The organism is Aliihoeflea sp. PC F10.4 (genome assembly GCF_054612275.1).
This window is the reverse complement of sequence record NZ_JBTSWH010000001.1, coordinates 2,484,156-2,541,826: the sequence shown is the minus strand read 5'-3', so window position 1 is coordinate 2,541,826 and position 57,671 is coordinate 2,484,156. Positions and strand designations below refer to the sequence as shown.

At 60.8% G+C, this 57,671-nt stretch carries 50 protein-coding genes, 2 pseudogenes and 1 riboswitch (2 of these 53 cut by a window edge); of the genes and pseudogenes, 24 read left to right on the top strand and 28 right to left on the bottom strand.

Features of this window, described 5'->3' with window-relative positions; genetic code table 11:
* From ACX82Z_RS12840 to ACX82Z_RS12795, 10 genes are all read right to left on the bottom strand, one after another.
* Nucleotides 1-346: the 5' portion of a RidA family protein gene (locus ACX82Z_RS12840; protein WP_459589317.1), read on the bottom strand. It extends 89 nt beyond the left edge of the window; only the first 346 of its 435 coding nucleotides appear in the window; the start codon lies at nucleotides 344-346; the stop codon falls past the left edge of the window.
* A gap of 2 nt (nucleotides 347-348) precedes the next feature.
* Nucleotides 349-1,347 carry an ABC transporter ATP-binding protein gene (locus tag ACX82Z_RS12835; RefSeq protein WP_459589316.1) on the bottom strand — a complete coding sequence of 333 codons (999 nt, stop codon included), beginning with the start codon at nucleotides 1,345-1,347 and terminating at the stop codon, nucleotides 349-351.
* Nucleotides 1,344-2,315, bottom strand: coding sequence for an ABC transporter ATP-binding protein (locus ACX82Z_RS12830; protein WP_459589315.1), 972 nt, complete (start codon nucleotides 2,313-2,315; stop codon nucleotides 1,344-1,346). The genes ACX82Z_RS12835 and ACX82Z_RS12830 overlap by 4 nt, the downstream gene beginning before the upstream one ends.
* Nucleotides 2,312-3,856: a gamma-glutamyltransferase family protein gene (locus ACX82Z_RS12825; RefSeq protein WP_459589313.1), complete on the bottom strand. Its 1,545-nt coding sequence runs from the start codon at nucleotides 3,854-3,856 to the stop codon at nucleotides 2,312-2,314. The genes ACX82Z_RS12830 and ACX82Z_RS12825 overlap by 4 nt, the downstream gene beginning before the upstream one ends.
* Complete coding sequence (locus ACX82Z_RS12820) at nucleotides 3,849-4,760, bottom strand: polysaccharide deacetylase family protein (protein WP_459589311.1); 912 nt, start codon at nucleotides 4,758-4,760, stop codon at nucleotides 3,849-3,851. The genes ACX82Z_RS12825 and ACX82Z_RS12820 overlap by 8 nt, the downstream gene beginning before the upstream one ends.
* Nucleotides 4,761-4,770: 10 nt before the next feature.
* Nucleotides 4,771-5,559 (bottom strand): SDR family NAD(P)-dependent oxidoreductase, encoded by a 789-nt coding sequence (locus ACX82Z_RS12815; protein WP_459589309.1) that lies wholly within the window; start codon nucleotides 5,557-5,559, stop codon nucleotides 4,771-4,773.
* Between the two features lie 7 nt (nucleotides 5,560-5,566).
* Nucleotides 5,567-6,433 (bottom strand): ABC transporter permease, encoded by an 867-nt coding sequence (locus ACX82Z_RS12810; RefSeq protein WP_459589308.1) that lies wholly within the window; start codon nucleotides 6,431-6,433, stop codon nucleotides 5,567-5,569.
* The gene (locus tag ACX82Z_RS12805; RefSeq protein WP_459589306.1) at nucleotides 6,430-7,356 is read right to left on the bottom strand and encodes an ABC transporter permease; all 927 of its coding nucleotides are present in this window, start codon (nucleotides 7,354-7,356) and stop codon (nucleotides 6,430-6,432) included. Before ACX82Z_RS12805 ends, ACX82Z_RS12810 begins: the two co-directional genes overlap by 4 nt.
* Nucleotides 7,357-7,424: 68 nt before the next feature.
* Entirely contained in the window at nucleotides 7,425-8,933 is a 1,509-nt protein-coding gene (locus ACX82Z_RS12800; RefSeq protein ID WP_459589304.1) for an ABC transporter substrate-binding protein, read from the bottom strand.
* The gene (locus ACX82Z_RS12795) at nucleotides 8,933-9,709 is read right to left on the bottom strand and encodes a GntR family transcriptional regulator (RefSeq protein ID WP_459589302.1); all 777 of its coding nucleotides are present in this window, start codon (nucleotides 9,707-9,709) and stop codon (nucleotides 8,933-8,935) included. The genes ACX82Z_RS12800 and ACX82Z_RS12795 overlap by 1 nt, the downstream gene beginning before the upstream one ends.
* A gap of 371 nt (nucleotides 9,710-10,080) precedes the next feature.
* On the opposite strand from ACX82Z_RS12795, the gene ACX82Z_RS12790 reads away from it, so the two are divergent.
* The 8 genes from ACX82Z_RS12790 (at nucleotide 10,081) to ACX82Z_RS12755 (ending at nucleotide 22,035) form a co-directional block, all read left to right on the top strand.
* Nucleotides 10,081-11,586 (top strand): ABC transporter substrate-binding protein, encoded by a 1,506-nt coding sequence (locus ACX82Z_RS12790; protein ID WP_459589301.1) that lies wholly within the window; start codon nucleotides 10,081-10,083, stop codon nucleotides 11,584-11,586.
* A gap of 21 nt (nucleotides 11,587-11,607) precedes the next feature.
* A complete protein-coding gene (locus ACX82Z_RS12785; protein WP_459589299.1) occupies nucleotides 11,608-13,113 on the top strand; it encodes an ABC transporter substrate-binding protein in 1,506 nt (501 codons plus the stop codon).
* Between the two features lie 79 nt (nucleotides 13,114-13,192).
* Nucleotides 13,193-14,407 carry a metal-dependent hydrolase family protein gene (locus tag ACX82Z_RS12780; RefSeq protein ID WP_459589297.1) on the top strand — a complete coding sequence of 405 codons (1,215 nt, stop codon included), beginning with the start codon at nucleotides 13,193-13,195 and terminating at the stop codon, nucleotides 14,405-14,407.
* Between the two features lie 74 nt (nucleotides 14,408-14,481).
* A complete protein-coding gene (locus tag ACX82Z_RS12775) occupies nucleotides 14,482-16,548 on the top strand; it encodes a hydantoinase/oxoprolinase family protein (protein WP_459589295.1) in 2,067 nt (688 codons plus the stop codon).
* A complete protein-coding gene (locus ACX82Z_RS12770) occupies nucleotides 16,545-18,533 on the top strand; it encodes a hydantoinase B/oxoprolinase family protein (RefSeq protein WP_459589293.1) in 1,989 nt (662 codons plus the stop codon). Before ACX82Z_RS12775 ends, ACX82Z_RS12770 begins: the two co-directional genes overlap by 4 nt.
* Nucleotides 18,530-19,201: a VOC family protein gene (locus tag ACX82Z_RS12765; protein ID WP_459589292.1), complete on the top strand. Its 672-nt coding sequence runs from the start codon at nucleotides 18,530-18,532 to the stop codon at nucleotides 19,199-19,201. Before ACX82Z_RS12770 ends, ACX82Z_RS12765 begins: the two co-directional genes overlap by 4 nt.
* Complete coding sequence (locus tag ACX82Z_RS12760; RefSeq protein WP_459589290.1) at nucleotides 19,198-20,475, top strand: NAD(P)/FAD-dependent oxidoreductase; 1,278 nt, start codon at nucleotides 19,198-19,200, stop codon at nucleotides 20,473-20,475. Before ACX82Z_RS12765 ends, ACX82Z_RS12760 begins: the two co-directional genes overlap by 4 nt.
* Nucleotides 20,476-20,502: 27 nt before the next feature.
* Nucleotides 20,503-22,035 (top strand): M81 family metallopeptidase, encoded by a 1,533-nt coding sequence (locus tag ACX82Z_RS12755; protein ID WP_459589288.1) that lies wholly within the window; start codon nucleotides 20,503-20,505, stop codon nucleotides 22,033-22,035.
* On the opposite strand, the gene ACX82Z_RS12750 is transcribed toward ACX82Z_RS12755, so the two are convergent.
* Entirely contained in the window at nucleotides 22,032-22,511 is a 480-nt protein-coding gene (locus ACX82Z_RS12750) for an Lrp/AsnC family transcriptional regulator (protein ID WP_459589286.1), read from the bottom strand. The two genes, ACX82Z_RS12755 and ACX82Z_RS12750, sit on opposite strands and share 4 nt — an antisense overlap.
* Nucleotides 22,512-22,605: 94 nt before the next feature.
* Between ACX82Z_RS12750 and ACX82Z_RS12745 the strand changes: the two genes are divergently transcribed.
* Complete coding sequence (locus tag ACX82Z_RS12745; RefSeq protein WP_459589284.1) at nucleotides 22,606-24,084, top strand: aminotransferase class V-fold PLP-dependent enzyme; 1,479 nt, start codon at nucleotides 22,606-22,608, stop codon at nucleotides 24,082-24,084.
* Between the two features lie 250 nt (nucleotides 24,085-24,334).
* Here the strand turns inward: ACX82Z_RS12745 and ACX82Z_RS12740 are convergent, their stop codons facing one another.
* The 4 genes from ACX82Z_RS12740 to ACX82Z_RS12725 form a co-directional block, all read right to left on the bottom strand.
* Complete coding sequence (locus tag ACX82Z_RS12740) at nucleotides 24,335-25,633, bottom strand: TRAP transporter large permease (RefSeq protein ID WP_459589282.1); 1,299 nt, start codon at nucleotides 25,631-25,633, stop codon at nucleotides 24,335-24,337.
* The gene (locus ACX82Z_RS12735; protein WP_459589281.1) at nucleotides 25,626-26,102 is read right to left on the bottom strand and encodes a TRAP transporter small permease; all 477 of its coding nucleotides are present in this window, start codon (nucleotides 26,100-26,102) and stop codon (nucleotides 25,626-25,628) included. Before ACX82Z_RS12735 ends, ACX82Z_RS12740 begins: the two co-directional genes overlap by 8 nt.
* Nucleotides 26,103-26,177: 75 nt before the next feature.
* A complete protein-coding gene (locus tag ACX82Z_RS12730) occupies nucleotides 26,178-27,179 on the bottom strand; it encodes a TRAP transporter substrate-binding protein (protein ID WP_459589279.1) in 1,002 nt (333 codons plus the stop codon).
* Between the two features lie 68 nt (nucleotides 27,180-27,247).
* Nucleotides 27,248-28,936: a thiamine pyrophosphate-requiring protein gene (locus ACX82Z_RS12725; protein WP_459911738.1), complete on the bottom strand. Its 1,689-nt coding sequence runs from the start codon at nucleotides 28,934-28,936 to the stop codon at nucleotides 27,248-27,250.
* A gap of 215 nt (nucleotides 28,937-29,151) precedes the next feature.
* Here ACX82Z_RS12725 and ACX82Z_RS12720 point away from each other — a divergent pair, with 215 nt between their 5' ends.
* A complete protein-coding gene (locus ACX82Z_RS12720; protein ID WP_459589277.1) occupies nucleotides 29,152-29,889 on the top strand; it encodes an IclR family transcriptional regulator in 738 nt (245 codons plus the stop codon).
* Nucleotides 29,890-29,935: 46 nt separating this feature from the next.
* Here ACX82Z_RS12720 and ACX82Z_RS12715 read toward each other — a convergent pair whose 3' ends face one another.
* From ACX82Z_RS12715 to ACX82Z_RS12685, 7 genes and pseudogenes are all read right to left on the bottom strand, one after another.
* Entirely contained in the window at nucleotides 29,936-31,396 is a 1,461-nt protein-coding gene (locus tag ACX82Z_RS12715; protein WP_459589275.1) for an aldehyde dehydrogenase family protein, read from the bottom strand.
* A 669-nt stretch (nucleotides 31,397-32,065) separates the two neighbouring features.
* Nucleotides 32,066-32,770 (bottom strand): annotated as a pseudogene (locus ACX82Z_RS12710) (ABC transporter ATP-binding protein); the annotation flags it as partial.
* Entirely contained in the window at nucleotides 32,763-33,494 is a 732-nt protein-coding gene (locus ACX82Z_RS12705; RefSeq protein WP_459589274.1) for an ABC transporter ATP-binding protein, read from the bottom strand. The pseudogene ACX82Z_RS12710 and the gene ACX82Z_RS12705, both read right to left, overlap by 8 nt.
* Complete coding sequence (locus tag ACX82Z_RS12700) at nucleotides 33,491-34,453, bottom strand: branched-chain amino acid ABC transporter permease (RefSeq protein WP_459589272.1); 963 nt, start codon at nucleotides 34,451-34,453, stop codon at nucleotides 33,491-33,493. Before ACX82Z_RS12700 ends, ACX82Z_RS12705 begins: the two co-directional genes overlap by 4 nt.
* Entirely contained in the window at nucleotides 34,450-35,316 is an 867-nt protein-coding gene (locus ACX82Z_RS12695) for a branched-chain amino acid ABC transporter permease (RefSeq protein WP_459589270.1), read from the bottom strand. Before ACX82Z_RS12695 ends, ACX82Z_RS12700 begins: the two co-directional genes overlap by 4 nt.
* Nucleotides 35,317-35,379: 63 nt before the next feature.
* A complete protein-coding gene (locus tag ACX82Z_RS12690) occupies nucleotides 35,380-36,576 on the bottom strand; it encodes an amino acid ABC transporter substrate-binding protein (protein ID WP_459589268.1) in 1,197 nt (398 codons plus the stop codon).
* Nucleotides 36,577-36,626: 50 nt separating this feature from the next.
* Nucleotides 36,627-38,075 (bottom strand): aldehyde dehydrogenase, encoded by a 1,449-nt coding sequence (locus ACX82Z_RS12685; protein ID WP_459911736.1) that lies wholly within the window; start codon nucleotides 38,073-38,075, stop codon nucleotides 36,627-36,629.
* Nucleotides 38,076-38,203: 128 nt separating this feature from the next.
* On the opposite strand from ACX82Z_RS12685, the gene ACX82Z_RS12680 reads away from it, so the two are divergent.
* From ACX82Z_RS12680 to ACX82Z_RS12670, 3 genes are all read left to right on the top strand, one after another.
* A complete protein-coding gene (locus ACX82Z_RS12680; RefSeq protein WP_459589266.1) occupies nucleotides 38,204-39,070 on the top strand; it encodes a helix-turn-helix transcriptional regulator in 867 nt (288 codons plus the stop codon).
* A 208-nt stretch (nucleotides 39,071-39,278) separates the two neighbouring features.
* Entirely contained in the window at nucleotides 39,279-39,575 is a 297-nt protein-coding gene (locus ACX82Z_RS12675) for a hypothetical protein (RefSeq protein WP_459589264.1), read from the top strand.
* Complete coding sequence (locus tag ACX82Z_RS12670; protein ID WP_459911734.1) at nucleotides 39,569-39,868, top strand: carotenoid oxygenase family protein; 300 nt, start codon at nucleotides 39,569-39,571, stop codon at nucleotides 39,866-39,868. Before ACX82Z_RS12675 ends, ACX82Z_RS12670 begins: the two co-directional genes overlap by 7 nt.
* Nucleotides 39,869-40,104: 236 nt before the next feature.
* Here ACX82Z_RS12670 and ACX82Z_RS12665 read toward each other — a convergent pair whose 3' ends face one another.
* The 3 genes from ACX82Z_RS12665 to ACX82Z_RS12655 form a co-directional block, all read right to left on the bottom strand.
* Nucleotides 40,105-40,524: an ester cyclase gene (locus tag ACX82Z_RS12665; protein ID WP_459589262.1), complete on the bottom strand. Its 420-nt coding sequence runs from the start codon at nucleotides 40,522-40,524 to the stop codon at nucleotides 40,105-40,107.
* A gap of 90 nt (nucleotides 40,525-40,614) precedes the next feature.
* Complete coding sequence (locus tag ACX82Z_RS12660) at nucleotides 40,615-41,670, bottom strand: alpha/beta fold hydrolase (protein WP_459589260.1); 1,056 nt, start codon at nucleotides 41,668-41,670, stop codon at nucleotides 40,615-40,617.
* Nucleotides 41,671-41,838: 168 nt separating this feature from the next.
* On the bottom strand, nucleotides 41,839-42,750 hold the full coding sequence (locus tag ACX82Z_RS12655; protein ID WP_459589258.1) for a LysR family transcriptional regulator: 912 nt from the start codon (nucleotides 42,748-42,750) through the stop codon (nucleotides 41,839-41,841).
* Nucleotides 42,751-42,837: 87 nt separating this feature from the next.
* Here ACX82Z_RS12655 and ACX82Z_RS12650 point away from each other — a divergent pair, with 87 nt between their 5' ends.
* From ACX82Z_RS12650 to ACX82Z_RS12630, 5 genes are all read left to right on the top strand, one after another.
* Nucleotides 42,838-44,265 (top strand): aldehyde dehydrogenase, encoded by a 1,428-nt coding sequence (locus ACX82Z_RS12650; RefSeq protein WP_459589256.1) that lies wholly within the window; start codon nucleotides 42,838-42,840, stop codon nucleotides 44,263-44,265.
* A gap of 47 nt (nucleotides 44,266-44,312) precedes the next feature.
* Nucleotides 44,313-45,341, top strand: a complete 1,029-nt coding sequence (locus ACX82Z_RS12645) for an NAD-dependent epimerase/dehydratase family protein (RefSeq protein ID WP_459589254.1) — start codon at nucleotides 44,313-44,315, stop codon at nucleotides 45,339-45,341.
* Nucleotides 45,342-45,390: 49 nt separating this feature from the next.
* Complete coding sequence (locus ACX82Z_RS12640; RefSeq protein WP_459589252.1) at nucleotides 45,391-46,365, top strand: Bug family tripartite tricarboxylate transporter substrate binding protein; 975 nt, start codon at nucleotides 45,391-45,393, stop codon at nucleotides 46,363-46,365.
* A 90-nt stretch (nucleotides 46,366-46,455) separates the two neighbouring features.
* Nucleotides 46,456-47,115 carry an RraA family protein gene (locus ACX82Z_RS12635; protein ID WP_459589250.1) on the top strand — a complete coding sequence of 220 codons (660 nt, stop codon included), beginning with the start codon at nucleotides 46,456-46,458 and terminating at the stop codon, nucleotides 47,113-47,115.
* Nucleotides 47,112-48,065, top strand: a complete 954-nt coding sequence (locus ACX82Z_RS12630; protein ID WP_459589249.1) for a 2-hydroxyacid dehydrogenase — start codon at nucleotides 47,112-47,114, stop codon at nucleotides 48,063-48,065. The genes ACX82Z_RS12635 and ACX82Z_RS12630 overlap by 4 nt, the downstream gene beginning before the upstream one ends.
* 151 nt (nucleotides 48,066-48,216) lie before the next feature.
* Here ACX82Z_RS12630 and ACX82Z_RS12625 read toward each other — a convergent pair whose 3' ends face one another.
* The 3 genes from ACX82Z_RS12625 to ACX82Z_RS12615 form a co-directional block, all read right to left on the bottom strand.
* Nucleotides 48,217-49,245, bottom strand: coding sequence for a methionine synthase (locus ACX82Z_RS12625; protein WP_459589247.1), 1,029 nt, complete (start codon nucleotides 49,243-49,245; stop codon nucleotides 48,217-48,219).
* Nucleotides 49,246-49,271: 26 nt separating this feature from the next.
* On the bottom strand, nucleotides 49,272-50,255 hold the full coding sequence (locus ACX82Z_RS12620) for a DUF1852 domain-containing protein (RefSeq protein WP_459911732.1): 984 nt from the start codon (nucleotides 50,253-50,255) through the stop codon (nucleotides 49,272-49,274).
* Nucleotides 50,256-50,418: 163 nt separating this feature from the next.
* A riboswitch (cobalamin riboswitch) is annotated at nucleotides 50,419-50,617 on the bottom strand.
* A 66-nt stretch (nucleotides 50,618-50,683) separates the two neighbouring features.
* A complete protein-coding gene (locus ACX82Z_RS12615) occupies nucleotides 50,684-52,099 on the bottom strand; it encodes a short-chain fatty acyl-CoA regulator family protein (RefSeq protein WP_459589245.1) in 1,416 nt (471 codons plus the stop codon).
* 129 nt (nucleotides 52,100-52,228) lie between these two features.
* Between ACX82Z_RS12615 and ACX82Z_RS12610 the strand changes: the two genes are divergently transcribed.
* From ACX82Z_RS12610 to ACX82Z_RS12585, 6 genes and pseudogenes are all read left to right on the top strand, one after another.
* Complete coding sequence (locus ACX82Z_RS12610) at nucleotides 52,229-52,651, top strand: acyl-CoA thioesterase (RefSeq protein WP_459589244.1); 423 nt, start codon at nucleotides 52,229-52,231, stop codon at nucleotides 52,649-52,651.
* Nucleotides 52,648-54,165, top strand: coding sequence for an MmgE/PrpD family protein (locus ACX82Z_RS12605; RefSeq protein WP_459589242.1), 1,518 nt, complete (start codon nucleotides 52,648-52,650; stop codon nucleotides 54,163-54,165). The genes ACX82Z_RS12610 and ACX82Z_RS12605 overlap by 4 nt, the downstream gene beginning before the upstream one ends.
* A gap of 10 nt (nucleotides 54,166-54,175) precedes the next feature.
* A complete protein-coding gene (prpC, locus tag ACX82Z_RS12600) occupies nucleotides 54,176-55,342 on the top strand; it encodes a bifunctional 2-methylcitrate synthase/citrate synthase (protein ID WP_459589240.1) in 1,167 nt (388 codons plus the stop codon).
* A gap of 9 nt (nucleotides 55,343-55,351) precedes the next feature.
* Complete coding sequence (prpB, locus tag ACX82Z_RS12595; RefSeq protein ID WP_459589238.1) at nucleotides 55,352-56,263, top strand: methylisocitrate lyase; 912 nt, start codon at nucleotides 55,352-55,354, stop codon at nucleotides 56,261-56,263.
* A gap of 198 nt (nucleotides 56,264-56,461) precedes the next feature.
* A complete protein-coding gene (locus ACX82Z_RS12590; protein ID WP_459589236.1) occupies nucleotides 56,462-56,902 on the top strand; it encodes an SCO family protein in 441 nt (146 codons plus the stop codon).
* Nucleotides 56,903-56,931: 29 nt separating this feature from the next.
* Nucleotides 56,932-57,671, top strand: a pseudogene (locus ACX82Z_RS12585) (PepSY domain-containing protein); its annotated part runs 10 nt beyond the window's last position; the annotation flags it as partial.

Below are 57,671 nucleotides of genomic sequence, written 5' to 3'. Positions count from 1 at the left end.
CGGCGATGACGGTGGAGAGCGCCACCATTCGCTCACCCATCACATCCCAGCGAACCTTCGCGTTGATGTCGCGCAGGTCGTAACTGGCGAGGAAGACCGTTACCTTGACGAGGTCATCGAGCGACATGTCGGCTGCCTTGAGCTGCCGCTCGACATTGCCCCATGCAAGGCGGGCCTGCGCCTCGAAATCTTCAGGCGCTACGCCGTCCGCGTCGGTCGGAATCTGTCCGCTGATATAGAGCGTGCGGCCTTCTCCACTGACTTCCAGGGCATTCGTGTAGCGGCGATGAAGGGTCTGCGGTGCGTCAGGCGCGTTGATGAGCCTACGGGTATGCGTGGTGGTCATGGTTATCCTGAAATGGCGATAGGGGCGGCAGCGCGAACGTGACAGGCCGCCTGCCAGCCCGGGCCGACATCGACCAGAGGTGGATGCGTTTCGCGGCAGACAGGTTCGGCGAGCGGGCAGCGGGTGACGAACTTGCAGCCCTTAGGAGGGTTGGCGGGGCTCGGCAGGTCGCCCTTCAAGACGATGCGCTGTCGGCTCCGCTGTGCGATCGGGTCTGGCAGCGGCACGGCCGACAGGAGTGCTTCGGTATACGGGTGTACCGGCTTGGCGAAGACATCCTCCGTGCGACCCGTCTCGACGAGATGGCCAAGATACATCACGGCCACGCGGTCAGCGAAATGGCGCACCACGGACAAATCGTGGCTGATGAACAGATAGGAGAGACCGAGCCGTTGCTGAAGGTCGAGCAACAGGTTCAGGATCTGCGAGCGGATCGAAACATCGAGCGCCGAGACAGGTTCGTCGAGGATCAGCAGTTGCGGATTGAGCGCAAGCGCCCGAGCGATCACGATGCGCTGGCGCTGTCCGCCCGAAAAGGCATTCGGCTTGCGTTCGGCATGCTGGGTATGAAGTCCCACCAGACCGAGAAGCTCGGCAACGCGCGCACGGCGCTCCTTGGCTGATCCGACGCCGTGGATCGCAAGCGGCTCGGCAATGCTCTCGCCGATGGTCAGTTTGGGATTGAGCGCGGAGACCGGATCCTGAAAGACGATCTGCAATTCGCGTGACAGGACGCGACGGGCCGAAGCGTCGTCATGGACGATTGTCTTTCCGTCGAAGCGTACCGTGCCGCCAGTGGGCTTTTGCATGCCGAGAATGGCCGCGCCGAGCGTGGACTTTCCGCATCCGGATTCACCCACCAATGCGACGCTTTCGCCGCGTGCGATATCGAGGCTGACACCGTCGACGGCCTTTACCCATCCCACGGGCTTGCCCAGAAAGCCGCCACGGATCGGAAAATGGACCTGAAGGTTTTCAACTGACAGAAGCGGTTCCGTCACAGCATCGCTCCTACTTTTTCGCTGTTCCAGCAGGCCGCCAGCCCGACATCGCTTCGCGCGTCGAGTGGAGGCTGGCTTTCGATGCAGACCTTTTCGGCCAGCGGACAGCGTGGATTGAAACGGCAGCCGACCGGCCATTGGCCGATGTCTGGCACCATCCCTTCGATCGACGGCAAAACCGTCTTCGGCTGGCCATCCAGACGCGGAATCGTCGAGAGCAGCAGCCGCGTATAGGGATGCTCCTGCCGCTTGAAAATCGCGTCGACCGGCGCCTGCTCGATAACGCGTCCCGCATACATGACAGCCACGCGGTCGGCCATGTCGGCCACGACGCCCATATCGTGCGTGATCAGCAGGATTGCAGTGCCGGTCTCATCACGCAGGCGCTTCATCAATTCCAGAATCTGGGCCTGAATGGTGACGTCCAGCGCCGTCGTCGGTTCGTCGGCAATCAGGAGCTTCGGCTGGCAGATCAGCGCCATGGCGATCATGGCGCGCTGACACATGCCACCCGAAAGCTCGAAGGGATACTGGCCGGAGCGGATTTCAGGCTCGGGAATGCCGACTTCTTCCAGCATGGCGATGGCGGCCTTGCGCGGATCGCGGCCTTGCGTTTTTCGATGGACGACAAGACTTTCGGCGATCTGTCGGCCGATCGGCATCAGCGGGTTCAGAGACGCCACAGGCTCCTGAAAGATCATGGCCAGATCGTCGCCGCGCAGCCGTCGCCGTTGCTTTTCGGAAATGCTCACAAGATCGACATCGCCGAACCGGATCGAGCCGCCCGCAAGGCGCGCTGCTTTCGGCAAAAGCCCCATGACCGCGAAGGCCGTCATCGACTTGCCGCAGCCGGATTCGCCGACGACGGACAGGATCTCTCCGCTATTGACCTCGAAGCTGACCCCATCGACGACCGGGTTGCCCGCGATGCTGACCTTCAGGTCGTCTACGCTCAAAACCGGGCTCATGACGCTGCCTCCATGCCGACCGCTGCCCATGGATGGTTGTGATGCGCCATGCCGACATTTTCCTCGCCGTCACGGCAGACGGCCGACGGGATCGCGAAATTGACCGGATAAAGCGTGTCGTCGACGATCTCGACGTCGAATTCGCGACCGACACTGGCCGCGACATCAGGCCGGGCTTTCCGGTTGATGCGCAGGCGCACGCCGCTGGCATCGATCCGCGGTGCATGAAACGCGTCCTCCAGCGACATGCCGCAGGCCGCGACATAGCTGAGAATTTGCGCCACAGCCGGCATGATCTGACGCCCACCGGCAGCACCCAGCGCCAGCTTCGGCTTGCCGTCGCTTGTAGCGATCAAAGGCGACATGTTGGCCAGCGGACGGACACCCGGCGCGATAGAATTCGGCTGCCCGGCGCGTGGATCGAACCACATCACACCGTTGTTCATGAGCATGTCGGTTTGCGGCAAAACCACTTTCGACCCGAACCGGGAAAGCAAAGTGTTGGTGAGCGACACCATCGCGCCGGACCGATCGACCACGCTGAGATGCGTGGTGCAGCTCTCGCCGCTGGCATGGCCGAGGGTCCGCAACCGATGCTCGCTTGCGCGGCGGATGGCACGAGCAAACGCCAGCGAAGCCTTGCCGGACAGGGGCGCATCGATCGGCAAAGCCGTATCGAGTTCCTCAAGTGCCGCCGCTAGCGTCGGGCCGCCCGACAGGCCGGGCATGGCATGGACAACGACGTTTCGAAAGGGCACGGCGAGCGCGTCGCGCCAGACGGGCCGGTAGGCGCGCATCTCGGCTGCATCGATCGGTGAACCGCCTGCGTTCAGGTCAGCCACGATGGAGGCCGCGACCTCGCCTTCGTAGAAGTCGCGCCAGCCGACTTTTGCAAGCCGCTCTAGCATGGCGGCCTTGCGCGGCATGGGGATCGTGCGGTTCGTGCCGGCTTCAGGCGCGCGCGGCGCGCGGCCATTTTGAAGGTAGAGGTCGGCAGATGCCGGGAAACGGCTCAAACCTTCCGCATCGATGGCAAGGCACAGAACGGTGAACCAGTCCACCACGAGGCCGCGACGAGCATGTTCGATTGCCGGTTGCAGAGCATCAGCGAAGCTGATCGTTCCAAAGCGTTCGAGCGCTTCAGCCAGACCGGCGACAGCGCCCGGAACGCAGATCGAATGATATCCGATCAAGTTCCGGTCATCCTTCACGGAAGGCCAGTCGAACCAGTCGCCGTCCCGTCCCTCCGTCAGCGGATAGCCGGCAGGATCGAGGTTGCGTGAGGAATTGACGTTGAAATCGAGCGTGTCGACCTGTCCCGTCTTGCCATCGGCGTGGAGCAGGAACCCGCCGCCACCGATGCCCGACAACCACGGCTCGACGACGCTGAGCGTCAGCGCCGTCGTGACGGCCGCATCCATCGCGTTGCCACCGCGTGAAAGAACGGCGGCGCCGGCATCGGCCGCCAGACGGTTCTGACAGGCAACAAGACCGCCAGCGCTTCGCACTTCGCTCTTGCGGACCATCCAATGCTCACCCATGGCGAGGTCCGTATCTACGCGATGCGATAGCGTCCGGGATGGTGGCCTCGACAGCGAAGCGCCCCTTGTTGACCGATGCTTCATGGTGCGCGGCGATGTCCTGCGCGGTCGCGACCCATACGCCTTTCTCCGCTGCAATGGCGTCGAGCAACTCTTCCAGCAGGGCGATGCGTTGGGCGCGTCCCGAAATCCAGTCATGGACGGTCAAGGTGAACAGGCCGCCAAACCGATGCAGCGCGCGCCATTCACGAATCCAGTCGTCGATGATGCCGCGCCCGGACTGATAGGGCCATTTGTCTCTTCCACCGCCCTCGAACTTGAAGACGATGGCGTCGTCCACCATCCATTGCACCGGAAGCTCCGTGACGCCGTCCACCTCGTACGGATGGTCTGCACCCGACAGGGACGAATCGTAGGCGAGTCCTAGGCGCTTGATCTCGCGCAGCATGTGCGGCGTCAGCTCCCATGCGGGCGAGCGGAAGCCGACGGGAGCCTTGCCGGTCTGCTTGACGAAAAGCTCGAAGCTCGCTTCCAGCGCGCCGGTGAACTCGGCATCGGAAACCTCGGAAACGATCTCATGAAAATAGCCGTGCAGTCCGATCTCATGGCCACCTTCGAGAATGGCCGGCAGGATCTCCGGGTTCTGTTCCGCGACATATCCGGGAACATAAAAGCTGGCCTTGAAAGAATAGCGCGCGAAAAGATCGAGCAGGCGATAAAGCCCGGTTCGTGGACCGAAACGTCGCAGTTCATGCGTGGCGAGCCGTTGCGGCACATCGTTTCCAAGCGACCAGAGGAGCGGCGAATCCGCATCCACGTCCACTGACAAAAGCGCCGCCGACTGCTTTCCTTCCGGCCATTGATAATCGGGCCAGGGCGATTTGATGCTGAGTCTGTCGGTCATGCTGATCCTTTCAAAGCGCCGTCTTCTTGGCCTGATAGACGGCCTTGGTGCCGATGGAATTGCCGCCATCGACCGTCAGCGTCGATCCCGTAACGTAGGCCCCGGCGTCGGACGCAAGATAAAGAACTGCGCTCGCGACATCCTTTGGGGACGAGGGACGGCCGAGCGGGATGGACCCGATTGCGGCGTTGACGTGCTCATAGGAAAGCGGGCTGACCGAACTGCCTGCCATGAACCCCGGCTCCACCGCATTGACGCGGATATTGTATTCGGCAAGCTCAAGCGCGAAGCCCTTGGTGAGCCTGTCGAGCGCGGTCTTCGAGGTGCAGTAAGGCACGACGGTGGTACGCATCTTGCGCGATGCACCCGACGAGATGTTGATGATCGAGCCGCCATGGCTCTTGTCGATCATCTGTCTGGCGAACAATTTCGACAAGACGAACGGCGCGCGCAGATTGACGTCGAATACCGCGTCCCAGTCGTCCACGTCCATGTCGAGCAGGAAGGCAGAGGGGTAGATGCCGGCATTGTTGACGAGAATGTCGGGAGCGCCCCAGATATCCGCGATCTTTTGCGCGAAAGCATTCATGGAATCCGTGTCGCGCAGATCGGCGGCGATGGCGACGTGCTCACCTGCACCTTGCTGCGCCAGAAGGGCGTCGAGCTTCGCCTGGTCGCGGTCGGTCAGGCACAATGTTGCGCCAGCCTCGCGGAAGCCGTCGGCGATCCAGCCGCCGATGATACCGCATGCACCGGTCACGATGACCTTCTTGCCCTTGAACTCGTCTGCGAAAAACATGGAATTCCTATCGTGAACGTGGGTCGAGGCGGTCGCGAACGTGATCGCCGATGAGGTTGATCGAAAGAACGAGCAGGAACAGCGCAAGGCCGGGGAATGTGGCGATCCACCATGCGTTGCCGACATAGTTGCGGCCGGTCGAAAGCATCGCGCCCCAGCTTGCGGTCGGCGGCTGAACGCCAAGTCCAAGGAAGGACAATCCCGCCTCGAACAGAACCATAAGGCCGAATTCCAGCGTGGCGACGACGATCAGCGCACCCGCGATGTTGGGGAGGACATGCCGCCACAAGAGCCTGAACCAGCCTGCACCCATGAAGCGGGAAAGCCGTACATAAGGCATGTTGGCGACCGACAGGGTCTGGCCATAGGCGACGCGGGCGTAGCGCGGCCAGCGGGTCAACGCCAGAACGATGACGACATTGTAGAGGCTGGGCCCCAGGATCGCGACCGTGATGATGGCAAGCAGGATCGCCGGCACGGACAGGACGATGTCGACCAGCCGCATGATGACCGTCTCGATCCAGCCCCGGTAGAAGGCGGCGACCATGCCCAGAACGCTGCCGACTACGCCCGAAAGGATCACCGAGGCGAAGGCCACCAGCAGCGAGATGCGCGCGCCATAGATGACGCGGGAGAGTACGTCGCGGCCAAGCTCGTCGGAGCCGAGATAGTAGATCGCCCCGCGCGACTCGAATCCCGGTTCTTTCAGCCTTGCGAGAAGGTTCTGCGTATTCGGATCGAGGGGCGCTACCAGCGGCGCGAAGATCGCCATCAGTACGAGGCCGAGCAAAATGATCGCAAACGGCGCGACGGCCCATGGGAACGGCTTGCGCCGGGTTGTGGTCCGGGCAGGCGTGGAAGGAGCGGCACTCATGCGTTCGCCTCCATGCGGATACGCGGATCGATCAGGCTGTAAAGGAGATCGGCGACAAGGTTCAGCGTGATCGCTGTGACCGCGCCGAGCAGCACTACGCCCTGTACGACCATGAAGTCGCGCGCGTTGATTGCCTGCACGGTCAACTGCCCCAGGCCCGGCCATGCGAAGACCGTTTCCACGATTACCGCTCCGGCCAGAAGATTGGCGATTTCAAGCGCTGCCACGGTGACGACGGGTATGGCGGCGTTGCGCAGCAGGTGGCGCATGACGATGCGCCGCATCCGCAGGCCCTTGGCATGGCCGGTGCGTACGTAGTCCTTTTCCAACTCGTCCAGCACCGCAGTACGCGCAACGCGGGCGAACGTCGCCATGGAGAGAAGGCCGAGCGCAATCGACGGCATGATGAGGCTGGCATTGGTGCGTGCGCCCGATGGTGGCAGCCAGCCGAGCCAGACCGCGAAAACCATGATCATCAGGATCGCGCTCCAGAAGGTCGGCATGGATTGTCCGGCCAGCACGAAACCCATCATGACCTTCGATTCCGGCTTTCCGCGCCTCACCGCCATCAATATGCCGAGCGGTATGCCGATACCGAAGGCGACCACGAGCGCGCCGCCTGCCAGCATCAGCGTATAGGGCAGGCGGCTGGCGATAAGCGTCCAGACGGGAACATTCTGGACGTATGACCGGCCGAAATCGAGGGTCAGCAGCCCGCCCATATATTCGAGATACTGAAAGATCAGCGGACGGTTGAAGCCCAGCGTCTCTCGCATGGCGGCGATGTCCGCTTGTGTCGCGTTCTGCGGAACCAGCAGCAGCACCGGGTCGCCGGTCAGCCGCTGCAGGAAGAAGATCAGCGTCATCACGCCGATGACGGCGATCAACGCCTGGAAAATTCGCTTCAGAAAAAACGCCGACACGTGCGGGCTGCCTTTCGGGTTGCTTGTTCGAACCGGCGATCAGTCGGGCCGGACAGCGGTTGCCTGGGTCAGTCAGACCAGCTCATGCGATTGAGGAACATGCTTTCATTGGCCGTCGGCTGCCATTGCAGGCCATTCGCCGCGCCGTAGATGATTGCCGCCTGATAAAGCGGAACGAGCGGCACTTCCTGCGCGACGAATTCGCTGACTTGGGTGTACGCGGCAAGGCGCGTCTCTTCGTCCAGCGTGTTGCGCGCCTCGTCGAGCAGACCGTCGATACGCTCATCTGAAAGCGAGGACCACGAACTCGATGAATGCAAGAGCGAATGCAGGACGCCATCGACATCCTGACAGGCGCACGACCAGCGCCCGAAGGCGAGGTAGGGTTGGTCCGCAGGCTCGCTTTGCACGCGCTGCAGATAGGTCGCCATGTCGGTCAACTCGATCTCTGTGTTGAGGCCGATATCGTTGATCATCTGGGCGATGGCCTGCACGATGCGCTGGTCGAAGGTCGGTGAAGTGGCGAAGGATACGGTCTGACCGGCAGCACCGGCTTCCTCCACGAGAACCTTGGCTGCCTCAGGATCGTAGGGGTAGGTTTCAATACCCTCGACATAGCCGAAATGCGAAGTGGTCGCCATCTGCGAAAGCGGCTCGTCATAGCCGCCCAGAATACCTTCGACGATACCTTCCTTGTCGATCGCCTGCGCAATCGCCTGACGCACGCGCTTGTCGTCGAGCGGGCTGCGTACCGGATTGAGCTTGAGATAGCCGATGCGCTCCGTCAGCACGGAAAGAGCCCTGGCGCTGACGGAGCCTTCGAGCTGCGCGGCAAGATCGGAATCGATCGTGACCGCCAGATCGGTTTCGCCTGCCTGCAAATTTGCGACCCGTGTCGCCGCATCCGGTACGGCGCGGAATTCGGCCGATGCGAACTGTCCCTTCTCGCCCCAATAATCGTCGTTGCGCTCCAGTGTGACCGAGATGCCGCGCTGCCACTGGCTGAATTTGTATGGGCCGGAGCCGATCGGGTCTGCGTTGAACGCGTCGTCGCCCACTTCCTCGACCACATGCTTCGGTACGATCGAGAGCTTGACGAGCTGCGCCAGAAGCACCGGATAGGCACCGTCCGTCGTCAGCGTCACCTCATGCTCGCCCGTCGCCTCGGCCGAGACGATCTTGTTGAACTGGCCAAGTTGCGGACTGCCGAACGCCGGATCGATGATGCGGTTGACGCTGAATGCGACGTCCTCCGCGGTCAGTTTCTCGCCATCGTGGAAGGTCACATCGTCGCGAATGGTGAAGACGATCTCGGTATCGGAGGTGTTGTTCCATTCGGTCGCGATCTGCGGCACGATCTCACCGGCATCGTCGCGCGTGACGAGATTGTCGAATATATTGCGATAGACGTAATAGCTGTCCGGATTCCATTGCTTGTGCGGATCGAGCGACGATGGCTCGCTGACGAGATCGATGACAAGCTGATCTTTGGCGAACGCGGTGTTCAGCGCCATCGTTGAGCTGCCGAGCGCCAGTGCGAGCGCAAACGTGATGGAACGTGCAGATTTCCTGGTCATCATGCGATCCTTATCGTTGAACTCGATTTGCGTGGTTGATTGCCGAGCGGTTTATCCCGGTCCGTAACGCGGCGCGTCGCACGGTTGCCGACCATCGCTTCGGATTCGAGAAACCGGTCCAGCAGATACGTTTCAAGCGCCGTATTGGCCGTCGTCAGGTGGCTGAGCGCGTCCGCCTTACGCCCATCGATCAGCGCCTCGACGAAGCGTGAACGATTGGCGGGCACCAGCTTCAATGGTGCGTTTGCCTCGAAGAAGTTGACCAGCCGGATCGAGCGGTCCCACAGATCGGTCAGCCAGCCGGCGATGACCGGCATGCCCAGCCTTGCCGACAGGCTTTCGAGAATATCGCGTTCACATCGCCTGATCGTCGGGATCACGTCGCCGCCCAGTTCCTGGCGTTGCGTCAGTGCCGAGTGCATTTCGGCAAGGCCGTGCAGATGAGCCCGCTCGCCATCGTCGAGCGATACGGTGCACAAAAGCGGCTCGAGCTGACGGCGCGCCGCGCTCAATTCGCGGATTTCTGCTGCCGAAACCGGCGTTACCGACCAGCCGCTGCGTGCCGTGGATGAAACGAACCCGCTCGATTGCAACTTCGCCAACCCGGTGCGAACCGCACCTCGGCCAAGCCCGAACTCGCGCGCCAGTTCTAGTTCCGAAAGCCTTTCCCCCGGCGCCAGAACGCAGTGGACGATCGCGCTGCGCAAGACACGCTCCGCCGCTTCGCTCTTTCCCTGCAGCGGCAGCGGTGAGTTGTAGGCTTCCTGATCAAGCATTCTCGTCTGACCTCTTAGATCGTAATCCTGACATCACAAATGTCTGACGCAAAGACAATTCTTTCTGTGGCGAAGAAAGGTTGTTCCAAGCGCTCAAGAGATCTGCATCGAAGCCCATACTTGTCGCCAGATCCTTGCACGTCAAGACATTCCGTGTCGCGGCCACCGATTGAAAAGCCATTCCCTTTCGCGGGCGGCATTCGAAACGGAATGTTATTGCGCAGGTAAAAACGCCGTGCAAAGATCGAAATCTGACGTACCAATAGGCTCTATTGAGATGTCAGATTGCCTGTGTGGTTGTTTGATAGCTGTGCCTGCTGCTTCGACCGTGCCGGCGTGGGGAACAAATAAGGGTAAGAAGGAACAAGCCCATGCGTATCAACAAAATGCTGATTGCCGCGCTGCTGGCGGCCTCGTCCCTGACGGTGCCGGCGGGAGTGGCCGCAGCCAAGGATATGATCGTTATCGACTTCGTCGGTGAGCCCAACTCGCTCGATCCGCACGTGCAGTGGAATCCCGACAGCTTCAACGTCTACCGCAACATCTTCGACAACCTTCTGACGCGTGACGACGAAGGTGAGATCGCTCCGCAGATCGCGACCGAGTGGAATTATCTTTCAGACACAGAGGTCGAATTCAAAATTCGCGACGACGTCTCGTTCCATGATGGCGAGAAACTGACTGCCGAAGATGTCGTTTTCTCCGTCAAGCGCATAACCGATCCCGAATTCGCCAGCCCGCAGCTCGGCCAGTTCAACTCCATCACCGATGCCGTGGCTACGGATGACAGCACCGTGGTGCTGACGACCGACGGGCCGTACCCGGTCCTGTTCGCACAGCTTACGAAACTGTCGATCGTGCCCAAGCACGTCGTCGAAGCCGTCTCGAAGGACGACTTCAACGCCAATCCGGTCGGCTCCGGGCCCTACAGCTTCGAGACCTGGAACCGAGGCGTCGAGGTCATCCTTGCACGCAACGACGACTATTGGGGCGAGAAGGGCGTGTTCGAAAAGGCCTCGTTCCGCGCTGTGCCCGATGCGGCGACACGTGTCGCCAATCTGCAGTCCGGCACCAGCGACATCGTCACCAACATCGACAGCGATCTCGCCGCTCAGGTAGAAGGCGGCGGCGTTGGCAAGGTGCTTTCGGCACGCACAGAGCGCGTCGCCTATTTCGCGATGAACGTGCAAAAAGCGCCGCTGGACAACGAGCAGGTTCGCCTTGCCATTGCTCATGCGATCGACAAGGAAGGCATCGTCGAGGGCATTCTGGGCGGTTTCGAAGCCCCGGTTTCGCAACTCGTCTCGCCGGCCGCGTTCGGCTACGTCGAGGGTATCGAAGCGCCCGCCTACGATCCGGAAAAAGCCCAGGAGATCATCGCCGAGCTGGGCGATGCCGCTCAGGCTCCGTTCTCCATCCTGACCGCGCCTGTCTACGACCAGCGCGTCGTCCAGGCGATCCAGCAGATGCTGGCCGATGCCGGCTTCAATGTCGAGATCGAGATGACAGATATGGGCAACTGGATGCAGGCCATGCAGTCCGGCCCCGAAAGCATCCCGCAGACCTCGTTCAGCCGCTGGAGCTGTGGCTGCCAGGACGCCGACGGCATCATGTATCCGATCCTGCATTCATCGAGCGGCTGGGCCAATGTGGATGACGAGGAACTCGACACGACGCTGGATGCTGCCCGTTCCACGATCGACAGCGACGAGCGTCTCGAACTTTACCGGCAGGTCAGCGAAATCGTCGCGTCCAAGAACTACGTGATCCCGCTCTATCAGGCGTCGGTCATCTATGGCACCGCGCAGGAGGTCGAGTTCACCCCGCTTGCCAATGAAAACATCTTCCTGAATCGCATCGGCTGGTCGGGCGAATAAGGCTATCGGAAGGATCGCATCATGCGACTGAACAAAATTATGTGCGCGGCGCTGCTGGCGGCATCGGCATTGACCGTGCCCGTGTCCGGCGCGCTCGCCAAGGACATGCTCGTCGTCGATTTCATTGCGGAGCCAAGTTCGCTTGATCCGCACATGCAGTGGAATACGGACAGCTTCAACGTTTACCGCAATATCTTCGACAATTTGCTGACGCGTGACGACGCCGGGGAGATCGCACCGCAGATTGCGACTGAATGGACCTATCGCACGGATTCTGAAATCGAGTTCAAAATCCGTGACGATGTCGTTTTCCACGACGGAGAAAAGCTCACGGCCGAGGACGTTGCGTTTTCGATCAATCGTATGATCGATCCGGCATTTGCAAGCCCGCAGCTCGGCCAGTTCAACGGCATCGAAAAAGCGGAAGCGACGGACGATGTCACGGTGGTCGTTACCACCAAGGGGGCGTACCCGGTTCTGCTTCCGCAATTGACCAAGCTGTCGATCGTGCCGAAGCATGTGGTTGAAGCCGTCTCGAAAGACGCGTTCAATCTCGATCCGGTTGGATCGGGTCCGTACAGGTTCGAGGCCTGGAACCGGGGCGTCGAGGTGGTTGTCGCACGCAACGACGACTATTGGGGCACCAAGGGAGAGTTTCCGCAGGTGTCGTTTCGCGCTGTCCCGGACGGTTCGACCCGCATCGCCAATTTGCAATCGGGAACGAGCGATCTCGCCAGCAATTTCGACAACGATCTGGCCGCGCAGCTCGAAGGGTCGGGGCAAGGCAAGGTGTTGCCCGTGCGTGGCGAGCGCATCGCCTATTTCTCGCTCAACGTGAATCAGGCGCCGCTCGACGACGTTCGTATTCGTGAGGCAATTGCCCACGCGATCGACAAGGAGGGTATCGTCGAGGGCATTCTCGGCGGGTTTGACGCACCGATTTCGCAGCTCACATCGCCGGTATCTTTCGGCTATGTCGAGGGTATCGAGGCACCCGCCTATGATCCCGAGCGTGCGAAGGAACTGATCGCCGAGGTTGGCGAGGTGGCCAAGACGCCATTTTCGATACTCACCAACCCGGTCTACGACCAGCGCGTCGTTCAGGCGATCCAGCAGATGCTGGGTGATGTCGGCCTGAACGTCACCATCGAAACGACCGATATGGGCAACTGGATGCAGCGCATGCAGTCAGGTCCTGAAACCATCCCGGCTACCGCGTTCGGTCGCTGGAGTTGCGGTTGCCAGGACGCGGACGGCATCCTTTACCCGCTGCTGCATTCTTCGAGCAGTTGGGCTTACATCAAGGACGATGAAATCGATGCCGCTCTCGACGAGGCACGGTCGATCATCGATCAGGATCGCCGTCTGGAACTCTACAAATCGGTGCACGAGATCGTCGCGCGTGAAAGCTACATCATCCCGCTGTATCAGGCATCGGTGATCTACGGCGCGGCGCAGGAGGTGGAGTTTTCGCCTCTGCCCAACGAGAATCTCTTTCTCAACCGTATCGGCTGGTCCGGCCAATAGACGATCATCAAGCGGGGCCGGGCGCCTCCTGCTCCCGGCCCCGCTCATTTCCCATGTCAAGCAGTCAAGGAGTCGGACCGTGGTAGTGGTTCTGGAAAACGCCAATGTCGTTGATGTCGAAGCCGGCACCATTCTGGCTGATCGCCATCTGGTGCTGGAGGGCGGCGTTATCCGGGACATCAGCGAAAGTGCCGTAGCCGGTCTCGCGGATGCGCGGCGCATCAAGGTCGACGGTGGGTTCGTCATCCCGGGCCTGATCGATTGCCACGTGCATGCGACCGCTTACACCGCCAATCTTGGCGAACTCCCGCGCCAGTCGCCGATGTATGTGGCGGCTCAGGCTGCCGTTCTCCTGAAAGCCATGCTGAAGCGTGGCTTTACCACGGTGCGCGATGTCGGCGGAGCGGATTTCGGTCTTGCCAAAGCAGTCGAGGAAGGTCTTTTCGAAGGGCCGCGCCTGCTTTACGGCGGCAAGGCTCTGTCGCCCACCGGCGGCCATGGCGACCATCGCGGCATGGGTACGGACACCGATGACACCGCCTATTCCCAGGTCAGTCTCGGTCGGCGTTGCGACGGCATCGATGCGGTGCGGCTGGCGGCGCGCGACGAAATCCGGCGCGGAGCGCACCACATCAAGATCATGGCGAATGGCGGCATCTCCTCGCCCACCGACCGGATCACCTCGGATCAGTTCTCCGAAGCCGAGATCGCGGCGATCGTCGACGAGGCCGAGATGGCCAATCTCTATGTCGTCTCCCATACCTATACGGCGCGTTCAGTTGCCCGCGCGGTGCGCAACGGCGTGCGCTCGATCGAGCATGCCAATCTCCTCGACGAGGAAACAGCAGCACTGATGAAGAAACACGGCGCCTACATGACGCCGACGCTTTCAGTTCTGCGTGCGATCGCGGATGTCGGCGCGAAGAGCGGCTTTCCGACCGACCGCATCAACAAGGTGAACGACGTTCTCGATTCCGGCATCAAGGCTGTAGAGATCGCTCAGCGCGCGGGCATACCCATGGCCTACGGCACCGACCTCGTCGGACCGATGCAGGATCGCCAGCTCGACGAGTTCAAACTGCGTGCAGACGTTGTGTCGCCGCTCGAAATGTTGCGCTCGGCAACGTCGGTAGCGGCTACGCTGATCCGCCTCGAAGATGAGATCGGTCATGTGAAGGTCAGCTGGAAGGCGGATCTCAACGTTCTTTCCGCCAACCCTCTCGATCAGGGTGTTCTGGAAGATTTCGGTGCGCACCACCGCCACGTGATCAAGGCCGGCACGGTGGTCGGGTAGTTCACTGCCGCGATGGGTTTTCGCCGATCCGGCAAGCCTGTTCAAAGTGTGGAATTCTGAATGGATGCTGCGGCATGAATACTTCCTCGTCAGGTGTGCGTATCGGCATAGATGTCGGCGGCACCTTCACCGATTTCGTGCTTTCCGATCCATCGGGGGAGATGGCTTTCTACAAGGAACCCTCGACGCCGGATGATCCCTCCCGTGCGTTGATCGACGGCCTCTCGACCTTGCTGGAACAGCGGGGACTGGCAGCATCCGACGTATCGGCTCTCATGCACGGCACGACGATCGGATTGAACGCGATTATCCAGCGAAAAGGCGCAAGGATCGGATTGATCGTCACCAGCGGCTATCGGGATATCCTCGAAATCGCCCGTTGCCGTATGCCGTCCTCATTCGATTTCCACGCATCGAAGGAAGTGCCGCTTGTCCCGCGCAGGCGCATCGTGGAACTCAATGCTCGCTTTTCCGCGCGCGGTGAATTGTCGGCGACGCCGAGCGACGCGCAAATTGCCGCTTGCGGAAAGGAGCTTGCGTCGCTTGATCTCGATGCGGCGGCGCTTGTTCTCATAAACGGTTACGCGTCACCCGCAAACGAGGCCGAGATCGCCAGAAAAATCTGTGCAGCTGCAGGGGGATTGCGGATCACCTCTGCGGCATCGATCTGGCCGGAAATTCGCGAATATGAGCGCACGCTGGTCGCCTGTCTCAACGCGTATATCCAGCCACTCGTGCAGTCTTATTTCGAGCGTCTGAAATCGGGCCTTGCAGAACGCGGATTTACCGCTCCCATCGTCGTTACCGCATCGAACGGCGGATCGCTCAGTGTGGAATCCGCTATCGACCGGCCGGTAGAGACAATTCTTTCAGGGCCTGCCTCCGGTGTCATGGCAGCGGCCCGGCTGGCGCAGCAGACTGAAACGCCCGGTATCATCACCTTCGATATGGGCGGTACGTCGTCGGACATTGCGATCGCGTCGGGCGGGATGCCGGAACTGAGCACGCGCACCGACATTGGGGGCTTGCCTCTGGTTTTGCCTGTCGTGGATGTCGGTGCCATTGGCGCCGGCGGCGGCTCGATCGTCTGGGTCGATGCACATGGTGTTCTCAAGGTGGGGCCACAGTCGGCCGGTGCGCGGCCGGGGCCGGTTTCGTATGCGCGCGGCGGCACGCAGCCGGCAGTTACCGACTGCTATCTGACGCTCGGATATATCGATCCGGCCGGGTTTCTGGGGGGCCGTATGGTGCTTGATGCGGCCGCTGCCCGGGACGCGCTATGCGCCATCGGTGCCGCACTGAAACTCGGTGGCAACGAAAGCGATCTGGCGGCCGCCGCAGCACAGGGGGCTTTGTCGGTCACTACTGCGGGCATGGCGAGTGCGCTGTTCAAGACGCTGGCCGAGCGGGGGCTCGATCCACGCGGCTTTTCGCTGGTGCCGTTTGGCGGTGCGGGGCCAACCCACGCCAGTCTGCTTGCCGAGGAGGTCGGTATTCCGCACATCATCGTGCCGCTGGCCGCGGGAACTTTCTGCGCGATGGGCGCGGCGGGCGCGGATTTGCGTCGTGATTTCGCGCGCAGCCTGCGTAAGCCGCTCGACGCCGGGAACACAAAGCTTCTTTTCGATACGTTCGACGCGCTGGCGCAGGAAGGCGAACGCTGGCTTGAATCCGAGGGTAGCTCGCGAATTGCGACGCTTTTTGCGCGGTCCATCGACATGCGTTACCAGGGTCAGGCTTATGAATTGAGGGTCGTGCTGGACGATGAGGCGTGCGATCTGGACGCTGTCGCCGAAGCGTTCAACCGCGAGCACGAGCGCATCTATGGTTTCCGGGATGCCACGGCCTCCATTGAAATTTCTACCGTTCGCCTTGCCGCAATCGGTGTGACGCCGGATTTGCCGACGGCAGCGCTGAAGAGCGTTGGTGAACCGGCACAGCCGAGTGGGCAGCGGGAGATCTTCGTTCGCGACGCCTGGCTGGAAGCTGCGATCTACAAGCGTGTGGCGCTCGCCCCGGGCCAACGCTTCGCCGGTCCCGCAATCGTGGAGCAGGAGGATACGACCGTCGTCATTCTTCCGGGCTGGAGCGCTCGCGTGGATGGCGACGGCAATCTTCATCTGGAGAGGGCGGCAAGATGAAGCTCGACCCGATCACACTCGAGGTTCTCAACAATCGCGTCGCTGCCATTGCCGAGGAAATGTGCGTCACCCTTCAACGGACCGGCCGGACGCTTTACGTCAAGGAGACCGCCGACTTCGCCTGCGCGCTTGCAGGACAGGACGGACGCTTTTTTGCCTATCCGCGCTCCATCGGCGTTTCCGGCTTCGTCGGTCTCGAATGTGCGCCGTCCATCGCTGCCGTCGGTCCGTTGGAAGAGGGCGACGTTATCCTCACCAACGACCCTTATAGGTCGGAGGGACTTGCGACGCATCTGCCTGATCTGCACATGATCAAGCCCTACTTCCACGAGGGGCGTATCGTCGCTTACGGATGGTGTTTCGTGCACTGCTCCGATGTCGGAGGCCGCGTTCCCTCCTCGATCTCGCCGACGAATACCGAAATCTTTCAAGAAGGCCTACGCATCCCGCCAGTCAAATTGATGAAACGCGGCGAATTGAACGCTGACGTCAAGCTGTTTCTGGATGCCAACAGCCGCACGCCCGATGCGAATATGGGCGATATACGCGCGATGCTTGCAGCTCTTTCAGCCGGTGAGCGGCGTGTGGCTCAGGTCGTCTCGCAATATGGTGCCGATACGCTGATCGCGGCGTCGAGCGGTCTGATCGACTATGCGGACGCGAAGGCCCGCAGCGTGATCGGAACAGTGCCGAAGGGCACATATACCTTTTCGGACTATCTCGACGACGATGCCGTCAGTCGCCTTCCGGTACGCATCGCGCTGAACCTGACGGTCGGTGACGGCACGATCCATCTGGACTTCACGGGCACCGATCCTCAGGTCGCGGCCGCGATGAACGTTCCCTCACGCGGCCGCCCCCATGCGTGGCTTACGCTGCGCATATTGGCGCTTGTTCATACGCTTGATCCGACCGTGCCGCTCAATGCCGGTCTGCTGGGTCCTGTTTCGATCACTGCGCCCGAGGGCACCGTCGTCAATCCGCAGGAACCCGCCGCCATAGGCGTGCGCCACGCCGTCGCGATCCGCGTCAACGATGTGCTCAACGGCGCGCTCGGCCTTGCATTGCCTTCCGTCATGCCTGCCGCATCTTCGGGCACCGTCATTCCCGTCGTGATGGCCGAACCAAATGCGCAGGGCGAGCGCAGCGTGCAGGTGGTCGAGCCGATGATCGGCGGCACGGGAGCACGCGACGGATGCGATGGCGTGGATGGACGGGATTCCGGTATTTCCAATCTCGCCAACAACCCTGTTGAGACGGTCGAGGCCGAACTCGGCATTGAAATTCTGCGCTATGCGCTGCGTCCGGATTCGGGCGGAGCGGGGCGCTGGCGCGGCGGCTGCGGCATGGAGCTGACGTTCCGGGTTCTGACCGACGGTACCAACGTGCTTGCTCGCGGCATGGAACGCCTGCTGTTTCGCCCGTGGGGACGAAACGGCGGCCAGCCGGGAGAGCCGGCCTCTCTTCTCGTCAAGGACAACGAAGGGAGCGAACGCCAACTTGGCAAGATCGACGTGCTGGAGGTCAATGCGGGCGACATCGTCACCTTCCGAACCGCAGGTGCCGGCGGTTTTGGCGACCCGTTCGACCGCGACCCGGAAGCGGTACTTCAGGATGTCGAAAACGGTTTCGTCACCGAAGGTGCAGCGCTGCGCGATTACGGGGTCGTGCTGGTGGCGGGCCGGATCGATCATGCCGCGCCCGGAGCAGCCCGAGAGGACGAAAGACGCCCGCCGAAATCCCTGAGCTTCGGTCCGGAGCGAGAAGCGTGGGACGAGGTTTTCGACGCAGGTTCGATGAATTGCTTCAACGCAATGCTGCTGCGCCTGCCGCTGACGAACCGCCAGCGCCTGCGTCGCAAGATTCTCGAAGATGTATTACTCCTTCTGCCTGAAGGGTTTCCGCGCCTTGCTGCCGATCGCGCACAGATCGCATCGGCTCGAAAGCTTTTTGCCAGTGCGATCGACGAGGGAGGTGGAGCATGAGCCTTCTTTTGCCGATCGACCATTTCGTCGTTCTTGTGAATGATCTCGAAGTCGCACGGCAATCATTCGTCGAGGCAGGGTTTACGGCGACGGCGATCACTCGCCACAGCGCAGCAATGGGAACGGCCAATTCCTGCATCATGCTTCAGGACAATTACATCGAACTGATGGGCATGGTTGCCGACACACCGGCCAATGAGGGGTGGCGCGCTCTGCTTGCCGCAGGGCCGGGCCTCAAAGGCATTGCCCTAGCTAGCGATGACATCGATGTCACGTCGAAGAGGCTTTCCGACAAAGGGATTGTCACCGAGTCGCCGCGTCATTTTTCGCGCGAGACAGCGGAGGGTGAATTGCGGTTCTCGGTTATCCGTCTGCCGCGTGACCTGACGCCGGGGCTGCAATGCATCTATTGCCGGCACCATACGCCTGAGCTGCTGTGGACCCCGCAGACAATGCGCCATGCCAACGGCGCAACGCGTATCCTTGCCGCATCCGTACCCGGCGTCTCGGGGCTGCAACCGCTCGAAGAGGAAGGCGGCACGTTACCGATCGGCGAAGCGGCGGCGGGCAGCATAACCATCGAAGCGCGTGAGCCGATATCGCAAGTCCATGCCGACGCCATCGCGGCAACGACCGGCATCCGCATCCAAACGAGACATATTTCATGATCAGTTGGCCGACCGACAAGCCTTCGCCGCTTTGGACTGCGCTTTCCCGGGAGACTTTTGCGGCACCAGCCTTACACGGCGATGCCGAATGCGACGTCGTCGTTGTGGGCGGTGGCATATCGGGGCTCGCCACTGCACTTGAACTGCGCAAGCGCGGCAAGTCGGTGATCTTGCTCGAAGCCGCCACGGTGGGCGCGGGTGCGTCCGGTCGCGCCAACGGTCAGGTGATCGCGGCGCTGACGCGCCATGGCCCGGATGCGATCGCCAAGACGCTCGGCGAGCCTTTCTTGCAGTTGCTTTCCACCGCTGCCGACCGCCTTTACGGCCTCGTCGAGGCTTACGGAATAGATTGCGATGCGCGCCGAAATGGCTGGCTTCAGCCGGCGCACACGCCGGGCCGTGCGAAACGCGCTGCCGCTATGGCCGCACAATGGGCTTCCGTGGGAGCGCCCGCCAGCGCGCTTGACCGCGAGACGATGGCCGCGCGCATCGGCACCGACACCTATTTCGGTGGCTGGGAGCATCGTGGCGGCGGTCATATCAACCCCTACGCCTTCACCGTCGGGCTCGCCCGCGCGGCAGTGCAGGAAGGCGTCTCCATTCATGAAAATACGCCGGCGACCTCGCTTGCCCGTGAAGGCGATCGCTGGCTGGTCGGGACACCTCAAGGCAATGTTCGTGCTGCGCGGGTCGCGCTGGCGACGGCCGCCCATACCGGCGATCTGTGGCCCGGCCTGCGCCGGACGATCGTGCCGGTAACGTCCTATCAGGCTGCAACTGCCCCTTTGGGTGCGCTCGAAAATTCTGTCCTGCCCGGTGACGAGGCGTTTTCCGATACGCGGCAGGATCTGCGCTACATGCGCAAGGACCGTGACGGCCGCATCGTTTCCGGCAGTGCGCTGGCCGTGCAGGTTGCTGCATCGACGCGTCTGCCGCGCCTCATCAGCCGCAAACTTGGGCTGTTCCGGCCGGAGCTGGGGGCGGTCCCGATGGAGTATTTCTGGGGTGGCCGCATCGCCATGACGGTCGATCGGGTGCCGCATCTCCATCGCACGTCCGACGGGCTTGCCACGTGGATTGGCTGCAACGGACGCGGGCTGGCGCTGGCCTGCGCGATGTCCGAGGTGCTCGCGGATGCCGTGTGCGACGTGCCCGACGAAAAGCTTGCCTTGCGTCCGACCTCGCTCAAACCCGTGCCGTTTCACCCCTTCGTCAGCCGCACCGCACGCATGATCCTGCCATGGATGCGTTGGCAGGACAGCAACGAAATCTGAACCGATAAACGCAACAGCGAGAGTGTCATGCCCCGCGCCGCAGTAATCCAGCTTTTCCACGAAGCCAACGCCTTCACGCCCTCCAAGGCGAACTACGATGGCTTCCTCTCGGCCCAATATTTTACGGGCGAGGATGTCAGGCGGGAATTCGGCTCGACCAGTAATTGGCTGGGTGGTGTGACCGAAGTGCTCGACGAGGAGGGCTACGACATTTCCTACGGCGTTTGCACAGGATGTCTGCCGGGCGGCACGCTGGATGCCGACAGCTACCACAGGCTCGTCCGCGAGATCATCGCTTCGCTCGAGGAGATTGTCGCCGCCGGTCCGGTCGATGTCGTGGCTCTGCTCTTGCACGGCGCACTGGTGGTGGAGGGCGTTGCCACGCCGGAGACGGACCTTGCGAAAAAAGTGCGTGCCGTGGTTGGGCCAACTGTTCCGATCGCCGTTCCGCTCGATTTTCACGCCAATGTCGAACCCGAACTGCCCTTCGTCGTCGATGTCGTGATCGGCGGCAAGCTCTATCCGCATGCCGACACGCATGCGCGCGGCAAGAAACTGATCGAGCTCACGCTGGCGCGCGAGCCGTGGAAGACCCGACGCTTCCGCCTGCCGATGGCCGCCCCCATGAGCGCGCAGACCAGCGACACCGCTCCGTTTTCGGAGCTTGTCGCACTGTCGAACGAGATCGAGCAGCGCGCGGGTCTCGCCGATGTCGTCGTGATGGGCGGCTTTCCCTATGTCGATTCCGACGAGGTAGGCAGCTCGGTTCTTGTCACCGGTACGGATGAAACCGCGATGGTGCAGGCTTTTCGCGACATGGCGGAGGAAATCTGGCAGCGCCACGAAGCGATGCTGACGCGCGCGCCGTCCTTTACGGAAGCAGCGCCGTCAATCTTCGCCGCCGCGAAACGAGGCAGGGTGGTCGTCGGCGATGCCGGCGACAATCCCGGTTCCGGCGGTGTGGCCGATGTGGCTGATATCTTCGCTGCACTCGCCGAGCAGGATTTGCCTTTCGCTGCCGGCTTCATGGTCGACGGCAATGCAGTGAAGGCGGCCGAAGCGATCGGTGTTGGCAATCGCGGCGTCGTGCCGATGGGCACTATGAACGACGGTCAGCCGTTTGCGCCGGAAGTGACTGTCGAGCGCGTCGGTATCGTCGAATACCGCAATGAGGGACCGAACCTGCACGGTGAACTGCTCGAAGGCGGGCCGGGCGCGATCGTCCGCATTGGCGAACACGGTCACATCGCCATCGTTACCGAGCGCATTCAGGCCTACGACACACAGGCCTTTCGCAGCCAGGGCGTCGATCTGGAGAGCAAGGCGATCGTGCATGTAAAGTCGAGCAATCACTTCCGCTCGGCCTTTACACCGCTGGCGGAACAAGGTGTTTTTGTTGTGGATTCTGGCGGCTGGGCCTCCACCGACGCCCGGCGCTTTCCATTCACGAAGCGTGCAACGCGCATTCTGCCGCTCAAGTCGTTGAGCAAAGCGGATTGGGACGCGCAAATCGACAACGAATGCGAAATCGTCTTCGAGCTGCCGACTAACCGAGCTTAGACCTGCAGGACGTCGATGGGACGCTCGTCGATGATTTCTTCCATTGAAAAGAAGCCGGTGACGGTGGCGAGGTCGAAATCGGCCGTCAATCGCTTGTAGAAGGCGTCATATCCCTTCATGCCATGCGTGACGACCTTGATGAGGTAGTCCCAATCGCCGCCGATCCGGTAAAAGCTGGTTACCTCGGGGAGGCGGGTGACGTGGTCACGAAAACGCGTGGCCCAATCCACCGAATGGTTCCTCGTGCGGATCATCACGAAGACGGTGAGATCGAGGCCAAAAGCTTCAAGGTCGACGCGCGTTTGCACATCGCCAAGAACGCCATCTGCGCGCAGGCGCTGTAGGCGACGCCAGCAGGCATTTTGTGACAAACCCACACGATCCGCCAACTCGCGCTGGGACAGGCTCGCTTCCCTCTGGAGAATGCGAACCATCTTCCTATCAATCATGTCGAGTTTTGAAGAAATATCGTTCATATGAACGATAATGGCCGTTTTTTGGGTGAAAACAAGCGTAAATCATCGATGGAAAAGCAGATATTGTGAAGCTGATCGGTTTCGGGAGATTATCTTGCTGTCCTACAATTCCGTTGAAGCGTCGTCAGCACTTGCGGCATTTCGTGACAGACTGACCTCAGGCGAACTCATCGAGGCGTTGCGAGGCGGCCTTATCGGCGACGACGCGATGATGACCGGGCCGTTTGGTCCGCAGCAAATCGTCTATGCGGACTATGTCGCTTCCGGGCGAGCGCTGATGCAGATCGAGGAGTTCATCCTGCGCGACGTCCTTCCCTATTACGCCAACAGCCATACTGAAGCGTCCTATTGCGGTGGCTATGTCACGCGTCTGCGACGCGAAGCGCGGGCCGCCATCGCCCGCTGCATCGAGGCCGGACAGGAACATGCGATCATTTTTGCCGGAAGCGGCGCGACGAACGGCATCAACCGGCTCGTCAATCTTCTTGGTGTCCGCCAGGCGATCACGTCAGGCGAAGGGGCACGCGTCATCGTCGGTCCCTACGAGCATCATTCGAATATACTGCCCTGGCGCGAAAGCGGAGCGGAGATCGTCGAGATCGCGGAGGCGCAATACGGTGGCCCTGATATTGAAAGGCTTCAGGCGGCTCTCGGTGAATATCAGGACGGCAAATTGACGATTTGCTCGCTGTCAGCGGCGTCCAACATCACCGGCATTCTGGCTGACGTTCCTTCGATCTCCCGGTTGGTCAAAGATGCCGGCGCGCGGATGGTGTGGGACTATGCCGGCGCAGGCCCCTATGTACCCATCGAGATGCTGCCTGAGATCGACGCTATAGTCGTCTCACCGCACAAATTCGTAGGCGGCCCCGCAGCGTCCGGCATTCTGGTCGTGCGGCGCGATGCCGTTGCAACAACCGAACCGACCTGGCCCGGCGGGGGCACCGTTTCCTTCGTGTCTCCATGGGGGCACGATTACAGCGCGAATGTAGAAGCTCGAGAGGAAGCCGGTACCCCAAATGTCGTCGGCGACATCAGGGCCGCCCTTGCGTTTCTGGTGAAGGAGGCAATGGGGGCGGACTTCATCAGAACGCGAAACGAATGGCTGGCGAGCCACGCCATGCAGCGGTTGCTGTCGATGCGAAATGTCGAGCTATTGGGTTCGATAACAGCTAGGCGCCTTCCGATATTCGCATTCCGCATGCGTGATGGACGGGGCGGATATGTGCACCAGCAGCTTGTTACGCGCATGTTGAGCGATCGCTTCGGCATTCAGGCAAGGGGCGGGTGCGCGTGTGCAGGCCCTTACGTCCACCGCCTGCTGGATATTTGCGAAGCGCAGTCCTCTGATCTGCGCGATGCGATCCGCTCTGGACTTGAACTAGAGAAGCCTGGCTTCACACGTTTCAATTTGAGCGTGCTGCTCACCGATCAGAAGGTCGACTACATTCTTGGATCGATCGCGCGCCTCGCCGAGGATGCGGCGGACCATGTCGAACACTACGAGGTGGACCCCCGTCGAGCAATCTTTACCCCGAAACATCAGCGCAACCAGAACCAGCCGCTGCTGTGACTGCGATGGCCGCACCACTATCAATGATGGCAACGCTCGCCTCCTCGAAGCGCGCCTTCGTGGCGAGGTTCGGTTGCGGCCGGTATTCGATGCCTATTCCAGTGAGCGTAAACTTAGTGAGCTTCGCGTGTTAATCTCGGTCATCCAAACCAAACTAACCGGCTGAAACGCTGACACTCTTGTTACGCTTCCCATTCTCGTCGACAGACCGGGGCATGCGGTAAATTTTCCCGTTGGCGTGCACGAGCAATCACATTGTATTTGGCAAAACGAGAGCAATCGCGGGGAACGCGCAGATCAGGAATAGCCTGACGACGTCAGACAGGACGAACGGCAGGACTCCGCGATAGACGGTGCCGAGCGAGACGTCCCGCGCGATGGAGTTGATGACAAAGACGTTCATGCCGACCGGCGGTGTGATCATGCCAAGCGTGCAGGTCATGACGATCACGATGCCGAACCAGACCGGGTCGAAGCCAAGTTGCACGATGGCGGGGAACACAACTGGGACGGTGACGAGTATGATGGCCAGTTCATCCATCACCGCGCCAAGCGCGATATAGGCGAGGACGACGATCAAAAGGATTCCGTAAGGACCGAAGGGCAAGTCGACGAGAAATGCGATCATGTTCTGCGTCGTCTGAGTGATCGTCAGGAAGTATCCGAAGAGATATGCGCCGATGACGATCAGGAAGATCGCTGCTGTCGTGCGCAGCGAGGCGATAAGACATTCCATGATCTGGCGGGGGCCGAGCCGGCCTTGCGCGATGCCGATCAGCAGTGCACCGACAGCGCCCATGCCGGCCGCCTCCGTGATTGTAAAAAGACCGCCGTAAAGTCCGCCAAGGACGAACACGAACAGAAGGATCGCCGGCCAGACGGCCATCAATGTCGAAAACCGCGTCTTCCAGGACACAGCCTCTGCGGCAGGAAAGTCATCCGGGCGTCTTGAGATCAGGATGCGCACGGTTATCGCATACATGACGATCCCGAGCAGACCGGGAACGATGCCGGCAATAAACAGCCGCGTCACATCCTGATTGGTGATGATTGCGTAGAGAACGAGAATGACGGAAGGCGGAATCATGATGCCGAGCGTGCCGCCCGCCGCAATCATGCCCGTCGAAAGCTTGTCGCCATAGCCTGCCTTGCGCAGTTCGGGCAGCGCAACCTGCGTCATGGTCGCCGCCGTCGCCACCGAAGAGCCGTTGATCGCAGCAAAGCCGCCGCACGTCGCGATGGTCGCGATGCCCAGTCCGCCTCGCCAGTGCCCCAGCCACGCCCGGCTCGCCGTGAAAAGATCACGCGACATGCCCGACCCCGAGGCGAACGCGCCCATCAGGATGAACATCGGAATGACGGACAGGTTGAAGTCCATGACGGTCGACAGCGGCGACTGCGCAAGCTGGCGGAAGGCGGCCGTCCAACTCGTCAAAAGGCCGAAACCGCCAAAGCCGACGATAGCCATCGCAATGCCTACTGGAACGCGCAGGAACATAAGAACGAAAAGAACGACGAAGCCGCCGATGGCGACGATTTCCCTATCCATGAGCGTGGCTGTCCGTCGGCTGGAAGGATCTGAAAAGGACGACGAGCGAGACCAGAGCGGTCGCTACGACGCCGAGGATGGCGGTGAGATAGAACGGCCAGACCACGATGCGCATGTCTGCGGTCAACTCGTTCGATCGAATTCGTCCGCCAAGACTGTCGATGAGCGCCCATGCGAAGACGCAGAAAAAGGCGGCAGTCACAAAGGCTGCGAAGATATCGATCGCGCGCTGCATGCGCGGACCGGACAGTTCCCAGACCAGATCGACCTTGATATGCCCGAGGCGATAGGTCGCGACGGACATGCCCCACATAAGAGCGATACCTTGCAGGTAACGCGCCAGGTCGAAGCCGTCGGGCAGACTGGTTGAAAAACCATAGCGCAGCATCGCGGTCAGGAAAATCAATCCCGCGACAAGCGCCAGCGCGAAGCCGGCAAGCATTTCGATTGCGGAAAGCAGGCGTCTCATTACGCGATGTCCTCGAGGCGGGGGATGGAGCCGGTCATGAACGTCGCGACCGGCCCTGCGGAGGGCGTCCTGAGGCTACTCGACCTTCGCGCCTTCTGACACGAGAGCCGCATCCAGTGCTTCGAGAGCTTCCGCACCGTTCGGCCCGGCAGCAGCCAGCCAGGTGTCGCGCAGCGGACCGGCGGCGTTCCGCCAGGCCGCAGTCTCGTCGGGCGTCAACTCATAGACGGTATGACCATCCTTCGATGCGAGCGCCTCATGCCCGGCCTTCTCGTGCACGCTCCATGTCGAGGCGATCTCGCTTGCCCATTCGGTCGAGCAATGCGCGTCCATGACAGTTTTCTGGTCGTCCGTCATGGCGTCGTAGGTGCCCTGGTTCATGACCCAGACGAAGCCAGACACGTAGAGTGGTGCCTCCATCGAATAGCTCACGACGTTGTCGAGGCCGAAAATGATCGCGGACTCCCAAGGGAAAGTGACGGCGTCGGCGACGCCTGATTCCAGCGCCGAGCGGCTTTCGGGAGCGGAAACACGCACGTTCGAACCGCCGAGCGCGGTGACATAGTTCGCCATCGTCGCATGCGCGGAGCGGATGTTGAGGCCGCGCATCTGATCTGGGGTGCGGATTTCGGTTTTGGCGTGCAGAGATCCCGGCTCGTGCACGAATCCGAGGCAGAATTTCACGTCTGCCATTTCGGTCTCGGCATAGGGACGATACCAACTGTCGAACGCCGTCGAGCCGCCGATGCCGCTTGAGACGGTGAAGGGCAGATGGATCGCCTCTGCGATCGGGAAGCGGCCTGCCTGATAGCCGACGTTCAGAAAAGACAGATCGGCGATGCCGTCGCGCGCCATATCGTAGTGATCGTTGGCGCGACCGAGCTGTTCGGCCGGATAGAGCGTCACGTCGATCGTCCCGCCGCTCTGCTCGCGGATCGACTCGGCCCATTTTTCAAGGCCCTCATGAACCCCGTGCTTTGGCGGCAGCCATGTCGAAAAACGCAGATCCACATTCTGTGCGGCGGCGGATGCGGTGGCCAGAAGAACCAGCGCGGTGGCATTGGCAATGATCTTCATCTCTCTCCCTTTCATTGTGGCGAAACAATCGTCCTCCGCTTCGCCGTTATCCTGTCTGGATCGTTCGGTCAGGCACGTATCGCGATCTCGACGAGCGCCTGGCTTCGCTTCGTCTCGATATGGTGGATGGCCTCGGCCAAAACTTGCGGCAATGCGCGCCCGTCACGCACGCTTGCGGTCCAGGCGCGGCTGGCAGCGGCGATCTTGGTAAAGTCCGGCGTGGGGTTGAGCGATGTCAGCGGCATCGAATTGCTCTTGGCTGCGTAGCCGTCGGGATAGATGCCGAGGACCGAATTGCGCACGGCGCCCCATTCGCTGTTGTTCAGGACGAGCACCAGAACCGGAAGGTCGAGCGCTTCGGCGATCTGGTGGCAGGCCGGTGCGTTGGAAAAGAGGTAGGAACCGTCGCCCATGGTAGCGATCGTCAGCCGGTCGCGATTGGCGAGCGACATGCCGAGCGCAGCGGGAAAGGCCCAGCCGAGGCCGCCTGAATGTGGCTCCTGATACCACGAGTTCGGCCGCTTGAGTTGTAGCGGCTCCAGCGGACATCCAAGCTCTGAAAGCACAGCAGCGTCCCGGTCCCACAGGGCTTCGGACAAGGTGAGGCTGACGAAATCCTTCGTCATCGGCTCTCCGGAGCCACCGCGCGCCTGCACGGTCACTCGGCGGCGGCGGTCGCTCGCCTGCTGCGCGATCGGCGCGCGCCGCGTCTCGATACGACGTGAGGCGTCCGCCCGATGTTGCTCCAACCCCTTCTGGAGCGCGCCGAGAATGTCCTCGATAGCGCCCTGGATCGAAACGTGAGCGGCGAAATTGCGGATCGGAAAACGGGCGTATAGGGGGTCACGGCCGATCTGTATGACTTTTGCATCGTCGCGTAGTTTGTGAATGTCCGGCGACCAGGGCGCGAGGCTGTCGATGACGAGGATCACGTCCGCATCATTGATATAGGGCGCGGGATCGGTTCCGGCCGACATTGGATGATCGGCTGCAATCGCGAGCTGGATCGCCCAGTATTGCACGACTGGTATCGCCCAGTCCTGTGCCAGTTTCGCCAGCGCCTCGAAACCGTTCGCGTCACCACAGCCACGCTGCGCGATGATCATTGGGCGTTCGGCTGCCGCGAGCAGCTCGATGGCTGCCGCGAGACTGTCGGGATGCGCTGCCGCGCGCGCGGCAGTCATCGTTGCGGGCGCGGATAAATCCTTGAACTCGATCGATTCGCACAACGTCTCGCGCGGCAGGCTGACATAGACGGGGCCGGGCGGCGTCGAATTGGCGATGGCATAGGCGCGGTCGACGAGTTGCGGCACCTGCTCGGGAAAGCGTAACTCGTAATCCCACTTGGAAGCCTCGCGCACCAGAGCTGTCTGGTCTCGCATCTCCTGGCCCCAGCCGATCGGAACAGTGCGCGTTCCAAGTCGCTTCTCTTCGGTGGTGGGCGTACGGCCGGAAAAGAGCAAGACGGGAATTTGTTCGGCGGCGGCATTGATCGCGCCCATCGCACAATTGGCAAGGCCGACATTCGTATGCGCCATCACCGCTTGTGCGCGGCGTGTCGCCAGATAGTAGCCATGAGCCATGCCCATCGCCGCGGATTCGTGAGGCATCACCAGCGCCTGCGGCAGATCGATGTTCTTTGCCGAGGCTTCTGACAAGCCCTCGATGATGGGCGGGAAATCAGTGCCGGAATTGGCGAAGATGTAGTCGACGCCGACCGCTTTCAGGCGCGCGAGCAACGCGCCGCCGGCCGTCATCTTCACGACATTCGCCTTCTCCTGCCGAGTTGAAGGCGGAATTTTTTCGAAGCTGGGCACGACATCTGCATTCATATTATTACTATATGTGTAATTGATATATCTAAAAATTGACAGTAGCCGTGTGTCTTGTCAATCTGCGATTGTCAGTTTTCAGCTTGAAGGCGTCGCCCAACCCGCGACGGCAGGAATTGGTCGGTCAAATCAACAACTCCGTGGTCAGGGCATTCGAAATCCTCTCGTTGTTCAACGACGGGATCGAGGAAATCTCTGCGTCGACGCTCGCAGCGCGGTTCGGCATGAATGCCGTGAGCGCCCATCGTTTCCTGCGTACGCTGGAGCGAACCGGCGCGCTCGTCGCGGTTTCACGCGGCAATTATCGCTTGGGTTACGCGATTGCCGATCTGGGCAAGCGCGCGGCTGATCCCGGCAGTCTGGCCGGTGCCGTCCAGCCGGTTCTGGAAAAGCTGACACGAAACCTCGGCGAAGGGACGATGGCGACCATATTCGATGGCGAGGCGGCGGTGTGTATCGCCAAGGCTGTCGCCGACCGTCCGCTTTTCGTAGATGTGCGCAAGGGCTCGCGCCTCGAAGCCTATGCGACGGCACATGGTAAATTGTGGCTTTCACAACTGGGTGTGGCGGACCTCGACCGCTATTTCGAACGGACGGGCTTCAAGAACATGACACCGGCAACCGCAAGGACGCGTGCGAGGCTCGAGGCCGAACTTGATGATGTGCGGCGAGAGCGTGTTGCCTATAATCGCGGCGAGCGTGAAAGCGAAATCCACGGCGTCGCGGTGCCGGTTCTGGCGCGCTCCGGCCAGATGATCTGCGGCTTGTCCGTCTTCGGTGCGTCGAACCGCATGAGCGACGAGACGATGGATGGCTTCATCCCGGCGTTGCGCGAAGCTGCAACCGATCTGTCGCGGCGTCTTTACGGCGATATGTGAGTGCGATCGAAAAGGCCGGGCTTGCACCCGGCCTTTCCATGATCGATCAGAACATCGGCGGGTAGGGGCGGCCGCCGCGGTCGAGCGTGATCCAACGGGTTTCGGTGAACGTTTCCAGCGACCAGCGCCCGCCATGCTTGCCGACGCCCGAGGCCTTGAAACCGCCAAACGGGACATGCGGTTCGTCATTCACCGACGAGCAGTTGATGTGGCAGTTGCCGGTGTCGAGACTGTTGACGATGGCAAGGCCGCGCGCCTCGTTCTGGGTCATGACGCCCGCCGACAGGCCATATTCCGTATCGTTGGCGATCTCGACGGCCTCGTCGTCGGTGCGAAACGGGATGACCGGAACGACGGGACCGAAGGTCTCGTCCTGATAGAGCTTCATGTCGGGCGTAACGCCCGTCAGGATCGTCGGCTCGACGAAGCGGCCCTCGATCTTGCCGCCGAGCACCACTTTCGCGCCCTTGGCGATGGCGTCGTCAAGCTGCTCCTTCACCTTGGCGACCTGCTTATCGTTGATGAGCGGCCCGATGATGTGCTCCTTGCTCTGTGTCGGATCGCCGACCTTGAGCTTTTTTGCACGTTCGACGAACTTCGCGAGGAAGGCGTCGAAAATCTTCTCGTGGACAAGCACCTTCTCGACCGACATGCAAATCTGGCCCTGGTGCATGAACGAGCCGAAATTGGCCGCCTGCGTGGCGCGCTCCATCTCGGCGTCTTCGAGCACGATGAGCGAATCCTTGCCGCCAAGCTCGACACAGCATTTCTTCAAATGCGCGCCTGCCTTCGCTGCGATCTGCCGACCGACTGCCGTCGATCCGGTGAAGGAGATACCCTTCACATAAGGATGCTCGATCAATTCGTCGCCGACTTCAGCCACGTTCTCGCGCGAGCAGGTGACGACGTTGAAGACACCCTTGGGCAGTCCCGCTTCCTCGAAGATTTCAGCGAACAGAAGGCCGCCGAGATAGGGTGTCTCCTCCGACGGCTTGAGAACGATTGTGTTGCCCGCGACGAGCGGAAAGAGGAAGCCGCGTGCAGTCAGGATACACGGGAAGTTCCACGGCGAAATGACGGAGACGACGCCCATCGGACGGCGCACTGCCATTGAGACCTTGCCGTATTCGGACGGCAGGACCTCGCCCGTTGCGTTCCAGACGGAGGCGGCGGCTGCGTGGAAGACTTCGGGAACGTAGCCCGTCTCGAACATGCCCTTGCCGAACCAGCCGCCGCCTTCGGCCTGGATCGCGTCGATGATCTCCATCTTTCGGCGCTCCCAGATCTCTGCCGCCTTGTGCAAATAGTGTGCCCGCTTGGAAAAGGGCAGCTTGGACCATTCGGGAAATGCTGCGTGCGCGGCCTCGATGGCGGCGGTCGTCTCAGCCTTGCCGGAATCCGGCACCTCGGCCCAGACGGAGCCATCTGACGGATTCAGGTCCTTGAAGGTCTTCTTCGTGGGGGACCAGCCACCACCGATATACATGCCTTCGAAAACGCGAGCCATTTAAGCCTCCTTGTGCTTTTTTCGCTTCTTGGGGGATTTCGTCTCAGGGGAAACGGATGCCTCCAGCGTCACCGCCGGTTGTGGCGAGAACGTGAAGGCGGTGAGGGTTTTCCGGCGGTCGGCAACGTATCGCGCCTGAATGGAAGCGGCACGTGCGGCGAGGTCGAGATAGTCGACGCGTGGCTTTGTTGCCTCTCCGTCCAGATCGTAACCGGCGCTGTTGTGCCCGACCTTGCCATGCATGCCGCTGGGCTTTCGCGGCGGTTGCGGCTCGGTCGTTTTAAAGGCGGCAACCGGAAATGCGTGTCGCCTCGTCAGGCGTTGCGTCGCGACGTACGACGCCAGCCGATCATGCGCCCTGCGTGCGAGCTCGCCTGCCTGATCCGAAAGAAGATGCAAATCGTGCGCGACAGGTTTCGGCTGCGCGAGTTCGGCGGCCGCGACCTCCCACGGATCGGGACCGGCCTTCGGTTCATAGCGGCCGACGAAGGCGCTCGGCATCGGCATCTCGCGCCGCAGATGGCGCACGAATGCCTGGCTGATCGTACCTGCGCGGCGCGCCAGAACGCCGGCCATTTTTCCAATACCTGCCAGTGACGACGGCAAGCTGAGAAACGGCGGCAGTGCGATGCTGCGGCTGACGGTGTGCTTTTCACCGTCGGGTTTGCCGCCGCCCAGATAGGCGTTCGCCACGGCGGGGTCGTTCAGCAAATCGGCGGCGCTGCCTTCGCCCGTGATCAGCCCGTTCTCCACCAGATAGCCGCGATCTGCGATCTTCAAGCTGAGCCGCGCATTCTGCTCGACAAGAAGGATACCGACACCCGTGGCAGCCACCGTCTTCAGCGACTTGAATAATTCCTTCGACAAAAGCGGCGAAAGACCAAGTGACGGTTCGTCCAGCATCAATATGTCGGGCTTCGACATCAACGCACGCCCGATCGCCACCATCTGCTGCTCGCCGCCGGACATGGTGCGCGCCATCTGGCTTTTGCGTTCAGCCAGACGTGGAAACAACTCGTAGATGCGCTTGAGCGTCGCCGCCTCGTCGCCGCGCGCCCGTGCCGCGAACGCACCAAGCCTGAGGTTTTCGGCAACGGTAAGGTCGCCGAAGATACCGCGCCCCTCCGGCACCAGCGCGATACCTTCCTCGACGATTTTGTGCGCCTTCATAGCGGTTATCGGCTTGCCTTTCATCACCGCCTTCGTGCCGGGCATTGTCGCAACCATGCCGGCAATCGCCTTCAAAAGGCTTGACTTGCCAGCCCCGTTTGCGCCCAGCATGACGCAGATTTCGCCCTTTGCGACCTTGAGAGAGACGCCGTGAAGCGCGATGTGGCGGCCATAACGGACGCCGAGATCGTGAACCTCAAGCATCGTCGTCATCCCCCAGATATGCGCTGACGACCAGCGGATCGGCGAGAACGTCGGCAACATCCCCCTCGGCGATCTTGGTGCCGGTGTTCATCACCACGCATCGGTCGCACAGTGTTCGGATCGCATCCATCACATGCTCCACCATGATGATGGTTCGTCCCTCGCGGCGCAGATCGTCGATCAGCGAAATGCCGATCTGGAGTTCGGTCGGGTTCAGACCGGCCAGCCATTCGTCAAGCAAAAGGACACGCGGATCGCTCGCCAGCGCGCGGGCGAGCTCGATACGCTTCTGGTCGATATAGGTCATGGCGGAAACCGCCATGTCGGCGCGGCCTTCCAGCCCAACTCGCGCGAGAAGCGAACGGGCAAGCGCATATGCGTTCGATCCCCACAGCCGGTTGCGGGCGAAAACCGCCCCTGCCATCACATTCTCTTCCGCCGTCATGGACGGAAGGATTCGAACCAGCTGGAAGGTGCGCGCAACGCCCTGCCGGGCGATATGATGCGCGGCGAGCCCTGACAGGCGTTCGCCTTTCAACCGGATTTCGCCTGCGGTCGGCTTCAGCGCGCCGGAGATCAGGTTGAGCATAGTGGTCTTGCCCGACCCGTTCGGACCGATCAGACCGAGAAGCTCACCCTCGCGCACATCGAAGGAGACATCGTTCACGGCGATAAGACCGCCGAACTTCTTCTGCGCGCGGTCGACCGAGAGAATGGCGCTCATGCCGGTTTCTCCTCGCTCACCGTTGCGCGCGGTTGCTTCATGCGCGCCCGAAGCCGTTCCAAGCGCCCCGTGACGCCATCGGGCAGGAGATAGACGATCGCGAGGAAGGCCAGTCCCATGACGATGGGCGTGTGATTTGGAAACTGCGCCGAGACCTGATCGAAGAGGATCGTGAAGGGAATGACCCCGACCAGTGGCCCCCACAGGCGCTTCGTGCCACCCAGAAGTGCCATGATCACGACGAGGAACGAGATCATCGGATTGAACGCGGAGGGCGGCTCGATATAGGCGTAGCGCGGGGCGGAGATCGCGCCGGCGATGCCGATGAAGGCGCCCGAAATCATGAACAGCAGGATTTTCGCCCGCGCCGTATCGATGCCGACATGGCGCGCAACCGTTTCGTCATTGCCGATGATCTTCATTGCGAAACCGAGCCGCGAGCGGCCGATCAGCCAACCGGTGATGAACACCGCGACGGTCAGCGCCAGCAGCATCCAGTAGATATGAACCTCGGTGAAATCGGTGAAGACGTAAAGACCCATCCGGGTCGACACCTTGGTCTGCGTCCATGAAACGACCTGCCGGACGAGTTCGGCAAGACCCAGCGTGAAGATGACGAAATAAACGCCTGACAGGCGCAGCGTGGCGAGGCCGACAAGTGCGGCAAGACCGGCAGCGACCAGCCCGCCGCCCAGCACCAGAAGCGGGAACGAAACGTAATCGACCCACAGCCCGACCGTATAGGTGCCGAGACCAAAGAACGCCGCCGTCGCCAGAGAAATGTAATGCGTCGGCCCGGAGAACAGGGACCATGCGGTGCACAGCGCCGCATAAAGCATCAGGTTGACGCCGAGCGACAGATAGTAGCCTTGACTGAAAAGCGGCAGCGTCGTGAGCGCTGCGACTGCGAGCGCGCCGAGAAGACCGATGCGGATTTCGTTATTGTCGAGCCGCATCATGTCGTCTGCCTTCCGAACATACCTTGCGGACGGAACAGAAGCACGATGATGAACAGCGCGTATGTCGCCGCAATCGTCAGGCCGGGATCGATAAGGCTCGCGACCGCCGTTTCTGTAATTCCGAGGATCAGCGCCGCCAGAACCGCGCCGCGCACGTCGCCGACACCGCCCATGATCACGATGATCAGCGCCTTCATGGTGAAGACGACGCCCATCGATGCGTTGAACGTATAGAAGGTGGAAAGCAGCGCTCCGCCGCACGCGGTCAGCGCGCCGCCGAGCGCGAAGGCGAAGGCGGCGGTCCTGGCGACGTCGATGGCGACCAGCTTGGCCGAGTTCGGGTCGACGGCAACGGCGCGCACGGCCGTTCCTTGCCGGGTGCGATAGAGGAACCAGTAAAGCGCGGCGGCAATCACCACGGCGGCGGCGAAGGCGACGACGCGATTGAGGCCGAACGGGTTGCCGAGGATCATGAACCGCTCGGCAAGGAAGGTGTAGGAGAAATAGGAGCCGCCAAAGGCCAGCAGCATCAATCCTTGCAGGAGGAACAGCAGGCCGAATGTCGCCAGAATGGAATCGACTTCCAGCATGCCCCGGTTCTTCGCCCTGTCGACCAGCGGTTTCAGCAGAACGGAATAGATCGCCCAGTTGATGGCGAAGGCGGCTGGCGCGATGATGACCAGCCCGACGAGCGGGTTGATCTGCATGGCGGTAAACAGCCAGAAGGCGATGAAGCAAGCGGCCACGAACGTCTCGCCATTGGCGAGATTCATGATACGCGCGACGCCATATTGCAGCGTCAACCCAAGCGCGATCAGCGCATAGGTGCCGCCCAGCAATATCCCCGTGACGATAATCTGCATTCCTGAAAACCCTTGGTCGAAGGCACCCCGGCGTCAGCGCCGGGGTGATCGTTTTCGCGTGGCTTACTGCCAGCCTTCCTTGGCGACCGGCTCGATCGAGCCGTCGATGCCGTTGGCCGCAACGCCGTGGAAGGTGCCGTCCTTCCACTGGCCGACGGTCCACAGATTGCGGTTGACGTTGTTCTCGAACTTCACCTCGCCCATCACCGTATCGAAAGTGCCGGTTTTGATCGCCTCGACGACCGCCTCGCGATCCTTCGTGCCTGCTGCTTCGATAGCCTGTTCCAGAACCTGAAGGCCCGAATAGGTCACCGCGCTCGCCCAGTAATCGGCGTCAGCGCCGGTCACTTCCTTATGCTTGGCGCGGTATTCCTGGATTTTCGGGTCTTCGGGGTTGGTGCCGCCCGCGCCAAGGATGCCGTTGGCGGTCGCGCCGAAGCGCCCCGCATATGCCGGGAACGATGTTCCGACGCCGACATAAAATGCGCCGACGTCGAGGTCCTGTATCTGGGCCTGTTCGGTCAGCGCGAAAGTGTCGCCCGGATAGGAGAAGCCGACGAAGGCGTCCGGCGCGGCTGCCTTGGCCTGACTGATGATCGGCGCGACGTCCTGAGTTCCGAGCGGATAGGAGGCCTCGTATACGATTTCGAACCCGGCTTCCTCCAGTGCAGGCTTGCCGGCGCCGGCAAGCTCCAGCCCGAACGCGTCGGCGACGTGGACGAGTGCGACCTTGTCTCCGATTTCGCCGGCATCGCGCAGCTTCTTCAGCGCTTCGGCAGCGCCGATGGCCAGTTCGCGCGACGTGCCGAGCATCCAGAAGGAGTTCGGCCAGCGCCCGGCGAATTCCTCGACGCCGTCGGTGATGGCGCTCGTCGTGATGTGCGGATAGCCGTAGCGCGCGATGATCGGTGCGGTCGCAACGTTGAGGCCGGTCGAATAGGGCGTCACGATGAAATCGACATTATCGACCGTCGCAAGGCGCTGGATGTTCTGAACCGCCGTTTCGGCCGAGGTGCGGTCGTCATATTCGATCAGCTCGATCTTCATCTGCTGATCGCCGACCTGAAGCCCGCCGCGCTCGTTCACCTCGTGAACCCAAAGCTGCACATTCGGCCAGTGGCTGACGGTCGCGCCGGCCGCAAGCGGCCCGGTCTTCGGGGCGCTTGCGCCGATCTTGATCGTCTCCTGAGCGAACGCCGCTCCCCCCAGTCCCAGAACGGCGACGCTCGTCGCCAATGCCATGAATGTACGTCTCATCATGTCTGTTTCCTCCCAGTTGCCAGTAAGTTCGACGCTTCCCGCGCCGCTTTTCAGATCGGATAGTCCGGCCTGCCGTTCTGGATCGTGATCCAGCGCAGTTCGGTGAATTCGTCGATGCCGGCCCGGCCGCCAAAGCGGCCGTATCCCGATGACTTGACGCCGCCGAACGGCATTTGCGGCTCGTCGTGGATGGTTGCCGAATTGATGTGGCAGATGCCCGTTTCGAGTTGCTGGGCGATCGCCAGCGCTTTGGTCACATCGCGGCTGAAAACCGCGGCCGTCAGCCCGTATTCGGTGTCATTGGCGATCGAGACCGCTTCTTCCACATCGCTGAACCGGATCACGGACGCGACCGGTCCGAAGCTTTCCTCGTAATAGATGCGCATGTCGGGCCGCACGCCGTCGAGGATGGTGGCATCCATCCAGACCGATTGCTGCGTCCCGCCGGCGACGAGGCGTGCGCCCTTGGAGACCGCGTCGTCGACCAGCGCCTTGACGCGCATCGCCGACTGCTCGCTGATCATCGGGCCGATCGCGTTTCCGGGATCGTTTGGATCGCCGAAGCCGAGCCGCTGCACCTCGGCTGTCAGCTTTTCCAGGAAAAGGTCGGCGACAGTCTCATCGACCAAAAGGCGCTCCGTCGACATACAAAGCTGACCCTGATGGAAGAAGGCTCCGAAGGCGGCGGCACGCACCGCTTCGTTAAGATCGGCGTCCGCAAGAACGATCAGCGGCGCCTTGCCGCCGAGTTCGAGAAGCGCCTTTTTCAAATTCCGCGCGGCCATTTCGGCAACGATCCGTCCCGAGCGCGTCGAGCCGGTGAAATTGACGCGGCGCACGGCCGGATGGGCGATCAGCGCCTCGACGATCTCGGACGCATGGTGTTCCTCGTTGTGAACGATTGCGACTGCGCCATCCGGCAGGCCGGCTTCCTGAAAGATGTCACCGACGAGTTGGTGCGTTCCAGGACACAATTCGGACGCCTTGAAAACCACGGTGTTGCCGCAGGCGAGGGGGGTAGCCAAAGAGCGAACGGACAGGACGATCGGCGCGTTCCAGGGGGCAAGCGACAGAACGACGCCGCAGGGCTGGCGAACCGCAAGAGACAGGGAGCCGGGCCGGTCGGCTGGAATGACCTCGCCGGAAAGCTGCGTCGTCAGTGCCGCCGCCTCGCGCAGGATCGCAGCGCCGAGCTTGCAGTTCAACTCGCCCCATGCACGCGTTCCACCGGTCTCTTCGCAGATCTTCGTGACGAGTTCCTCGCGGCGGTCGAGCAGGATTTGCGCGGCTTTGTAGAGAATTTCGCGACGGTCCGACGGGCTGGTTTGCGACCATTTCGGAAAAGCGGCGGCGGCCCGGTTTGCGGCCTGGCGGGCATCGGCAATGCCTGATGCACGCACGCGCGTAACAACCAGCCCGGATACCGGACTGACCCGTTCCAGAACCGGGCCGTTTCGCACCGCGTCTTGCGCGTTCTGGCGCAATGCCTTTGTCACTATTCCTCCCCGGTGCGGGCTCTCCTCAGCCCTTGCGCACCATTAAGCGTTCAAGGGAACCCCAAAACCCAAGCACTTGATATGAAGAAATCTGGCGTTCTATTGTAAAAATCTGGGCAGGAGCGGATTGGATGGACGTCGAACAGATCGAATGCGGGCTTCATGCACGCTACTGGACCTACGCCGCCGCCCGATCGGAGCGCAGCCGACAATTTTTCCTGCTGACTGACGGCGTAGGCGAGGTCGACGCGGCGGGGCAACGTTTGTCCCTGGCCGCCCCCGCGCTGGCTTGGATAGGTCGCTCGGACGTCAGCCGATTGCGCATGGAGGCGGGCTCGACAGGCTTTCGTGCACGGGTCGGCGATCGCATCCTCCTCGACGCAGTCGGCGACAATCCGGAATCGGCCGCCTTGCGTCATCTGATCGACCGAGATTTTACGCTTTCGCTTTCGGAATTTGACGACGCAACGGGCGCGCTCGAGCGCTGCCTGACCGGCGTGGCAAGCGAGCGGCGCGATCCGCAGCCGGGTTCGGGGCTGATCCTCTCCGCGCTCCTGCGCATCATTCTGGTCTCGCTCCTGCGCATTTCCGGCGGTGACCTCGAACACTCAACCGCAGGGGTACAAACCAGCCTTCTTCAACGGTTTCGCCAACTCGTCGAAATGCGCTTCCGTGATCACTGGACGGTGGCGCGCTATGCCGACGCTCTTGGAATTTCCACCGACCGGCTTCATGCAGTCTGTTCGCAAAGCGTGGGAAAATCGCCAAAGGCGCTGATCTCGGAGCGACTGGCAAGCGAAGCGGTGATGCGTCTGGAACGCTCTTCGCTGACGATCCAGCAACTGGCGGACTCGCTCGGCTTCAGCGACCCGGCACATTTTTCCAACTTCTTCAAACGCGTGATCGGTACCCGCCCAGGCATCTACCGTAAGGCCGTGCTGGAGGCCCGACGCAATCATCGCCAGCCTGTCGCGCCGAGCTTTGCCGAATGGCCTTAGCGAAGGTTAACTCCGGTTAGAAGTCGGAAGAGCGCTAAAGCGAAGTTCGATTTCTATTCCTTACCGGGGGTGTCGAGTGGAACAGCGGTTTTTCCTAAAGCGCTATCCCATACAGACAAGCCATTCTCGGCCCCCAGTCGCGGCGGAAATCGGTTTCTGGCTGGTGAGGACGCGACTAGGCTCAGGACCCATTGATCAGATACAGAAGATGATGGCGGCCGATGCATATGGCCGAGAAAAAGGTGTGAGTGCATCCGTCATAGCGGGTTGCGATGCGCTGTCGGCCTCCTTCAATGGAGATCGCTTGCTGATGTCGATGCCAGGGCATGGGCACTATATCGTCGAGGGCGACAAGTTCGCGCGCTGGCACATCGATCCGGAAGCAGGCACAGCAAAGCCGGAAATCCGTAGTGACATCTCTGCCGATTTTCCCACGATCAACCAAAGCCTGCTTGGGCGCAAAATCGCTACACCTATGCATCGGCGTTTCCGAATGGAATTCTGAAGCGCAACGCGCTTGTCAAATACGATGGCAAGACGGGAGCCGTCGACATTCGCGAATTCCCCGAAGGCCAGATGCCTGAAGAGCCCTGGTTTGTGCCGGATCCGCAAGGGACAGCCGAAGATGACGGATGGCTGTTCTCCTATGTCGGCGATCTCAAGTCGAAGCGCGGCTCCCTGCACATATTCGACGCAACGAATATCAGGGCGGAGCCGACGGCGATTGTCGAAATCCCCGGATGGATTCCCGCTGGCGTGCATGGCAGCTGGATCGACGACAAGGTGCTGGGCCTATGACTGCGATCAACACAGTCGACCATTCGGCTCCAATCGTTTCCTGTCACGAAAGAAGAATCCGGGCCCGTTGACGAAGGTATGGCGACTCCACGTCGATATCGAAGACTGGCCGCAATGGAACGGGGACATCCGATCGGCCCGGTTCGATCTTTAAAGGCGGCGCGAGCCGGCCGATTTTATCGTTACCTGCCATGCACAAACTTCGTCGTGGCCCGGTTGCGCGAGCTTTTTGCGTGTCAGGCGTTGGTGATCTGTGCCTCGATCGCTCCTTTATCGATGATCGACCTGACCGATACGATCTTGTCATTGCTATATGCGTAGAATGCATGTTCGGCGAACGTCACACGCCGGCCGTGGACGGGAAGGCCAAGAAACTCACCCTTCGGCGTGCAGTCGAACAGCAGACGCACTGCCACCCGCCGCGCGTCGGTAACCAGCAGATCGATGTTGAAACGAAGATCGGGGATCGCCTCGTAGTCTGCGATGAGCATGTCGCGGTAGCCCTCGACACCGAGCGGTCGGCCGTTATGTGTGATCTCGCTGTCGACGAAATTGCCAACCTCGCTCCATGCCTTTGAATTCAGGCAGGCAATGTAAGATCGATACAGGCCAGCTAGTTCGACGGCCCATAATTCGCTCCACTTCGGACTCGGCATCGTTTGGGTTTTTGCGAGCGAGCGAACCCGAAAGTAGACATAGAAACGTGTCACAGAGCGCGCGAACGTTCACGTCCCGCCGGGACCGGCCTATGTGCCGCGTTGCCACGCACACAAGCCGAGAAACGCGTCTACCGCCTCTTCATTCGGCACCAGCCGGGTTTCGCCATCGACGCAAACAACTGTGTGGTCACTATAGCCCGCCATATCGACAAGAATTTGATCCCAATGCCGATACTGAATCGTGTGGCCTTCGTCAGGATAGATAACTTCCTTCTCGATGTTGGGGAGCGCGTCTTTCCAGTGCTGCATGACATCCACCGGAACCGACGTGTCGTCGGCACCCCAATAGAGATATGTCGGGACATCAGTGCTGCCGAGATCGACGACAGCATCATCCGAGCATGGCAGCATCTGCTCGTGGCTGAGCGCTGACGGGTCGCCGAGTTGGCCGGTAACGAAGAACGAACGCGTAGCATCGCCATATGCGGCTGCCTGCCAGCCAGGCACGACGAGAACCGGCGAGCCGGGCACACCCCACCAGTCCTTGGGATTGTGGGTCCATTTCTCGTTGTCTGTGTTGAGCGTTTCCATCGTTGCCGAACAGTCCCGCTCATCGCGTGTCGGCAACGTCCAGGATACGGCCACCGCCACATGCAGCGACTGCATGCGATCCGCCGCCGCCGCGGTCAGTTGCGCCGCATAGGCACCGCCACCTGAGATCGCCATGACGGAGAAGTCTTCGATGTTGAGGTGGTCGAGGACCGCCAGGATTTCATCATTGTAGTCGCCATAGCCGAGATTAGGATCGAACTCGGCTTCTCCGAATCCGTTGCGCTCGATTGAAATGACACGGAGTCCGAGCTGGTGGCGTGTTGTGCGCGCAAACTCGGTCAACTGGAAAGCCTCGAGGCTCGTGCCGGCACCGCCGATGAAGACAACGACCTTGTCGCCGGGTTCGCCTTCGTCGATGTAGTAGATCGTCCTGCCTTCGTGGTCGAGCGAATGGACTTCCGCGCCGATGTGATCAAAATCGTCCTGGAACTCGATCGTGTCGGGTTTCGGCCGATCACTCCCATTTTGCGCCAAAGCGATTACACTGCTGATGACAACTGCAATGGTGGCAATCGCGGATGTAGTGAACATGCGGGCTTGCATAGCCATTCCCTCTCGACATCATCAGCTCAGGGCTAAGCATAAGCCGTCGGATCTAAAACGCAAAACGACTACCTTGCGCCCGATCGATCTGGCACATCGCCGGCCTTCAAGGAGTGTTGGTTCGCCAATCACGGGATTGGCCTGTGAGATGTTGGCTCATTCCAACAGGCCGTTCGCGGGTATATGTCTTTCCAGCACAGTTGCGAAGAGTTCGGCGGCAGGCGAGAGGTGGCGATCATGTCTGTGAAGAAGGCCAATAGGACGATAGGCTGACTTGTCGCTCAAACGCCGTGAACACAACCCTTCGAGTTGAATCGCAGGCAGGGCGAGGCTTGGAACCACCGTTATTCCCAATCCTTCGCGCACCAATTTTACGGCAGTCGTCATGTGGGTGACGTCATAACGCAGACCTTCTCGGACATTTGTGCCCGCCACGGCCTGTTCGAACTGTGCGCGTGCACTCGACCCTTGGGAGAGAAGGATTAGATCGTGAACGAGAAGGTCTCGCCAGTGTAGCGGCTCGACGGAGGCGATCGGGTCATCGGGGCGATAGACGGCGCAGAAGACATCCTGAAACAGCGGCCTGAACGCTAAATTTTTCACGCTTTCCGTGAGGGCGCCTATAGCGAACTCGATCTGGTTGGTACGCAGCATTGTGATCAGCACATCATTATGGGCCTCTACAACGCGAATTTCGATGTTGGAATGCTTTCTCCGAAGTTTGCCGAGTATTGAAGGTACCAGCGTTTGTGACGCCGACGGCAACGCCCCCATCACAATTGCTCCGCGACGTACTTCCGAAAGATCCGCCATAGCTCGATAGGCTTCTTCCAGATCGGCAACGGGGCGTTCGATGCGAGCAAGCAGTTCGTGACCTGCCGCTGTCACCGCAAGACTGCGTGTCGTGCGTTCTAGAAGTCGCAGGCCGAGCGTATCCTCAAGGTCCTTAATCAGCGTAGTCAGCGATGGCTGGCTAACGCCGAGACGCTCTGCGGCGAGGGTGAACGAACCGGTCTCGGCAGCCAGTAGGAAGGCTTTGAGCGGGCGATATTTTATATTTATAGTCATAGACTAATTATAAACATCAAATATTTATTTGTCCTATTTTTTCTCCGTGGATAAGTCAGGTGGAAAGTCGCAAATACGGAGGAAAGAATGCCCGCGCCCGTGGACGATATGCTCGTCTCCATCAACCCGGCTGATGCCAGTATCGCCGGAAAGGTTCGTCGCGCCACCGTGGCTGATGTTGACAGTGCGGTCGCGCGCGCATGGCAGGCTTACAGGTCCGGCTCATGGCGTTCGTTGCGCCCGGATCAGCGTGCCTCGTTTCTTTACGATGTAAGCGCGCGCCTTCAGGCGGAGCGCCAGACATTGGCCCAACGCCAGATGGCCGACAGTGGCAAGCCGTACAAGGAATGCCTCAACATGGTCGATAGTGCGTCGGGCCACTTCCGCTATTACGCTGCCGTTTGCGAGACCTGGCAGAATGAAATGACCTCGCCACGCGGCGAATATTTTTCCATGGCGGTCGGCGAACCTTATGGCGTCGTGGCAACCATCACCCCGTGGAACTCCCCGATCATGAACGAGGCGCAGAAGGTTGCGCCCGCCCTGGCGGCAGGCAACGCGGTCATCGTCAAGCCATCCGAGGAAACGCCGCAACTGGCACTCGAACTGGAGCGCATCTGCCGCGAAGCGGGGATTCCCGAGGGGATGGTGATCGCCTTGCCGGGTTATGGTGAAGATGTTGGTGCCGCTCTCGTGGCGCATCCGGGCGTGCGGATGATTTCCTTTACCGGTGGTACGGAAACCGGCCGCACCATCGGCGCTGCCGCGGGGCGGCGCATCGTTCCCGTGGCCCTGGAGCTTGGTGGAAAGTCGCCGCACATCGTTTTTGACGATGCCGATTTCGATCGCGCCGTTGCGGGCGTAGCGTCTGGCATATTCGGCTCGGCCGGTCAGAGCTGCGTTGCAGGCTCCCGGCTGTTCGTTCAAAAGTCGATCTATCCCCGCTTTCTTGACGCCCTGGTGGATGTAGCCCGCTCGCTGCGGGTCGGCCTTCCCGACGACGTCTCCACTCAGATGGGACCGCTGATATCGAAGGCGCATCGCGAGCGCGTCGCCTCCTATGTGGATATCGCGCGTGCCGAAGGCGGCACGATCCGTACCGGCGGCCAACCCACCGCAGGCGCGGCATTCCAGAACGGTTGGTTCTATGATCCGACCGTCATAGACGGTCTGACCAATAAGGCTAGGGTTTGCCAGGAAGAGATATTCGGTCCCGTGATCATCGCGCTTCCGTTCGATGACGAGGCGGACGTGATCGAACAGGGCAACGACACGGAGTTCGGGCTCGGCGCGGGTATTTGGACCAATCGTTACGAGCGCGCTTGGCGCGTTGCCCGCGAACTGGAAGCCGGGTCCGTCTGGATTAATACCTATAAGCAGTCCCACATCGCCACGCCATTCGGTGGGTTCAAATCAAGCGGAATCGGACGCGAAAAGGGCCTTCACGGTCTTCGGCTCTACACCCAGGTGAAGAGCATCTACTGGGGTATGCACACAGCGCCGATGGCCTTGTGACGCCACCCCATTCCCGATCACCTTTGGCACCAAGCATAGGAAATTCAATGACCAATCGCGGCATCGAACTGGGCGATCTGAGCAAGTCCCGCATCCTCATCACCGGCGCGGCCAGCCTCGTCGGTTCGCATACCGCCAGCTTGCTTTTGGAGGAAGGCGTCGGCGAGGTCGTTCTGTTCGACAATCTGGCGTTCGGCTCGCTCGACGCCGTTGCCCATCTTGTAGATGATCCGCGCGTCACGGTCGTCAAGGGCGATCTGATGCACTTGCCCGGCGTCATCAAGGCGACCGAACAGGTGGATGCGGTCATTCACCTGGCCGCCTATATGTCTCTCGGCTTTTCACAGACCCCCTGGCAGGCGATCGACGTCAATCTGCGCGGTGTCCAGAATTTGCTCGAAGCCTGCCGCGTCAACGAGGTTCGCAAGCTGGTCTTCGCATCCTCCAATGCCGTTTATGGATACGGCGACGGCATCAAGGGCGCGTTGCACGAGGATCTGCCGTTCCATTCGAAGGGCGGGTCGGCATCAGGCATCCTGTACGGTGCCTCGAAGGTTATGGGCGAACAACTGTGTCGCGCCGCGCACCAGCAGTTCGGTCTGGATTACGTGGTGTTGCGCTATTCCACTGTTTATGGCGAACGGCAGCATTACCGCGCTGCCAACGCACTTTACATCATGGATACATATGACGCAGTTCGTCGTGGCGAAGCGCCGGTCATGCCGGGTGACGGATCCGAAACGAAGCATTTCGTGCATGTTTCAGATGTGGCGCGCGCCAATCTGGCCGCGTTGCGCACCGCAGCTACCGATGTCGCGGTGAACGTATCCGGGCCATCGGCGATCACCGTGCGTGAATTGATGCAGCTTGTGCTCGATTATTGCGGCAGCGACCTCGTTCCGCAGACGAAGTTCGACGAGCCCGGCACTGTCAGGCTGACGTCCGGCGGCGCGTTTCATATCCCGAATGACAAGGCGCGGGACGTCATCGGCTGGCACCCGCAAGTCCAGATGAAGCAAGGAATTGAGCGCCTTCTTGCCTGGCGAGAGGCGAACGCCGCAGCCAACGAAAGATAATTCGCGACTGAACTCCACCGATTTACATCAATGAGCCAGGGAGGAACAAATGGTTCGACTAAGCAGATTGGTAATCGCAGCGACGGCGGGTATTTTCGCATTTTCTGGACCGGCGGCCGCGTCCGAGTTGGATTATCCGGAGCAGACGGTTTCGATCGTGGTGCCTTATGCGGCCGGTGGGGCGACCGACGTGATCGCGCGCATCATAGCCGAGGGGCTCAGCGGCTGGCCCCATCCGGTCGTCGTGGAAAACCGGCCCGGTGCGGCTACCACCGTCGGTGCGCGTTACGTTGCCAGCTCGGAAGCTGATGGACACACGTTGCTGATGACGACTGCGGCGCATACGATCAGCAGCAGTGTCTATCCCAATTTGGCTTACGATCCGCTGGAAGATTTTCAGGCGATCACGCTGACATCGACGATACCACTCGTTCTCATGGTCGCACCGCAGGTCGAGGTAACTGACCTTGAGGGCTTCAAGGAACTGGCCGCTGCTCAGGCCGAGGGTCTGATCTTCGCCTCGCCGGGCATCGGCGGTCCGCAGCATCTGACCGGCGAACTGTTTCAGGCGCTGACCGACACGACGTTTCTGCATGTGCCATATAATGGCGATGCGCAGATGATCCCCGCTCTTCTCGGCGGCGAAGCCGATACGGCATTCGTGACACTGTCTGCCGCTCTTCCCTACATCAAGTCGGGCCAGTTGCAGGCTATCGCGGTAGCGCATTCCGATCGCATCGATGCGATACCGAACGTTCCGACCTTCGCCGAAGCCGGCATGCCCGATTTCGAAGCTGCGACCTGGTTCGGATTGCTGGCTCCCGCTGGCGTTCCGCAGGAGGTGATACAGAAGATCGTCACCAACGTGAATGCCGTGATCGCCGATCCGGGGCGGACGCAGACGCTTCTGGACATGGGCGGCATCGTCGACAACACGTCTCCCGAAGTGTTCTCCGAATTCATGGTCAATGAGAGCGCGCGGTGGGCCGAAGCGGTGGAGTTCTCCGGAACGACGCTCGAATAGATTCCGGCTCTCATAGTGGAAAAGCCGGCCGGCCTTTTATTCGGGGCCGGCCGGCTCGACGCAACACCCATATGATCTAGGCATGTTATAATGAATCTCACTGATGTGCAGTTCCTCGCCGATTGCGAAAAGATTGCGACCAGCACCTGGTCCGACGCACTTGATGGACTCGACATCGATGGCGTCGTCGAAGGAATCGTGAAGCGGGGTGGGACCGGGCGCTTTGCAGCGTTTGCCGTCACGGCCCGCCACATAGTCGGTCGGAAGGACGATTTCGCATCTGCGGATTTCACGGTTGGCAGGCTTGTCGATGCGACGGGGCCGGGGAGGGTGCTCGTGGTTGATGCAGGGGGCGCGGACATCTCGACCTTCGGCGGCATTGCATCCGGTGCAGCCGCAGCGCGCGGTGCAACTGCGGTTCTCATTGATGGTGCCTGCCGCGACCTGGACGAGATCGAGGAAACAAGCCTTTGGCTTGCCAGCCGACATGTCACGCCCCGAACCGGAAAGCGCAGGCTGAAGCTTGCGGCTATGGGGCAACCGGTCACGCTTGGCGGCATTTCCGTCCGAGAAGGCGATCTCGTCGTGGGCGATGAAACCGGCATCGTCGTCGTACCGCGCGCGCGTATGGAAGAGGTTTTGGCTGCCGCTCGTGCGGCACTGGAGACTGATCGTCAGGTCGAGAAGGGAATTGCAGACGGGTTGTCATTTGCCGACGCGGCAGCTGCTGCCGGCTACATCCCTCGATGAAGGGTTCCAGTCGAGGTGGGATCGTTCAGCTGGCGTCAATCTCGCCGGAATTCGATGCGCAGCTCGCGCGCGAGTTTCCGGTCGTCCAATTGTTCACTGAAGCGAAGCGGGACCACTGCGAAATGTGGCACCTTCGTGAGTCACGGCTGGCAGTGACAACGGTGCGCCGCGGTCTGAGCGCATCAGACCTGTCTGCATTGCCAGGTTTGCAGGCAGTCTGCAGCTGGGGTGTCGGCTACGATACGCTCGATATTGCAGCTGCCCGGGCGGCGGGCGTGCGAATTTCCAATACGCCGGATGTTCTCGATGAGTGCGTTGGAGACCTAGCTTGGGCATTGATGCTGGCAACGGCCCGCCGAGTCGCGATGGCTGACAAATACGTCAAGGATGGACGGTGGAAGCAACTGGGCGAGTTCCCTTTGGCTATACGCGTCTCCGGCAAGCGGCTTGGAATTTTGGGTCTCGGGCGGATCGGCAAGGCAATAGCCAAGCGCGGCAGCGGGTTTTCCATGGATATCCGTTACCACAGCCGACGCGCGCTGCCGGATGTCGGCTATGCGCTCGAGAGCGATCTTGTAGCCCTTGCGCGTTGGGCCGATTTCCTTGTGATTGCCGTCCCCGCCAACGCACAGACGCGCAACCTCGTTGACCGCGAAGTCATCGATGCACTTGGACCATCCGGCATACTCGTAAATATCGCGCGCGGAAGCGTCGTCGATCAGGCCGCACTTGAACACGCGCTCGTTCATGGAAAGCTTGCGGGGGCAGGGCTTGATGTTCTGGACAGAGAACCGTTCCCGCACCATCCATTTCCCACTGTAACAGATCGCGTTGTGCTGACGCCGCACATTGGCAGTGCGACAATCGATACCCGTTTGGCAATGGAACAACTTGTTCTAGACAACGCTCGAGACTTTTTTGAGTTCGGGAGGCTTCGAACTGAAGTGTAACAAGGCTTCAGCGTTCGTAAAAACGTTGAAGCGCTTTTGGCCGGCGGACAACTGAATAGCGCTATTTTGGCCGGATGCATTTTTTAACCTCGTCCGTCGCGGACATGCTTGGCATTGGCGCGCACATGTCCCCGCTCTCTTTCGCAAATGCTCAGGCGGAAAGTTCCTTTCGGACGATCTCAGCGCCTGCGCCCAACGCCTTCAGCTTACCGGTCGCCACCTGACGAGACAGCGGGGCCATACCGCAATTCGTGCAGGGATAGAGCTTGTCGGCATCTACGAACTTTAGTGCTTTTCGCAGGGTTTCGGCGACCTCCTCCGGCGTCTCGACGGTATTCGATGCGACATCGATGGCACCCACCATTACTTTCTTTCCCCGGATGAGCTCGATCAGATCGATCGGAACATGTGAATTGTGACATTCCAGCGAGATCAGGTCGATGTTGGATTTCTGCAGTTTCGGGAACGATTCCTCGTACTGCCTCCACTCCGATCCCAGCGTGTTTTTCCAATCCGTATTGGCCTTGATGCCGTAGCCATAGCAAATGTGGACGGCGGTTTCGCATTCCAGTCCCTCGATTGCCCTTTCCAGAGTGGCAATCCCCCAATTGTTCACCTCGTCGAAGAAGACGTTGAATGCCGGTTCGTCGAACTGGATGATGTCGACGCCTGCGGTTTCCAATTCCTTGGCTTCCTCATTGAGGATTTTGGCGAACTCCCAGGCCAGTTTCTCGCGGCTCTTATAGTGGGCGTCATAGAGCGTATCGATCATGGTCATCGGACCCGGCAGGGCCCATTTGATCGGCTGCGTGGTCTGCTGACGTAAGAACCTTGCGTCGTCGACGAAGACCGGCTTGGGGCGGGAAACAGCGCTGACGACCGTCGGCACGCTCGCATCGTAGCGGTCACGAATTCTGACCGTCTCGCGTTTCTCGAAGTCGACGCCGCTGAGCTGCTCGATAAACGTTGTGACGAAATGCTGGCGCGTCTGCTCGCCGTCGCTGACGATATCGATGCCCGCCTGTCGCTGATCGTCGAGGGAAAGGCGCAGGGCATCCTGCTTGCCTGCGATCAATTCCTCATCCTGCAGTTTCCAGGGCGACCAAAGTTTCTCAGGCTCCGCAAGCCAGGAGGGCTTCGGCAAGCTGCCGGCGGTTGACGTGGGCAAAAGTGTTTTCAAGACGAATGACCTTGTGTTTCGATTGATCAAAGGGCGTAGTTCGCGGACCACTGCTCGAGAATGGCCTTGTATGGTTTGATGAAGCGCTCCTCGGTGAACTTACCCTGCTCGACAGCCAGCCGGCCGCGTTCTTCGCGGTCATAGACAATCCGGGTCAGCGAATAATCCTGATGCTTCAGGCTGGGCCGATAGTGAGCGCCTGCGACGGAGTTGGCGTTGTAGATCTCAGGCCGGTAAATCTTCTGGAACGTCTCCATCGTGCTGATCGTGCCGATCAGTTCCAGATTGGTGTAGTCGCCAGGCAGATCGCCAAGATGATAAAACGCAAAAGGTGCAGCGCTGTCCGGCGGCATGAAATAGCGAATCTGCAATCCCATTTTCTGGAAATACAGATCGGTCGAGGATGACGCATCCTGCAGGTATTCGACGCCCAATACAGGATGGCTGTTGTTCGTCCGGCAATATGTCTTGCTGCTTGAAGCGCTCAGGCAAATGACAGGCGGCTTTTTGAAATTTTCTTTGTAGGCGGCGGAATTGACGAAGCACTTGAACAATTTGCCATGCAGGTCGCCGAAATTGTCCGGCGCGCTGAATTCAGGTCGGTTCCTGTTGTGCTCGGGCAGCAACACGCTGAAATCGTAATCCCGCACATAAGAGGAAAAATTATTGCCGACGATGCCGTCTATGCGCCGGCCGGTCTTCCGGTCGACTATCGTCGTCTTCAACATTTCAATTACTGGAAAGGCATCGTCGGTGCCGCCCGGGTCGACGTTCACTTCTACGGATATGATATCGAGTTCGACCGTATAGCGACCGCCCTCCGGGTTATCCCAATGCGCCAGCGCGTTGCATCGATTGTCGATCATCCGCAAGGCATTGCGCAAATTCTCCTGCCGGTTCTTCCCTCTGGCCAGATTTGCAAAATTGGTTGTAGCGCGGGTATTGTCCGAGGGACGGTAATCCTCATCGAAGCGAATGCTCTTCAGGCGAAACGTAAAGTCGTTGCTCATCGCGGACGGATAGCGATCGACAGGCTGCACGGCCAGCGTGGCGATACGAGCTGCGGTTTCAGACATGGCTTACCCCAATGAGTTGGGGGCATGGGTCAGCGGACACATAGCAAGACGAGCCGCCATGCGGCCTCCGCTACGGCACACCGGGCACCCCGCCCGTGGACGTTACTTTGCCAAGGCAGGTTTCCTGGCTCGCGGGTCGTCGCCTCTGCCCGTCTTCCCAGGGTTTACCCCAGTGACATTTTGGACATCAGCTCGCCGCTTACAGTTGCGGGGGCAGCGCCGGTCTTACACCGACTTCCCTCTTAGCCCCGGACATCGCGAGAGACGCGCGGGGAACCATGACGATCACACTTTCGGGCGGATTTGCTTGAATGTCAATATCGCATAAAGAAATGTTTATATGTTAACATCGTTAAGAGATATCACGCCGTTGAATAGGGCGCGAACGAACTCGTGCGGTCGTCGATGACGATCGTTTTCGTCAAAGGTGGAAACGCCCGTTGCGTGCATCCGACACGTTCGCAAACCTTGCAACCGGCACCGATCAACGTGCGGATCGAGGGATCGGCCAACGCAATGCCTTTTGAATACACCAGCCTATCGGCATGGACGATGTCGCAGCCGAGTCCGATGGCGAATGTCTTTCGGGGCGCGCCGTGTCCGCCGCGGGAGCTTTCGACCATGCGGGCAAGCCACAGATAGGCGCGGCCGTCCGGCATCTCGGCAACCTGCGTCAAGAGTCTCCCGGGATTCGAGAAGGCATCGTAGACGTTCCACAGCGGGCACGTGCCGCCGATACGAGAAAAATGGAAGTCGGTTGCAGACTGCCGCTTCGACATGTTTCCGGCGCGGTCCACCCGCACGAAGAAGAACGGGACGCCTCGTGCTTCAGGTCGCTGGAGCGTACTCAGTCTGTGGCAGACCGTCTCGAAGCCGACGCCGAACTCCTGCGACAGGAGTTCGATATCATAGCGCAGTTGTTCCGCCATCCGCAGGAATGGCACATAGGGCAATATGAGCGCTCCGGCGAAATAGTTGGCCAGACCGATCCTGCCAAGCGAGCGGGCTTCGTCATTCGAGAAGCCGGCTTTCGCAACGATGCTGCCGATGACGTCCATCTGCTCGAGAAACGCAAGTTGCGTCGCCATTTGAAAGGCCTGCTGTCCCGATGTGAGCCTTTTTGAAAGACGCAGCGCGCGCATCTCCTTGTCGAATTTGCGCTGGGCCGAACTGCTTTCTTCGAGATCGACAATGAGAACGCCGTGACGCTCTCGCAGGCGCTCGGCGATGGCACCGGCCATATCGCCTACCGGCATTCCCATTTCCCCCGCCGCCGTTTCAGCCGCCCTGTCGAGTTCATCGATGTGATTGTGTCGGGCGTAGAAGAAATCGCGAACTTCCTCGAACGGCATTGACGGCAGAGGCATTGCGCGGTCGTGCCCATCCCCGCCGAGCCGCGCCGAATAGGCCAGCACCTGTTCGTTCGACTGCTTGAGACGGCGGCCCTGATTGATGAAGGCACGCGCCAGCGCAGGCATACTGGTCGCCAGTTCCCGTATCTCCGCCACGGAGACCGCCTCGCCGAACGCCGGGTCCGAAAGAACGTCCCGCAATTCCCCGACGATGCGCACTTCGTCGCTGTCGGAGAACAACTGAACGTCGGTGCCGAAGGACGCATTGAGCTTCAGGAGGACCGGCACGGTGAGCGGACGCTGGTTGTTTTCGATCTGGTTCAGGTAGCTCAGCGAGATACCCAAGGTGTCGGCGAGCGACTGCTGTGTCATCCGCTTTTCTTCGCGCAGCCTTTTCAGGCGTACACCCATGAACGCCTTCTTCATCGCGCCCTCCGTTCTTCGCAAACTTTGCAAATTCACAAGACAAATTCGCAAAGCTACGCATTTTCAGTAGTTTATCGATTTCACCATATGTGGACAATGCGGATTTGAAAAGCCAACCGGACACAGCATTTGGACGCGCAACCGATTACGAGCAGGCAGGGAAAGGCCAACTTTCTGGAGGTGGTGCTTCCCGAACAGGCGAACCATTACGGCACCCTTTATGGAGCGAACGCTCTCCATTTGATGGGAAAGGCCGCCTATGTCTGTGCCACCCGTCATGCCCATTGCGCGGTGGTGATGGCCAAGGCGGACAACATCGATTTCATCCGTCCTATTGCCGTCGGATCCATAATCGAGATGCGCGCGAGGGTCGTCTTTCAGGGGCGCTCTTCGATGACGGTCGACGTCGACATCGTGCCCGAGCAGCACGACGCTGCGACGGCAGGCCCGGCCGTCTCCGGCCGGTTCATGATGGTCGCCGTCGATGGCGACGGCATCCCGATACCCATTCCCGCCCCAGAGTCTGATCAAGCAGAGGAAAGCCATCCGTGAAGTCGCATAAGGTCCGCACCTATAAATCCGCCGAAAAGCTCCCCCGCGAGGACCAGCTTGCCTGGAAGATAGCTTCTGTCGCCGCCGACGATGTTGCGCTCGACGCTGACGTTGTGGAGATGATCGGCAACCGCATCATCGACAACGCCGCCGTCGCCGCAGCCTCCCTGGCGCGTCGCCCGGTCGTCAGCGCACGGGCGCAGGCCCTTGCGCATCCCTTCCTGCCCGGCGCGAGCGTGTTCGGCCTCTCCACCGCGAAGCGCGTCTCACCGGAATGGGCGGCCTGGGCGAACGGCGTGGCGGTGCGCGAACTCGACTTCCACGACACCTTTCTCGCCGCTGACTATTCGCATCCTGGCGACAACATCCCGCCGATCCTCGCCGTCGCGCAGCATTGCGGCCTGTCGGGCGCAGCCCTCGCGAAGGGACTGGCCACTGGTTATGAGGTACAGGTCAATCTCGTGAAAGGCATCTGCCTGCACGAGCACAAGATCGACCACATCGCCCATCTCGGTCCTTCGGCGGCGGCCGGTATCGGCACGGCGCTCGGCCTATCGGTGGAGACGATCTATCAGGCCGTCCAGCAGGCGCTGCATGTGACGACTACCACGCGCCAGTCGCGCAAGGGCGAGATTTCGAGTTGGAAGGCCTATGCGCCCGCTTTTGCGGGGAAGATGGCGGTCGAGGCCGTCGATCGCGTCCTTCGCGGCGAAGGCGCGCCGTCGCCGGCATGGGAAGGCGAGGACGGTTTCATCGCCTACCTGCTTTCAGGCCTCGGCGCGGAATACGCCGTGCCGCTGCCCGAGAAGGGCGAGGCCAAGCGCGCGATCATGGACACCTATACCAAGGAGCATTCGGCCGAATACCAGAGCCAGGCGCTGATCGACCTTGCCCGCCGTATGGGGCCGAAGGTCGGTGATACTTCCAAGGTGGAGAACATCGTCATCCATACCAGCCATCACACCCACTACGTGATCGGCACCGGCGCGAACGATCCGCAGAAGATGGACCCCAAGGCGAGCCGCGAAACGCTCGACCATTCGATCATGTATATCTTCGCCGTCGCGCTTGAGGATGGCGGCTGGCATCACGAGCGCTCCTATGCGCCTGAGCGTGCGAACCGGTCCGAAACGGTTGCGCTCTGGCACAAGATCTCGACCGTCGAGGACCCGTCATGGACGAAGCGCTACCACAGCCACGATCCGAAGGAGAAGGCGTTCGGCGGTCGCGTCTTGATCACGCTTCAGGACGGTACGGTGATCGAGGACGAACTGGCCGTGGCCGACGCCCACCCGCTCGGCGCGCGCCCCTTCACGCGGCTGGACTACGTGAAGAAGTTCCGCACGCTTTCAGAGGGCATCGTCGCCGCCGCCGAACAGGACCGCTTCATCGCCACGGTCGAGCGGCTGCTCGACCTCAAGCCGGAAGAACTCACCGGCCTGAACTTCACCGTCGATGCCGACAGGCTCGGTCCTGTGGCCGGCACCGGCATCTTCGACTGGAAACGCGGTTAGGGAGGACGACATGACCGCACCGAAGCCAAAGAAATCCGTCGCGCTCTCCGGCGTCGTCTCCGGCAACACGGCGCTGTGCACCGTGGGGCGCACCGGCAACGATCTGCACTATCGTGGCTACGACATTCTCGACGTGGCCGAGACCTGCGAGTTCGAGGAGATCGCGCATCTCCTCGTTCATGGCGCGTTGCCGACAATCGAGGAGCTTGCCGCCTACAAGGCGAAGCTGAAGGCGTTGCGCGGCCTGCCGCAGACAGTCAAGCGAACACTTGAACTGCTTCCCGCCGCCACGCACCCGATGGATGTCATGCGCTCGGGCGTCTCGGCGATGGGTTGCGTCCTGCCGGAGGCGGCGGACCACAACAGCCCCGGCGCACGCGACATTGCCGACCGGCTGATGGCTTCGCTCGGCTCGATGCTGCTCTACTGGCATCATTTCGCCCACAACGGACGCCGCATCGAGGTCGAGACCGACGACGATTCCATCGGCGGGCATTTCCTGCGTCTTCTTCACGGCGTCGCGCCCAAGCCATCGCATGTAAAAGCGATGCATGTGTCGCTGATCCTTTATGCCGAGCACGAATTCAACGCCTCGACCTTCACGGGGCGCATGATCGCGGGAACAGGTTCTGACGTATACTCGGCCATTACCGGGGCCATCGGCGCATTGCGCGGACCCAAGCATGGCGGTGCGAACGAATTCGCCTTCGAAACCCAGAAGCGCTATGCCGATCCGGACGAGGCGGAAGAAGACATCCGCCGCCGCGTCGAGGAAAAGCAAGTCGTCATCGGCTTTGGCCATCCCGTCTATACGGTCGCGGACCCACGCAACAAGGTCATCAAGTCCGTTGCGCGCCAGCTGTCGGTGGAAGCGGGCTCGACGAAGATGTTCGACATCGCCGAACGCATCGAGACGACAATGGACGATGCCAAGAAGATGTTCGCCAACCTCGATTGGTTCAGCGCCGTTTCCTATCACATGATGGGTGTGCCGACGGCGATGTTCACGCCGCTCTTCGTTATCGCGCGAACGTCCGGCTGGGCCGCGCACATCATCGAACAGCGTCAGGACAACAAGATCATCCGCCCGTCAGCCAACTATGTCGGCCCGGAGAATCTCGACTTCATCCCGATGGAACGCCGCGGCCGCGTCAGTGCCGCCAGCAAGGCCGCATAAGGAACCAGCATGCCCTATCTCGTCTCGTCCGATCTTCCCGACCGTCCCGCCGGCGAGCGCTTCCGCGCGCTCGTGACACGCGGCGGCATCGCGCAGCTTCCCGGCGCGCATAACGGAATGGCTGCGCTTCAGGCGAAGGCCGCTGGCTTCGAGGGTTTCTATCTTTCCGGTGCGGCGATGACCGCGTCGATGGGCCTGCCCGATCTTGGAATCATCACCATGGATGAGGTCGCCTTCTTCATCCGCCAGATTGCTCGCGCATCAGGCTTGCCTCTGCTCGTCGACGGCGACACGGGATATGGCGAGGCGCTCAACGTGATGCACATGGTCCGCACATTCGAGGATGCAGGTGCCGGTGCGGTCCATATCGAGGACCAGCTCTTGCCCAAAAAATGCGGCCATTTGAACGACAAGAAGCTCGCCGACGCGCACGACATGGCCGCCAAGGTCGCAGCCGCCGCCAAGGCTCGCCGCCATCTTTACATCGTCGCCCGCACGGATGCGGCGGCAAGCGAGGGGATCGACGGCGCGGTCGCGCGCGCGAAGCTTTATATGGAGGCCGGGGCCGACGCCATTTTCCCCGAGGCGCTAAACACATCTGAGATGTTCCGCGAATTCGCCGCGCGCATGTCGGGCGTCCCGCTGCTCGCCAACATGACCGAGTTCGGTCGCACACCGTTCTTCACCGCCACCGAATTCCAAGAGATGGGCTACAAGATGGTGATCTGGCCGGTCTCGTCGCTGCGCGTTGCCAACAAGGCGCAGGAACGGCTCTACGCCACGTTGAAGAAAGACGGCTCGACGAAGGCGATGGTCGGCGACATGCAGACCCGTGCCGAGCTTTACGACACAATCGGTCTAGCCGACTACGAGGCTCTGGACGCTTCGATCGTGGCCAGCATCGTTCCCGAGCCTGTATGACAGATATAACGCGCCGGGTGATCAGCGAGCGCAAATTGTGGTCCAGGATGGCCCAGGCGCATCGTCACCCACTGCGCAGCGTGTCGAAATCCACATCATGGAAATGGTCGACGACGTCATGAAGATGCGTCATCTGAGTGAGAGTTGGAAATCCCGGCTGGCGAAGAGGTGATGCTCGCTCCAGGCGGATATCATCTGATGTTGATAGGTCTTGAAGCGCCACTGTCCGAAGGCGATCGCGTTCCGGTCACGTTGCAATTCGAAAGCGGCAGCGTCGACGTTGAACTGACCGTTCGCGCCATGGGCGCGTCGGACGCCATCGGCGGCCCTTTCGACATGGTCGACGATAGCGGCAAAGCGGTGACCGAAGCGGACCTCATCGGCAAGCCGTCCGCCATCTTCTTCGGCTTCACCTATTGCCCGGATGTCTGCCCGACGACCTTGTTCGAGTTGTCGGCGCTGATCGACCGCCTCGGGCCTGATGCCGATCGGATGAACTTCGTGATGGTGACGGTCGATCCCCAGCGCGACACGCCCGAAATCCTGCACGAATACGTAACGGTTTTTGACAAACGTATCCGGGGGGCACGGGCACGACGGATCAGGTCGCCCACATCGCCGAGGCATACAAGGAAATAGCCGAGGGATTGACGGTCATCCTCGTCGGCACGGGCATCTTCCTTGGTGGGTTCATCGTCTTCCTTGCCGTCATCGGCATGCCGTGGTCGCAGGTCTGGGAAGCCAAGGTCAAAGAATGGGCGATCGGCAGCAATTTCGGCTATCCATCGGGCGTGTGCGTCGACGTTCCGATGTTCGGCGAGCGTCTGTCGAGCGAAGGGCTGACGAGTTGGTAGATGGAGCAGGCGCAAGTGCCTGCCTCGCCCAATGCCGGGACCGACCAGCCGGCGATTGGCATCGACGTCGCCGTTCGAACCTTTAACGAACTCGGCCTTCATCACGGCTATGCAGTCAATCTGCCGCAATCGCCGACGGGTGTCTTCTCTGGCTCCGTTTACCCGGACGACCTGACACAGCAGCGCGTCGTTCACCTCGACCAGTATTCGGGTGAGCCGCTCGTCGACATGAGCTATGCGGGCTACGGCCCGCTGGGCCGCTGGCTGGAGTTCGGCATCAATTTCCACATGGGCCAGAAGTTAGGGCTGGCGAACCAGATTCTGCTGCTCGCCGTTTGCATCGGAAACGTCATCCTCGCTGTCTCCGCGGGAATCATGTGGTGGAAGAGCAGGGCGAGCTGGTCGCTCGGTGTGCCGCCCATGCCGAATGACAAACGTGTGTTTCGAGGCCTGTTTGCGATCCTGATCGTCGGCGGGATTGTGTTCCCGCTCGTCGGCGCGACGCTGCTTATCATGATCGCTCTTGACGTCGCGGCCTCGCGGATGAGGTATCG

Coding starts and splice junctions, on each gene's coding strand:
- ACX82Z_RS12760 (WP_459589290.1), top strand. CDS start 19,198: ATGATCAGTTGGCCGACCGACAAGCCTTCGCCGCTTTGGACTGCGCTT.
- ACX82Z_RS12640 (WP_459589252.1), top strand. CDS start 45,391: ATGGTTCGACTAAGCAGATTGGTAATCGCAGCGACGGCGGGTATTTTC.
- ACX82Z_RS12680 (WP_459589266.1), top strand. CDS start 38,204: ATGGACGTCGAACAGATCGAATGCGGGCTTCATGCACGCTACTGGACC.
- prpC (WP_459589240.1), top strand. CDS start 54,176: ATGACCGCACCGAAGCCAAAGAAATCCGTCGCGCTCTCCGGCGTCGTC.
- ACX82Z_RS12635 (WP_459589250.1), top strand. CDS start 46,456: ATGAATCTCACTGATGTGCAGTTCCTCGCCGATTGCGAAAAGATTGCG.
- ACX82Z_RS12830 (WP_459589315.1), bottom strand. CDS start 2,315: ATGAGCCCGGTTTTGAGCGTAGACGACCTGAAGGTCAGCATCGCGGGC.
- ACX82Z_RS12735 (WP_459589281.1), bottom strand. CDS start 26,102: ATGAGACGCCTGCTTTCCGCAATCGAAATGCTTGCCGGCTTCGCGCTG.
- ACX82Z_RS12800 (WP_459589304.1), bottom strand. CDS start 8,933: ATGACCAGGAAATCTGCACGTTCCATCACGTTTGCGCTCGCACTGGCG.
- ACX82Z_RS12740 (WP_459589282.1), bottom strand. CDS start 25,633: ATGGATAGGGAAATCGTCGCCATCGGCGGCTTCGTCGTTCTTTTCGTT.
- ACX82Z_RS12695 (WP_459589270.1), bottom strand. CDS start 35,316: ATGCAGATTATCGTCACGGGGATATTGCTGGGCGGCACCTATGCGCTG.
- ACX82Z_RS12705 (WP_459589274.1), bottom strand. CDS start 33,494: ATGAGCGCCATTCTCTCGGTCGACCGCGCGCAGAAGAAGTTCGGCGGT.
- ACX82Z_RS12690 (WP_459589268.1), bottom strand. CDS start 36,576: ATGATGAGACGTACATTCATGGCATTGGCGACGAGCGTCGCCGTTCTG.
- prpB (WP_459589238.1), top strand. CDS start 55,352: ATGCCCTATCTCGTCTCGTCCGATCTTCCCGACCGTCCCGCCGGCGAG.
- ACX82Z_RS12620 (WP_459911732.1), bottom strand. CDS start 50,255: ATGAGCAACGACTTTACGTTTCGCCTGAAGAGCATTCGCTTCGATGAG.
- ACX82Z_RS12750 (WP_459589286.1), bottom strand. CDS start 22,511: ATGAACGATATTTCTTCAAAACTCGACATGATTGATAGGAAGATGGTT.
- ACX82Z_RS12820 (WP_459589311.1), bottom strand. CDS start 4,760: ATGACCGACAGACTCAGCATCAAATCGCCCTGGCCCGATTATCAATGG.
- ACX82Z_RS12725 (WP_459911738.1), bottom strand. CDS start 28,936: ATGACGGCCGGCGGCGCGTTGCTCGCGCGCCTGAAAGCGGTCGGCGTC.
- ACX82Z_RS12770 (WP_459589293.1), top strand. CDS start 16,545: ATGAAGCTCGACCCGATCACACTCGAGGTTCTCAACAATCGCGTCGCT.
- ACX82Z_RS12675 (WP_459589264.1), top strand. CDS start 39,279: ATGATGGCGGCCGATGCATATGGCCGAGAAAAAGGTGTGAGTGCATCC.
- ACX82Z_RS12810 (WP_459589308.1), bottom strand. CDS start 6,433: ATGAGTGCCGCTCCTTCCACGCCTGCCCGGACCACAACCCGGCGCAAG.
- ACX82Z_RS12775 (WP_459589295.1), top strand. CDS start 14,482: ATGAATACTTCCTCGTCAGGTGTGCGTATCGGCATAGATGTCGGCGGC.
- ACX82Z_RS12655 (WP_459589258.1), bottom strand. CDS start 42,750: ATGACTATAAATATAAAATATCGCCCGCTCAAAGCCTTCCTACTGGCT.
- ACX82Z_RS12650 (WP_459589256.1), top strand. CDS start 42,838: ATGCCCGCGCCCGTGGACGATATGCTCGTCTCCATCAACCCGGCTGAT.
- ACX82Z_RS12715 (WP_459589275.1), bottom strand. CDS start 31,396: ATGGCTCGCGTTTTCGAAGGCATGTATATCGGTGGTGGCTGGTCCCCC.
- ACX82Z_RS12665 (WP_459589262.1), bottom strand. CDS start 40,524: ATGCCGAGTCCGAAGTGGAGCGAATTATGGGCCGTCGAACTAGCTGGC.
- ACX82Z_RS12730 (WP_459589279.1), bottom strand. CDS start 27,179: ATGAAGATCATTGCCAATGCCACCGCGCTGGTTCTTCTGGCCACCGCA.
- ACX82Z_RS12765 (WP_459589292.1), top strand. CDS start 18,530: ATGAGCCTTCTTTTGCCGATCGACCATTTCGTCGTTCTTGTGAATGAT.
- ACX82Z_RS12755 (WP_459589288.1), top strand. CDS start 20,503: ATGCCCCGCGCCGCAGTAATCCAGCTTTTCCACGAAGCCAACGCCTTC.
- ACX82Z_RS12615 (WP_459589245.1), bottom strand. CDS start 52,099: ATGAAGAAGGCGTTCATGGGTGTACGCCTGAAAAGGCTGCGCGAAGAA.
- ACX82Z_RS12825 (WP_459589313.1), bottom strand. CDS start 3,856: ATGGGTGAGCATTGGATGGTCCGCAAGAGCGAAGTGCGAAGCGCTGGC.
- ACX82Z_RS12815 (WP_459589309.1), bottom strand. CDS start 5,559: ATGTTTTTCGCAGACGAGTTCAAGGGCAAGAAGGTCATCGTGACCGGT.
- ACX82Z_RS12590 (WP_459589236.1), top strand. CDS start 56,462: ATGTTGATAGGTCTTGAAGCGCCACTGTCCGAAGGCGATCGCGTTCCG.
- ACX82Z_RS12660 (WP_459589260.1), bottom strand. CDS start 41,670: ATGTTCACTACATCCGCGATTGCCACCATTGCAGTTGTCATCAGCAGT.
- ACX82Z_RS12645 (WP_459589254.1), top strand. CDS start 44,313: ATGACCAATCGCGGCATCGAACTGGGCGATCTGAGCAAGTCCCGCATC.
- ACX82Z_RS12795 (WP_459589302.1), bottom strand. CDS start 9,709: ATGCTTGATCAGGAAGCCTACAACTCACCGCTGCCGCTGCAGGGAAAG.
- ACX82Z_RS12700 (WP_459589272.1), bottom strand. CDS start 34,453: ATGATGCGGCTCGACAATAACGAAATCCGCATCGGTCTTCTCGGCGCG.
- ACX82Z_RS12785 (WP_459589299.1), top strand. CDS start 11,608: ATGCGACTGAACAAAATTATGTGCGCGGCGCTGCTGGCGGCATCGGCA.
- ACX82Z_RS12790 (WP_459589301.1), top strand. CDS start 10,081: ATGCGTATCAACAAAATGCTGATTGCCGCGCTGCTGGCGGCCTCGTCC.
- ACX82Z_RS12630 (WP_459589249.1), top strand. CDS start 47,112: ATGAAGGGTTCCAGTCGAGGTGGGATCGTTCAGCTGGCGTCAATCTCG.